The sequence below is a fragment of the Candidatus Xenohaliotis californiensis genome (genome assembly GCF_963930935.1).
Taxonomy (GTDB): domain Bacteria; phylum Pseudomonadota; class Alphaproteobacteria; order Rickettsiales; family CAWVOK01; genus Xenohaliotis; species Xenohaliotis californiensis.
This window is the reverse complement of the sequence record NZ_CAWVOK010000003.1, coordinates 1-57671: the sequence shown is the minus strand read 5'-3', so window position 1 is coordinate 57671 and position 57671 is coordinate 1. Positions and strand designations below refer to the sequence as shown.

At 31.2% G+C, this 57671-nt stretch carries 52 protein-coding genes and 2 tRNA genes (1 of these 54 running past the window's edge); 23 read left to right on the top strand and 31 right to left on the bottom strand.

Annotated features, from left to right (window positions below):
• From AABI72_RS00445 to AABI72_RS00435, 3 genes are all read right to left on the bottom strand, one after another.
• A protein-coding gene (locus AABI72_RS00445; protein WP_338363367.1) for a biotin carboxylase N-terminal domain-containing protein crosses the window boundary here: on the bottom strand, window positions 1-1442 show its 5' portion. It extends 574 nt beyond the left edge of the window; the window shows 1442 of its 2016 coding nt (coding positions 1-1442); the start codon lies at window positions 1440-1442; the stop codon falls past the left edge of the window.
• 23 nt (window positions 1443-1465) lie between these two features.
• A complete protein-coding gene (gene thyX, locus AABI72_RS00440; protein WP_338363365.1) occupies window positions 1466-2317 on the bottom strand; it encodes an FAD-dependent thymidylate synthase in 852 nt (283 codons plus the stop codon).
• A 284-nt stretch (window positions 2318-2601) separates the two neighbouring features.
• Window positions 2602-4206 (bottom strand): penicillin-binding protein 2, encoded by a 1605-nt coding sequence (locus AABI72_RS00435; protein WP_338363363.1) that lies wholly within the window; start codon window positions 4204-4206, stop codon window positions 2602-2604.
• A gap of 158 nt (window positions 4207-4364) precedes the next feature.
• Here AABI72_RS00435 and zapE point away from each other — a divergent pair, with 158 nt between their 5' ends.
• The 4 genes from zapE to AABI72_RS00415 all read left to right on the top strand — a co-directional run bounded on the left by zapE (window position 4365) and on the right by AABI72_RS00415 (window position 8769).
• Entirely contained in the window at window positions 4365-5411 is a 1047-nt protein-coding gene (zapE, locus tag AABI72_RS00430; RefSeq protein ID WP_338363361.1) for a cell division protein ZapE, read from the top strand.
• A gap of 146 nt (window positions 5412-5557) precedes the next feature.
• Complete coding sequence (ruvB, locus tag AABI72_RS00425; RefSeq protein WP_338363359.1) at window positions 5558-6553, top strand: Holliday junction branch migration DNA helicase RuvB; 996 nt, start codon at window positions 5558-5560, stop codon at window positions 6551-6553.
• Between the two features lie 201 nt (window positions 6554-6754).
• Window positions 6755-7930, top strand: coding sequence for an acetyl-CoA C-acetyltransferase (locus tag AABI72_RS00420; protein WP_338363357.1), 1176 nt, complete (start codon window positions 6755-6757; stop codon window positions 7928-7930).
• Window positions 7931-8043: 113 nt separating this feature from the next.
• Window positions 8044-8769 carry a 3-oxoacyl-ACP reductase gene (locus AABI72_RS00415; protein WP_338363355.1) on the top strand — a complete coding sequence of 242 codons (726 nt, stop codon included), beginning with the start codon at window positions 8044-8046 and terminating at the stop codon, window positions 8767-8769.
• 67 nt (window positions 8770-8836) lie between these two features.
• On the opposite strand, the gene AABI72_RS00410 is transcribed toward AABI72_RS00415, so the two are convergent.
• Window positions 8837-9115, bottom strand: a complete 279-nt coding sequence (locus AABI72_RS00410; protein WP_338363353.1) for a hypothetical protein — start codon at window positions 9113-9115, stop codon at window positions 8837-8839.
• Between the two features lie 376 nt (window positions 9116-9491).
• On the opposite strand from AABI72_RS00410, the gene AABI72_RS00405 reads away from it, so the two are divergent.
• The gene (locus tag AABI72_RS00405) at window positions 9492-10295 is read left to right on the top strand and encodes a hypothetical protein (protein ID WP_338363351.1); all 804 of its coding nucleotides are present in this window, start codon (window positions 9492-9494) and stop codon (window positions 10293-10295) included.
• Between the two features lie 200 nt (window positions 10296-10495).
• Here AABI72_RS00405 and AABI72_RS00400 read toward each other — a convergent pair whose 3' ends face one another.
• The gene (locus tag AABI72_RS00400) at window positions 10496-10714 is read right to left on the bottom strand and encodes a hypothetical protein (protein WP_338363349.1); all 219 of its coding nucleotides are present in this window, start codon (window positions 10712-10714) and stop codon (window positions 10496-10498) included.
• Between the two features lie 10 nt (window positions 10715-10724).
• On the opposite strand from AABI72_RS00400, the gene AABI72_RS00395 reads away from it, so the two are divergent.
• Both AABI72_RS00395 and AABI72_RS00390 read left to right on the top strand, forming a co-directional pair.
• Window positions 10725-11159: a hypothetical protein gene (locus AABI72_RS00395; RefSeq protein ID WP_338363347.1), complete on the top strand. Its 435-nt coding sequence runs from the start codon at window positions 10725-10727 to the stop codon at window positions 11157-11159.
• A gap of 10 nt (window positions 11160-11169) precedes the next feature.
• The gene (locus tag AABI72_RS00390) at window positions 11170-12351 is read left to right on the top strand and encodes a hypothetical protein (RefSeq protein ID WP_338363345.1); all 1182 of its coding nucleotides are present in this window, start codon (window positions 11170-11172) and stop codon (window positions 12349-12351) included.
• Between the two features lie 6 nt (window positions 12352-12357).
• Here AABI72_RS00390 and AABI72_RS00385 read toward each other — a convergent pair whose 3' ends face one another.
• Complete coding sequence (locus AABI72_RS00385; protein WP_338363343.1) at window positions 12358-13227, bottom strand: FKBP-type peptidyl-prolyl cis-trans isomerase; 870 nt, start codon at window positions 13225-13227, stop codon at window positions 12358-12360.
• Between the two features lie 225 nt (window positions 13228-13452).
• Here AABI72_RS00385 and AABI72_RS00380 point away from each other — a divergent pair, with 225 nt between their 5' ends.
• The 3 genes from AABI72_RS00380 (at window position 13453) to gcvPA (ending at window position 16527) form a co-directional block, all read left to right on the top strand.
• Window positions 13453-14079, top strand: coding sequence for a hypothetical protein (locus AABI72_RS00380; protein WP_338363341.1), 627 nt, complete (start codon window positions 13453-13455; stop codon window positions 14077-14079).
• A gap of 338 nt (window positions 14080-14417) precedes the next feature.
• The gene (locus tag AABI72_RS00375) at window positions 14418-15194 is read left to right on the top strand and encodes a hypothetical protein (RefSeq protein WP_338363340.1); all 777 of its coding nucleotides are present in this window, start codon (window positions 14418-14420) and stop codon (window positions 15192-15194) included.
• Window positions 15195-15255: 61 nt separating this feature from the next.
• Entirely contained in the window at window positions 15256-16527 is a 1272-nt protein-coding gene (gcvPA, locus tag AABI72_RS00370) for an aminomethyl-transferring glycine dehydrogenase subunit GcvPA (protein ID WP_338363337.1), read from the top strand.
• 89 nt (window positions 16528-16616) lie between these two features.
• Here the strand turns inward: gcvPA and AABI72_RS00365 are convergent, their stop codons facing one another.
• Together AABI72_RS00365 and AABI72_RS00360 are read right to left on the bottom strand one after the other, a co-directional pair.
• A complete protein-coding gene (locus AABI72_RS00365; RefSeq protein WP_338363335.1) occupies window positions 16617-17918 on the bottom strand; it encodes a citrate synthase in 1302 nt (433 codons plus the stop codon).
• 88 nt (window positions 17919-18006) lie between these two features.
• Complete coding sequence (locus AABI72_RS00360) at window positions 18007-19434, bottom strand: hypothetical protein (protein WP_338363333.1); 1428 nt, start codon at window positions 19432-19434, stop codon at window positions 18007-18009.
• Between the two features lie 139 nt (window positions 19435-19573).
• Here AABI72_RS00360 and AABI72_RS00355 point away from each other — a divergent pair, with 139 nt between their 5' ends.
• Both AABI72_RS00355 and AABI72_RS00350 read left to right on the top strand, forming a co-directional pair.
• Window positions 19574-21445, top strand: coding sequence for a peptidyl-prolyl cis-trans isomerase (locus AABI72_RS00355; protein WP_338363330.1), 1872 nt, complete (start codon window positions 19574-19576; stop codon window positions 21443-21445).
• The gene (locus tag AABI72_RS00350; protein WP_338363328.1) at window positions 21445-22617 is read left to right on the top strand and encodes an FAD-dependent monooxygenase; all 1173 of its coding nucleotides are present in this window, start codon (window positions 21445-21447) and stop codon (window positions 22615-22617) included. The genes AABI72_RS00355 and AABI72_RS00350 overlap by 1 nt, the downstream gene beginning before the upstream one ends.
• On the opposite strand, the gene AABI72_RS00345 is transcribed toward AABI72_RS00350, so the two are convergent.
• The gene (locus AABI72_RS00345) at window positions 22601-25684 is read right to left on the bottom strand and encodes an AsmA-like C-terminal domain-containing protein (protein ID WP_338363326.1); all 3084 of its coding nucleotides are present in this window, start codon (window positions 25682-25684) and stop codon (window positions 22601-22603) included. The genes AABI72_RS00350 and AABI72_RS00345 overlap by 17 nt on opposite strands.
• Before the next feature lie 318 nt (window positions 25685-26002).
• On the opposite strand from AABI72_RS00345, the gene AABI72_RS00340 reads away from it, so the two are divergent.
• Both AABI72_RS00340 and AABI72_RS00335 read left to right on the top strand, forming a co-directional pair.
• Entirely contained in the window at window positions 26003-26851 is an 849-nt protein-coding gene (locus tag AABI72_RS00340; protein WP_338363324.1) for a hypothetical protein, read from the top strand.
• A gap of 92 nt (window positions 26852-26943) precedes the next feature.
• Window positions 26944-27618 carry an outer membrane beta-barrel protein gene (locus AABI72_RS00335; protein WP_338363322.1) on the top strand — a complete coding sequence of 225 codons (675 nt, stop codon included), beginning with the start codon at window positions 26944-26946 and terminating at the stop codon, window positions 27616-27618.
• Here AABI72_RS00335 and AABI72_RS00330 read toward each other — a convergent pair.
• Window positions 27615-28208 (bottom strand): hypothetical protein, encoded by a 594-nt coding sequence (locus AABI72_RS00330; RefSeq protein WP_338363320.1) that lies wholly within the window; start codon window positions 28206-28208, stop codon window positions 27615-27617. The genes AABI72_RS00335 and AABI72_RS00330 overlap by 4 nt on opposite strands.
• Before the next feature lie 75 nt (window positions 28209-28283).
• Between AABI72_RS00330 and miaA the strand changes: the two genes are divergently transcribed.
• Window positions 28284-29162 carry a tRNA (adenosine(37)-N6)-dimethylallyltransferase MiaA gene (gene miaA, locus AABI72_RS00325; RefSeq protein ID WP_338363318.1) on the top strand — a complete coding sequence of 293 codons (879 nt, stop codon included), beginning with the start codon at window positions 28284-28286 and terminating at the stop codon, window positions 29160-29162.
• On the opposite strand, the gene AABI72_RS00320 is transcribed toward miaA, so the two are convergent.
• The 4 genes from AABI72_RS00320 to AABI72_RS00305 all read right to left on the bottom strand — a co-directional run bounded on the left by AABI72_RS00320 (window position 29155) and on the right by AABI72_RS00305 (window position 33277).
• Window positions 29155-30810, bottom strand: coding sequence for a ribonuclease J (locus AABI72_RS00320; RefSeq protein ID WP_338363317.1), 1656 nt, complete (start codon window positions 30808-30810; stop codon window positions 29155-29157). The genes miaA and AABI72_RS00320 overlap by 8 nt on opposite strands.
• A gap of 46 nt (window positions 30811-30856) precedes the next feature.
• Window positions 30857-30929 (bottom strand) — tRNA-Asn (locus AABI72_RS00315).
• Between the two features lie 36 nt (window positions 30930-30965).
• Window positions 30966-32738 carry an aspartate--tRNA ligase gene (aspS, locus tag AABI72_RS00310; protein WP_338363316.1) on the bottom strand — a complete coding sequence of 591 codons (1773 nt, stop codon included), beginning with the start codon at window positions 32736-32738 and terminating at the stop codon, window positions 30966-30968.
• A gap of 74 nt (window positions 32739-32812) precedes the next feature.
• Window positions 32813-33277 carry a bacterioferritin gene (locus AABI72_RS00305; RefSeq protein WP_338363315.1) on the bottom strand — a complete coding sequence of 155 codons (465 nt, stop codon included), beginning with the start codon at window positions 33275-33277 and terminating at the stop codon, window positions 32813-32815.
• A gap of 174 nt (window positions 33278-33451) precedes the next feature.
• Here AABI72_RS00305 and AABI72_RS00300 point away from each other — a divergent pair, with 174 nt between their 5' ends.
• On the top strand, window positions 33452-34429 hold the full coding sequence (locus AABI72_RS00300; RefSeq protein WP_338363314.1) for a hypothetical protein: 978 nt from the start codon (window positions 33452-33454) through the stop codon (window positions 34427-34429).
• Between the two features lie 52 nt (window positions 34430-34481).
• Here AABI72_RS00300 and AABI72_RS00295 read toward each other — a convergent pair whose 3' ends face one another.
• Genes AABI72_RS00295 through AABI72_RS00280 form a run of 4 tightly spaced genes read right to left on the bottom strand, consistent with a single transcriptional unit; the run spans window position 34482 to window position 37573 of the window.
• A complete protein-coding gene (locus AABI72_RS00295; protein WP_338363313.1) occupies window positions 34482-35000 on the bottom strand; it encodes an SLATT domain-containing protein in 519 nt (172 codons plus the stop codon).
• 12 nt (window positions 35001-35012) lie between these two features.
• Entirely contained in the window at window positions 35013-36047 is a 1035-nt protein-coding gene (gene obgE / locus AABI72_RS00290; protein WP_338363312.1) for a GTPase ObgE, read from the bottom strand.
• Between the two features lie 2 nt (window positions 36048-36049).
• On the bottom strand, window positions 36050-36847 hold the full coding sequence (locus AABI72_RS00285; protein WP_338363311.1) for a phosphatidylcholine/phosphatidylserine synthase: 798 nt from the start codon (window positions 36845-36847) through the stop codon (window positions 36050-36052).
• A gap of 18 nt (window positions 36848-36865) precedes the next feature.
• Complete coding sequence (locus tag AABI72_RS00280; protein ID WP_338363310.1) at window positions 36866-37573, bottom strand: phosphatidylserine decarboxylase family protein; 708 nt, start codon at window positions 37571-37573, stop codon at window positions 36866-36868.
• A gap of 238 nt (window positions 37574-37811) precedes the next feature.
• Here AABI72_RS00280 and AABI72_RS00275 point away from each other — a divergent pair, with 238 nt between their 5' ends.
• Window positions 37812-39359 (top strand): hypothetical protein, encoded by a 1548-nt coding sequence (locus AABI72_RS00275; protein ID WP_338363309.1) that lies wholly within the window; start codon window positions 37812-37814, stop codon window positions 39357-39359.
• A gap of 90 nt (window positions 39360-39449) precedes the next feature.
• On the opposite strand, the gene AABI72_RS00270 is transcribed toward AABI72_RS00275, so the two are convergent.
• Window positions 39450-39911 carry a hypothetical protein gene (locus AABI72_RS00270; protein WP_338363308.1) on the bottom strand — a complete coding sequence of 154 codons (462 nt, stop codon included), beginning with the start codon at window positions 39909-39911 and terminating at the stop codon, window positions 39450-39452.
• A 241-nt stretch (window positions 39912-40152) separates the two neighbouring features.
• Here AABI72_RS00270 and pth point away from each other — a divergent pair, with 241 nt between their 5' ends.
• Window positions 40153-40794, top strand: a complete 642-nt coding sequence (pth, locus tag AABI72_RS00265) for an aminoacyl-tRNA hydrolase (protein ID WP_338363306.1) — start codon at window positions 40153-40155, stop codon at window positions 40792-40794.
• 498 nt (window positions 40795-41292) lie between these two features.
• On the opposite strand, the gene AABI72_RS00260 is transcribed toward pth, so the two are convergent.
• The gene (locus AABI72_RS00260; protein WP_338363304.1) at window positions 41293-41796 is read right to left on the bottom strand and encodes a disulfide bond formation protein B; all 504 of its coding nucleotides are present in this window, start codon (window positions 41794-41796) and stop codon (window positions 41293-41295) included.
• A gap of 111 nt (window positions 41797-41907) precedes the next feature.
• On the opposite strand from AABI72_RS00260, the gene ribH reads away from it, so the two are divergent.
• Together ribH and AABI72_RS00250 are read left to right on the top strand one after the other, a co-directional pair.
• The gene (gene ribH, locus AABI72_RS00255; RefSeq protein WP_338363301.1) at window positions 41908-42342 is read left to right on the top strand and encodes a 6,7-dimethyl-8-ribityllumazine synthase; all 435 of its coding nucleotides are present in this window, start codon (window positions 41908-41910) and stop codon (window positions 42340-42342) included.
• Window positions 42343-42852, top strand: coding sequence for a transcription antitermination factor NusB (locus AABI72_RS00250; protein WP_338363299.1), 510 nt, complete (start codon window positions 42343-42345; stop codon window positions 42850-42852).
• Here the strand turns inward: AABI72_RS00250 and dprA are convergent.
• The 4 genes from dprA to AABI72_RS00230 form a co-directional block, all read right to left on the bottom strand.
• Entirely contained in the window at window positions 42791-43966 is a 1176-nt protein-coding gene (gene dprA, locus AABI72_RS00245; RefSeq protein ID WP_338363297.1) for a DNA-processing protein DprA, read from the bottom strand. The genes AABI72_RS00250 and dprA overlap by 62 nt on opposite strands.
• A 124-nt stretch (window positions 43967-44090) precedes the next feature.
• Complete coding sequence (gene def, locus AABI72_RS00240) at window positions 44091-44648, bottom strand: peptide deformylase (RefSeq protein ID WP_338363295.1); 558 nt, start codon at window positions 44646-44648, stop codon at window positions 44091-44093.
• Between the two features lie 22 nt (window positions 44649-44670).
• Window positions 44671-44753 (bottom strand) — tRNA-Leu (locus tag AABI72_RS00235).
• Window positions 44754-45462: 709 nt separating this feature from the next.
• Window positions 45463-47928: a hypothetical protein gene (locus AABI72_RS00230; RefSeq protein ID WP_338363293.1), complete on the bottom strand. Its 2466-nt coding sequence runs from the start codon at window positions 47926-47928 to the stop codon at window positions 45463-45465.
• Between the two features lie 243 nt (window positions 47929-48171).
• On the opposite strand from AABI72_RS00230, the gene AABI72_RS00225 reads away from it, so the two are divergent.
• The 3 genes from AABI72_RS00225 (at window position 48172) to AABI72_RS00215 (ending at window position 51034) form a co-directional block, all read left to right on the top strand.
• The gene (locus AABI72_RS00225) at window positions 48172-49131 is read left to right on the top strand and encodes an alcohol dehydrogenase catalytic domain-containing protein (RefSeq protein WP_338363291.1); all 960 of its coding nucleotides are present in this window, start codon (window positions 48172-48174) and stop codon (window positions 49129-49131) included.
• A gap of 164 nt (window positions 49132-49295) precedes the next feature.
• On the top strand, window positions 49296-50021 hold the full coding sequence (locus AABI72_RS00220) for a hypothetical protein (RefSeq protein WP_338363289.1): 726 nt from the start codon (window positions 49296-49298) through the stop codon (window positions 50019-50021).
• Window positions 50022-50284: 263 nt separating this feature from the next.
• Window positions 50285-51034 carry a hypothetical protein gene (locus AABI72_RS00215; RefSeq protein ID WP_338363287.1) on the top strand — a complete coding sequence of 250 codons (750 nt, stop codon included), beginning with the start codon at window positions 50285-50287 and terminating at the stop codon, window positions 51032-51034.
• Between the two features lie 72 nt (window positions 51035-51106).
• Here AABI72_RS00215 and AABI72_RS00210 read toward each other — a convergent pair whose 3' ends face one another.
• The 7 genes from AABI72_RS00210 to AABI72_RS00180 form a co-directional block, all read right to left on the bottom strand.
• Window positions 51107-51850 (bottom strand): response regulator, encoded by a 744-nt coding sequence (locus AABI72_RS00210; RefSeq protein ID WP_338363285.1) that lies wholly within the window; start codon window positions 51848-51850, stop codon window positions 51107-51109.
• Between the two features lie 14 nt (window positions 51851-51864).
• Window positions 51865-52623 carry a phosphate ABC transporter ATP-binding protein gene (locus AABI72_RS00205; RefSeq protein WP_338363283.1) on the bottom strand — a complete coding sequence of 253 codons (759 nt, stop codon included), beginning with the start codon at window positions 52621-52623 and terminating at the stop codon, window positions 51865-51867.
• A 6-nt stretch (window positions 52624-52629) separates the two neighbouring features.
• On the bottom strand, window positions 52630-54078 hold the full coding sequence (locus AABI72_RS00200; RefSeq protein WP_338363281.1) for a Do family serine endopeptidase: 1449 nt from the start codon (window positions 54076-54078) through the stop codon (window positions 52630-52632).
• Window positions 54071-54877 carry a protease modulator HflC gene (locus tag AABI72_RS00195; protein WP_338363279.1) on the bottom strand — a complete coding sequence of 269 codons (807 nt, stop codon included), beginning with the start codon at window positions 54875-54877 and terminating at the stop codon, window positions 54071-54073. Before AABI72_RS00195 ends, AABI72_RS00200 begins: the two co-directional genes overlap by 8 nt.
• 71 nt (window positions 54878-54948) lie before the next feature.
• Window positions 54949-55983 (bottom strand): FtsH protease activity modulator HflK, encoded by a 1035-nt coding sequence (hflK, locus tag AABI72_RS00190; RefSeq protein WP_338363276.1) that lies wholly within the window; start codon window positions 55981-55983, stop codon window positions 54949-54951.
• A 152-nt stretch (window positions 55984-56135) separates the two neighbouring features.
• Window positions 56136-56930: a hypothetical protein gene (locus tag AABI72_RS00185; RefSeq protein ID WP_338363274.1), complete on the bottom strand. Its 795-nt coding sequence runs from the start codon at window positions 56928-56930 to the stop codon at window positions 56136-56138.
• Window positions 56931-57400: 470 nt separating this feature from the next.
• Window positions 57401-57671 (bottom strand): hypothetical protein (locus AABI72_RS00180; RefSeq protein WP_338363272.1); only part of this gene is annotated, 271 nt, incomplete at its 5' end.

Below are 57671 nucleotides of genomic sequence, written 5' to 3'. Positions count from 1 at the left end.
ACACTGCTAAAACCTCTCAAAGCATCTGATAAATAAATATATGCAGCAATAACCATCAAGGTACAAATTTCTTTATAATCAAGTTTATGCTCTTTGACACCACCTTCAAAGCATTCAGCAATAAAATTAGTGCTAAACTTCCCAGCACGAAAATTTTTATCTAAAAAAATTGCTGAAAGGAATTCAATATTAGTGCTTGGACCATCAAGAATGAAATTATCCAAAGCATTGGACATCTTATCAATAGCAGACATTCTATCTTTTCCATAAACACAAAGCTTGAGCAGCATTGCATCATAAAATGGAGTAACCATGTCACCTTCTTGTATGCCAGAATCAATTCTAATACCATCAATATCTGGCTCACGATATTTTAGTATCACGCCACCTGATGGCATGAAGTCTTTTTTAGGGATTTCTGCACAAATCCTTGACTCAATTGCCCAGCCATTAACACTTACATCTTTCTGTGTGAAATCAAGTGGAACATCAGCTGCCACTTGCACCATTAATTCTACAATATCAAGACCAGTAACCATTTCAGTTACTGTGTGCTCAACCTGAATTCTAGTATTCATCTCCAAAAAATAAAAATTTCCCCTTCTATCAAGCAAAAATTCAATAGTACCAGCAGAAAAATATTGTTCTTGTTTAAGCAGCTTAATACAAGATTTATACATAGACTTACGCAGCCTGTCATCCATTGCTATACTAGGAGCTTCCTCAATAATCTTTTGGTGCTTACGTTGTATTGAGCACTCTCTTTCACCCAAACAAACAACACCTCCATGCTTGTCGCATATAACCTGTATCTCTATATGACGCGGATCTTCAATGTATTTTTCTATAAAAATAGTCCCATCACCAAAACTTTTTAATGCCTCATTGGTTGCCAAATTATAATTCTGCACCATATCTTCAGTATTATAAACTACTCGCATACCTTTTCCACCACCACCTGCAGCAGCTTTAAGCATAACAGGAAAACCAATAGATTCAGCTATACTAACTGCATGTGCAGCACTAAACAGCTTGTCATTGAATCCTTTAATTACCGGCACTCCAGCTGCTTGTGCAGCCTTCTTAGCCTCAATTTTATCACCCATTTTTGAAATAATATGAGCACTTGGGCCAATAAAGATAATTTTTTTCTTTTCTAGCATTCTAACAAATGCTGCATTTTCTGCCAAAAAACCAAAACCAGGATGCACAGCACTGGCGCCAGATGCCTCAATTGCAGAAATAATCTTTGGCATATTGCAGTAACTTTCAGATGCAGCAGATGATCCTAAATATACACTTTCATCTGCCATTTTTCTATGCAAGGAATGCTCATCAGCATCAGAATAAACTGCAACAGATTTAATTTGCATTTTTTTCAATGTTTTAATTATTCGACAGGCTATTTCTCCACGATTAGCTACTAAAACTTTTTTCAACATATCAACCAACTACTAAAAATCAACTATAAAGCAGGCACATTAATTTCAAAACGTTTTTTAAACTCATTAATCTCACCTGTGCTCATACCAAGTTTCTCAAAATCAATGTTTTTATTTTTCAACAGATCACGCAACAAACAAAGCTCTTTTGCAGAAATAGTTACAGACTGCAGTTGATAATTCTCAAATGCATCATAAGTCATTGGTACCCACTTTTTGACTATATTGGTAATAACATTTGCATAATTCCTAATTTCTGATTGTGCACCTTGGCCAAGACGCAAACGAAGAAAGCGTAACAAATTATGAAGATCTATTTTCCAATACCATTGTGTATAAAAATTCAAACCAAGACCAATTCTAGCAAGCTCACGCGGCACACCATTATCAAGCATTTTTTGATAGCTCTCATAACTTCTCTTGGCATCTTCATTTATAATATCTAATGCCCAACTTGCTTTCTCTGCACTCATGCTACCTTCACGACACTGCAAATTGCTAGATGCCTGCTTGCCAATATCATTAGGTTCTGGAACAAAAAACTCATTATCAAGCACAGAGTAGCGTGCTGAATATTCATTGACATTAGCAGTACGATGCCTAACCCATTGGCGAGCAACGAAAATAGGCAGCTTCACATGCAACTTAATCTCACACATCTCAAAAGGACTCGTATGCTGATGCCGCATTAAAAAATTAATTAATGCTTTATCTTTATTGATCTGCTTTGTGCCTGATCCATAAGACACGCGAGCAGCTTGGACAATTGATGTATCATTGCCCATATAATCAACAACTCGCACAAAGCCATGATCAAGAACTGGAAAACTTTTATCCAGCAAATTATCCATAGCCTCAACACAAACACGACTCATAAAAAACCTATAAATTAATCAGCATGAACCAAAATTATTTTAGCAAAGACAATAAGCATAGCAATAAAACATAATGCCTTACTTTAATTTAATGAATAATTATACACTCATATACCATATGCACAATCCATAAAAATAACTCAACATACATTAATAGCATAATATAATTACAAAAATTCCTTATTTTAAATAACTAACTCAGCTTCAATAAACAAACCTTATAACTTTGAAAAATTTCTTGAAGCAATATGAGCGTGCATCAGATGCAATGTGAATTAATAAATCTACAATGGAGAAACATTCAGTATAGGTGCAATTTTCTCAATCATTCTACTTGCTATTGGCGCAGCCAAATAACCACCAGTAATTCTATCTTCATTGCATGTCTTTTTTGGGTCATCTACCATAACCAACAAAACATATTTTGGATCATCTATAGGAAACACACCTGCAAATGAAACTATACTAGAATCCTTGCTATATGTACCATCAACAATCTTATCAGCTGAACCTGTTTTACCGCCTATTTCATATCCAGGTGTCAAAGCACGCATACCTGTACCACGTTTAACTGCTAAACTAAATAAATACTTCATTGACTCTGATGTTGATTCAGCAAAAACCCTATGAAAAGATTGATTCTTTTTACCTTGTAACAAGGTAGCCTGATGCAAAACACCTCCGCCAATCACTGCAGCAATCCCTTCAAGCAAATGTATTGGGGTAACAGATATACCATGACCATATGAAACAGTAGCACGTGAAACCACATTCCACTTATCTCTTTTTGGCACAATTGGACTTGCTTTCTCATTAAGCTCTAATGATGTCTGTTGAAAAAAGCCAAGCTTATTTAAGTATGCATACTGATCATTAGGATTCATTTGCATAGTTATTAATACAGTGCCAATATTTGAAGAACGTAAAAAAATCTCATCAACACTCATAACACCAATATTAGTTTTATAATCTCTTATTGTGCGATCTGCAATCTTAAATGAATCACCAATATAAAACTCACTATTCAACTCCACAGCACCAATATCCAGCGCACTTGCTATAGCAAAACTCTTAAAAACAGAGCCCATTTCATACAAACCAAGGGAAAATCTATTAAAAACTTCATTTGGCCTACCACTAGAAGGCTTATTAATATCAAAATCTGGCAAGCTAACAGCAGATAAAATCTCACCTGTATCAACCTCCATTAAAAGGGATACACCACCAAATGCTTTATGCTTATGCATATACTCACTCAATATGCTATGCATTAAATATTGTAATCTTGTATCAATGCTTAATTGCAATGCTTTGTCTTTTACATCTTTATTTAAAAGGAAATTATCAAAATACCGCTCAACCCCAGCCAATCCATTGCCATCAGTATCAGTATAGCCTAAAATATGGGCAAATAATGAGTTATGTGGGTAAATCCTTTTAGCATCAGATTTCATATATATACCTGGCAAACCTAACTCCAAAATTTTTTGCTGCTCTTTTGGTACTAAATGCCTTTTCAACCAAACAAAACTTTTTTTATTTTGATGTAACAATTCACCAAGCAATTTACAATCCATATCGATTGCTATGGATAAAAACTGTGCAACCTGATCAATATCTCTTATTTGCTTAGGGTTTGCATACACAGAGGCTGTAGGAACATCAACTGCAAGCAAAACACCATTTCTATCAACTATATCCAATCTATTAGGATGCCAACCTGACGCAAAAACTGCCCTATTATTATAAGACTGTGGTTTAGAATAACCATATGATATTTCAAACAGTCTAATTATAAGAATAAAATAAGCTATAAAAATAGATATTATAACTATCAATAGACGAGATCTAGCCCTATCTAATAAATTGTCAACACCAACATCCCACATATCTAATTACACAACATTTGTAACTATAAACAGCATATTTATATCTACTATAAAATCTTAAGTAAACATTTATATAAAGCATGTGCACTAGTATAGAGCTTTACAAAAGATGACATAAGTTTAATACTTAATGATACTAAACTATCTAATTTCACAATATGCAACTTACACCAATAGAGATGTATGTTAAAAAATATAGACCAAATTCATCTTTTGATAAACACCAACAAGCTGTGTTTAAAAAAATGGTACAACTACAAAAAACTACGGAAATAGAAATAAATAGTAAACAAAATACACAACAAGGTTTTTATCTGTATGGCGATGTTGGCCGTGGTAAAACAATGATGACAAAGATGTATTTTAACTCATCAGTACTTGAAAAAAAAATCCATATGAACTTTCACACATTTATACAACTAATAAAAGACACTCTGAATAAAACTACTAATAAGCACAATAGCATTACAAATGCTATACACACAGTCATACCAGATGCAAAACTATTATTTTTAGATGAATTTTATCTTTCTAACTCTAAAGCAGATAAATTTCTATATAAAATCATCAACAGTATACTAAATCAAAACATAGTACTATTAATAACGTCTAATACACCGCCGGAATACATTGCGTTGCAATCAATATTAAATCTCATTAAACAAAAAATGATAATATGCATCCTGCAAGGTGAAAGAGACTATAGATCAACTTTTAGCTCATATAACAAAACTACATATTATTTAACAAAAAATACATCAATAAAAAAAATGCACCATATATTTAAAAGCATTATTAAAAACAATCAATACAGAAAAGATACTATTATTTCAAGAGGTAAAAAAATTACAGCTAGTAAGTATTGTAATGGCATTGCTTGGTTTTTTTTCCAACAATTATGCTGCAGAAAACTTGACACTGTAGATCATGAAGTTGTTGCCAAAAAATATAAAACAATTTTTCTTATTGATATACCAATCCTGACCAGCAAAAATCAATTTGATATCAAACGATTTAGCACATTAATAGACAAACTCTATGAGAACAGAACTAGGCTCATATGCCTTGCTGCTGCTATACCAGAAGAACTTTGTGACACTGAAGCACAAACACTAGAATTTAAAAGAACTATATCACGCCTTCATGCAATGCAAACAAAACGCTATGTATTTTCTGGCAATAGTAAAAAAAATCAAGAACAATGAAAAAGTAAAAATAAGGCAAATATTTTCATGTAATTAATACAGCTCAGCTCAATAGAATAAAAACTTCCAACAAAACAAAAACAATATCTAAAGTCTCAGTTTACTTTAAACAAAATGGCTGTTAACTTAAACAATAAAAAATCGTCATGACTGAAAGAATAATCAGCAAAACTGCAACATTAGATGACAATTCTCAAAACAATCTACATCGACCAAAACTTCTCAAAGAATTCACAGGACAATCTCAACTCAAAACAAATTTAAAAATTTTCATTACAGCTGCAAAGCAAAGAAGTGATGCATTAGATCATATTATTTTTTATGGTCCTGCTGGCTTTGGTAAAACCACACTTGCTGGCATTATAGCCAAAGAGCTTGGGGCAAACTTTAAACCAACTGCAGCACCACTGCTCACAAGGCCTTGCGATATAGCAGCTATCTTAACCAACCTGCAATGCAATGATGTATTATTTATAGATGAAATGCATAGACTAAGCAAAAATATAGAAGAAATCTTATATCCCGCAATGGAAAATGGACATCTTGACATTATGACTGGCAAAGGACCAGCAGCACGTATGGTACGCATTAGCATACCACAATTCACACTAATAGGAGCAACTACCAAAATTGGCACACTATCTAAACCATTACGTGATAGATTTGGCATATGTGCACAATTTGAACCATATTCAACCCAAGAGCTTATATTCATAATACATAAAGCTATACAGTCAATGCAAATTAGTATTGCAGATGAAGCAGCATTATTAATAGCACAATGCTCTAGGGGAACACCAAGAATTGCTATAAGATTAGCAAAACGTCTCAGAGATTTTATTCAAACCAATAATCAAAAATATGCCAACAAACAAGTTACTGTGGAGGTGTTGCAAAAACTTGGCATTGATGATTATGGGCTGGATCAATATGACAGAAGATATATGAAATTTATATCATTACACTATCTTAATACTCCAGTTGGAATTAATACTATTGCTGCTGCACTATCTGAAAATAAAGAAAACATAGAAGAAACAATTGAACCATACCTAATTGAAAAGGGGTTAATACACAAAACAGCACGAGGTCGAATTTTGAGCAACAATGGCAAAAAATATTGCATTTCTTCAATATTGTAATTAACTGCTGGCACAAAATTTATTTTAAATAAATTAAATATTACAGAAAATGATAGTTAATTTAATAAAAAAATATGCAAAAAAACAACACTTAATTTAACAAAATATAATCAATCTATGATTGAATTATAAACATATTGAACTACTTTAAATAGTGTTCTATTAATTTTTAATATAGTTGAATCCAATCTAAGGTAAATAATGCAAAAAAAAGATGTTTATCTAGTTGCAGGAAAAAGAACTGCTATAACAAATTTTTGCAGCTCTTTTAGCAAAACACCAGCACATCATTTAACAAAACATCTAATATCACACTTACTGCAAACATATTCTCTTGAAAAGAATGTCATAGATGAAATAATTATTGGTCAAGTTATAACTGCTGGCTGTGGACAAAATCCTGCAAGGCAGGCAGCTATTGAAGCTAATATAGATTTCTCCACAGCTGCTTGGACAATTAATCAAATGTGCGCATCTGGGTTAAAAAGTGTTATATTAGGCGCTCAATCCATTGCTAATACAGACAATAATTTAGTAATAGCTGGTGGACAGGAGAATATGAGTCTAGCACCACATGCACTTCATCTGCGTAGTCCACCAAGAATGGGGCATTTTAGCATGAAAGATCTTGTGCTTATTGATGGATTAATTGATGCTTTTGGCGAATATCACATGGGAGTAACAGCAGAAAATTTAGCCACAAAATATAATATAAGTAGAGAAGAACAAGATCAATTTGCACACAATTCACATATAAAAGCTGCTAAAGCCATTGGTAAATTTAGCAATGAAATACTACCCATAGAGGTAAGCACAAAAAAAGGTTATCAAACAATCAAAAATGATGAATTTATAAAACCTGATACCACTATACCAATATTAGCATCATTAAAAGCAGCATTTGTTGCCAATGGCACAGTGACAGCTGGTAATGCTGCTGGCATTAATGATGGTGCAGCATGTTTGTTGTTATCCAGCACTGAAGGTTGTAAAAAACACAATTTACAACCTAAGGCTAAAATAGTTTCTTATGCACAACATGGAGTTGATCCATCAATAATGGGTATAGGACCTGTTATAGCAAGTAGAAAAGCTCTGAAGAAAGCTAATTGGCAAGTGGATGATTTAGATCTAATAGAAATAAATGAAGCGTTTGCTGCACAAGTAATTGCAGTAAATAAAGAAATGAAATGGGATACTTCAAGACAAAATATTAATGGAGGGGCAATTGCCTTAGGACATCCAATTGGTGCATCTGGTTCACGCTGTTTAGTAACAGCAATGAATGAAATGGAGACTGAAAAATTAAGCAAATGCTTAATTACCCTGTGTGCTGGAGGTGGTATGGGTATTGCACTGTGTATTGAAAAAGTATAAATAAATAAAAAAATTAGCTATAGTCACTGCTGGCACTAGTGGGATGGGAGTTAGTATTGCAAAACTCTTAAAACAAAATAATTCATGTATTAAAGAAGTATAAATGGATAAAAATGAATAAAAAAAATTTAGCTATAATCACTGGTGGCACTAGTGGAATAGGGGCTAGTATTACAAAACTCTTAAAACAAAATAATTTTATAGCTATTGCAAACTATATGTATAACACTGCAGAAGCTGAAAATTTTTCAAAAAAAAATGACATTGAAATCTTTAAATGGGATGTTAGTAATTTTGAAGAATGTCAAAAGAATGTTCAAATTATTGAAAAAAAATATAACACAACAACATCAATTCTTATTAATAATGCTGGTATTACAAATGATAGAATGATGCACAAAATGACCATTGAAGAATGGGAGAGTACCATTAGGGTTAATTTATTTTCCTGCTTTAACATGAGCAGGGCTGTAATTCAACAAATGCGCAATAATGAATTTGGTAGAATAATTAACATATCATCTGTTAATGCATTATCTGGATGTGTTGGCCAGACTAACTATTCAGCTTCAAAGGCTGGAGTAATAGGATTTACAAAATCATTAGCATTAGAAAGCATTAACAAAGGAATTACTGTAAATGCAATTGCACCAGGATATACTGATACAGCAATGACAAAAAAAATGCCTGTAGAAATAATAGGAAAAATTAAAAATTTAATTCCCGCAAAACGACTTTGCAACCCTAAAGAGATTGCAGATACTATGCTGTTTTTAATTAATGCACCAGCAATTACTGGTGCTACAATTAATGTAAATGGTGGGCTATATATGCAGTAAATAGTAAAATTAAATATTTATATATAAATCTTTTATAAAAATGCCACGTTAAACACTACTAATATAGCTATAACTTACTATTGCAAATAGTAATAGCTATACAACTGTCTGTGTTAACTATTTTAACCTTACCAGTACTTATTATGTTGCCAGTGCCATCAACTATAATACTGCCTTTGTTAATGCATAAGGTGAATATATTAAATATAAAAAAAATTCTACAAAACAAGACATAATATTTTTTCAAGCAGCTGTAGTTAAGTTTCTTTTTTAGCACAGCATCAATATTTGTTGTGACATGCTTCAATATGCCAGCAATTACCCCTATGGTACTACTACTTACCATAAATGTTTTAAATATAACTGGATCTATATGTATACTATACAAAATACTTGTAAATGATACATTGCAAGATACAGAAGGGCAAATACAATAAGAAAAAGAGCATGCACAATTTCAATAAAAAATTAAAGAGTTTGCTAAGCTAGAATCAGAACTGCAAAATGAAAAGCAAGAAATAGCAACAAATACTTCAGTGCAAAATTCAGAGAATAATCAGCCTATCATTGCTGAAAATTCTAGATACTATAGCATAGCATAAACACATATCCCAGCAAAACTCTAAATTAGGAATCAATTTTAATAACCAAGTTTGCTTAAAAATATAGACATACCCAGTCACTCAGGCTAACATATTTTATAAAATCTTATTAAAATTGCAATGAATCCTGGAAAAAAACCTATACTAAAAAAAAAAATTAAGATACCTGCTGGAAATCACAAACCTATAAATACTGCAATTCAACCATTGAGAACAAAAGCTCACAAGTTACAAAAACCAGTAAATGCTACATATAGGAGACCAACTTATATTATTCCCAAATCAACAACTCCTATTGTGCAAACGGTTCCAGTTGTAACATTGCCAGCTGCCTCAAAACACAATGAAATTATCTTAACAAAAAAGAGGCTCTATTTCTCAAGTAAAAAGCTAAGCATTGCTATGCCATTCTTGCTGATTGTAATAATATCTATAGCACTGTATATAATTCTAAATATCTTTGCACAACTGCTTATGTTTTCATTAATTATTGTAGGAAATATCATAGCACTTGCAAATATTATCATGGAAAATGATTTAAAAAAAAATAATATTAACTCAAAACCTGCTTGTACTAGCTTAATACTTGGAGCATCATCAATTATTGTAAGCACAGTATGCCTGATTCTCCTTGCACCCACAACAACTCCTGTCTACATGTTCTCAATATTTGGGTCGCTAATATTGATAGGTGCTATAAATATTTACCTTGCTTTTGACTTCAAAAATTCTTTCAATGAGAAGATAGAAAATGAACAAATACAAAATCAAGAAACAAAATCAGAAGTTAGGGAAGAGGAAAGACCAAAAAGAAAAGATGATTCAGAGGATAAAGTAGTAGATAGCCGACCAAGTAATAAAATAAAAGATTCCAGCAGCCAGCAACATACCGACACTAAACTTATAGAACAGCACACTATATAAATAGTAATCTACAGCCGAATCAACAAATCAAACTTGCTATCTAATAGTATATTTAATTAAAAATATAAACAGAATAATTAACATAAAACATCAGTTATATACCAACATCTATTGATATAGTAATACACTTATATCATAATTATTAATTTACAATAAATTAAACCAATGATAAAATTAATAAATTAATTAAATATTTTGTATTAAATGCCTAGGAAATTAATCAGAATGCGCCAAAGATTGTCAACTGTATCACCTGCCTTCTTTGTCTTTCCACATATATATGCAACCAATTCAAATTCACTAACTTTTATTATAATTATAGCTATACTAACATTATTTCTACTTCTATCTGCACCTGCACTATTTCTAACCAACATTGCCTTAATGAATATAGGCATTGCTAGTATTATAAGCTCCATTGCAATTTCTGTGCATATACAACAGCATCATAAGGCAGTTCAAAAGCTTAATATTAAAAAAACAACCATTGATGAAATTAAGGCACATGATGTATCACAATTAGGAATGTTTGTTGGCTATTCTACCACTTTCTCAGCATTATTTTTCTTAATTCTTTTTAGCCTAGACGTATCTATACTATCAGTGATATTGCCAATTGTGATAGGAGCTGCAGGAATATATAGCACAATTCAATCTACAGAATTGAAATCTACGATTAATGAAAGAATAAACAAAATTATTGACAATGAAGAAAAATCTTTACAGAAAGCAGAACAGCCTGATGAAGCACAAACAAAAGATAGCGTGCAGGATAACAACAACAAAGAAATACCACCAAACAATGAGATAGTGCTGGACAAAAAAGAACAATTAGCCGAAGCTAAAGCTGAAGTTACAGTATAAATTTATAAAAATGTCACAAATATCTTTAACAATGCTTTTGATCACATTGATCAATGGCATATGTCTTGGAGAAAAAAATGAAATCAAAGATCAAATGTATGATATCATACATTTAATGTATTTAACCAACTGCTTTGACAGCTCAAACAATTTACAAGCTATAAGCTTAACCAATTCTACAAATGAACATAGAGACTCATTATTATTAGCAGTTAACAATGCACTACAAGCTGCAATAAAAGAAGAAAAAATATTTTCACCTATTGAGTTTCTTGCTCAACTGGAAATAGAAGCTCAAGCACAAGAACTGTCCATATATACAATACAAGAATTATTTGTTAATTGGGCAGGGTTACTATATTCACAAATTAACCAAAATAATGAGCAAATATTAGAAGAAAAAAATCTACAAATAGTAAAAAATATTGAACAAATAAGCAGTGTATTAGAGAGCTTTCAAATGACAGAAAAACAAACTTTACCAAAAACAGTAGAGAACAAAAATAGTTTAATATGGATTATGGGTGCAAGAAGATCAACCATGATAGAAAGAATTACATTCTTCAAAGAGCATGTGATAAATAACAGCATAATAAAATACTCACCATTTCTATTAACTGGAGAAAGAGAGTTATATGCTGAATTAGACAAACTACCAACAGAAACAATATGGGAAATGATTACTTATATGAAAAATTTAGCGGATAAACACAACATACCCTATGACAAAAATCAATCAACTATATTATATAAAACAAATCCTCCCAAAGGACGACTGGCTAACAAAACTTATCTGAATACCACTGGTGAACATAGGCTTACTGAAACAATTGCAATGATTGAAATATATCAAGAGATTGTAGGAGATAGTAATTATATCTTGATTAACACACCACAAAGCAAGGATGGACAAAGGTCAAACACATATACCACAACTATTGATGCAATGTCATTAACAGAAAAAACATTCCCAGAAACTAGTAGCATAGTAATAATTAGCAATCAACCACACATCTTACGCCAAACACATATAGTAAAAAATGTCATTAAAGGCAGTAATTTTATATCCAATAGTTGCGTTTATGGTATAGGGCCAAAATTAAAAACTAATCAAATAATACAAATAAAATCAACAATTACTGAAATAATGTCATTAATCTATCATAATAGCAAACAACTAAAGATTAGATAAATTGATTTACTGCTTGCTTATAGCAATATTTTGGTCAATTATGCTATGTAGAAAAATTTCAGCTACAAGTTTTTCATTCAAAGACAATGCTTGAAATTTTTCATCTATTCCATTTTTATCTTTTATGAACTCTATAGGCAGCACTACAAAAGTTTTATTCATGGTCAGGCTATTCTCAAGTCCAAGCTCAACTGCAATAGGCTGCTCAAAAGAACCTATAGTAGTCTCAATTGCCTTAGCCTCATGCAAAATCTCACCATTCATTCTGCTTATCAATAAGTCAAACATTACACGATCACCACAAAATGCCATATTGCCAAGATTTTCATTGCGATGATCAATAATTAAATCTAATGGATCCAAGTCAACATAATTAAGTATTTCCAATAATTCTATATTATATACCATATCATTATTAGCTGGATGCATAACTTTCTCTAAAGATGGATTTAATGGCATGTTAGATGGCAATCTAACAACTCTCTGCCCACCAATCTTCATGCCTATGCTAGCCAAATCTATTGCTTTACTAATTACGCCATGGCCAAGTTGTACTATTACTATTCCATTTCTCCTATGATGAAAAATGCGCTTTGGATTTTCCGTATAACCATAAAGAGACAGTTTGACTTTTTGTCCACAAAAAACCTTATTGCTAAAGCCAACAAAATTTTCATTAACATGCAAAGCAAATCCTGGAAATAAACTATCAACCACTCTATTATTTATAATCATACTTCTAGTATATTTATGTATTTCATCAAATACTATGGGTTGCAATACTTCAGTTCTTATTCTAGAAAAAAATGAGCTATTGGCATTGATGTTTTTTGTTATATTTAAATTAGCATTACAATGCAGTAAAAAGCTGAGCAAAAATAAAATTAGCACAATTAAAATAGAGCTTAGAATAAAAAAAATAATAAATTTTCTTAGCATTAATAGAGCAATTTGAATATGAAACTAGTATTAATTTATATCAAATACAGAAATTAAATAACAATTTTAATAAAAATATCTTTGTGTTTGTTGTTTTAATTTGATTAAAGTACAATTTATTATATATTATTAAATAATAATTAATTACATATTATTGACACAATGCATAAAAAATCAATGAAATTTAGAGCTTATATATTTCCAGCATCAATTATGCTTGGAATTGCACTTGCTATGGCAGAATCTATTTTAATGATAACACCACTGTCAATCTTCTTGCTTATTCCAAAAATTACTATCATAGCTTTTGCTGGTATAGGAGGCAGTATTTTAATTAACAAAACAATTGGCTATATTGATCAAAGATATGATGCAGAAAGACAAACAACAGAAAAAAAGCAGCCAAATAAACATATATCTTCTTATGTAATGACAGGTATTTTCTCTGCTGCTGCTGCAACTGTTGTAACATTTGTTTTTGTATCAGGATTGATGAATCTCATGGTAACAACTACTGCTGCATTTGGTTTTTTCAATGTAAGCTGCAGTGCAATAGAATGGGTGCGCGATATAGGATTTGTACAAAAATTGTTTTCTGCTAACAATCCAAGCAAACAACAAGATGAGGAAAAAACAACAATGCAGCAAAGTGAAAAAACACAAAAAAAGACAACAGCTGCAGAATCAACACAAGGAAATGAAACAACAACTATGACCAGCAATGCGCAAAGTGTGCCATTAAATGGTATGAGCATAGAACAAACACAAGCAGCAGCAATGACTGCTTAATAAAAATTATAAAAAAATATTGTATTCTATGAAAAATATTTGTAATATATAAAAAATTAAAAATATTTTTTATGAATGTTTGCTTTATTTCACTGACAATAAAATCAATTGTTGGGCTAATACTAGCAACTATAATAACCTTAGCCACACTATTAACAGTTGTTGTATCCATAATTGGAATAATTATATATATGCTATTTGCTACTACCATAACAATTACAACAGTAGTTTTTGGAATAATATCATTAAAGCAATTGTTAACTTTAACAAGCATATCCCTGCTATTAATAGTGCTAAAATATAAAAAATTAATAATTACAACTCAACACTAATATAAAATGACAGCAATGAACCTAATTATTGGAGACTTACTGGCAATCATAATCTTAACTGCAATAGCATTTACTGGTTTCAAACTATTGCCAATTGAAATATTTGCAATACTTGCAATTGTTGCCTTAGCTTCACTGATCTTTATGACTGTAAGCATATTCCCAGTAATAACAATTGCATTATCATCTATTACAATTTTTAAAACTGGTCCAATAGTACAAATAGTAGCATCAATACTAGGAGTCATAACACTTAAAAGCAAATTATTGCCCTATTTAATGGAAAAATCTAACTTAACTGCAAATTTGCACAATAATACTGGCATAAAAAAACATATTACAAACATACTTGAGCTTATATTCTGTTCAATTACTGTAACTTGTATCATCTTTCTTCTTCCATTAACAATATCAGCAATTGTGTCTCATGTTGCAATATTTTTAGGCATTGCCATACTTACTGATTCAGTAGTTAGACTTATATCACAACACATACAACCCATAGAAACAACAAAAGAAAACACAGCTCCAATAATTGAAAAAGATGAACCAGAGCATCTGCCTATACAAGAAGATGGTGTGCCTAAAACAATATCAAAACAAGACAATGAAACAAAAAGCATGGCTAGTGATACGCAAAGTTCACTTGAATCAGATCGGCAAACACAAACAACAGACCAATCAAATTTAGATAATAAACAATCCAATCTGCCACAAAGCAAAATATCTGATATTAAGCAAGATTTATCAATACAAAAAAATGCTACAGAACCTATTATATAAACAACTATTTGCACTTTTTTTAGAGCATGCTTATACTAAACAAAATATTTAAACACTACATATGCGCTATACCGTACTCTCAAAACAAGAAAAGACATCAATGCTATCAGAGATGAACATTGAAAATGTTGATACATTTTATGGCAATATGTATAAATTAATTAACAATGAACAAATAAAAATCCCTAACCATAAAAGTGAGATAGAAGTAGAAAGTATTCTATATAACATGGCCATGAAAAACCTTCCTGCATCAAAAGCTCATTGCTTTTTAGGTGCAGGTTGCTACAATCATCACATACCAGCAGCAGTTGAAAGTATTATAGGACGATCAGAATTCCTCACATCCTATACTCCTTATCAGCCAGAAATTAGCCAAGGAACATTAAAAGCAATGTTTGAATTTCAAACATCTATAAGCAGAATAGTGGGAATGGATATATCCAATTCATCATATTATGATGGTGCAAACTCACTAGCCAGTGCAATAACAATGTCTAAGTCTATTAACAAAAAAAACTCTGCTGTTATAGCAAATACTATACATCCAGATTATATTGAAGTTGCCAAAAACTATGGGCATAGCATATGCTCAATGAAAAATCCTGAAAAACAAAATATCTCTTGTATTATAGTACAATATCCAGATTTTCATGGTTCAATACCTAACCTTAAAAATATTCGTAAAATTGCAGATGAACATTCAGCTTTAATGATAGTGGTTGTGAATGAAATTATTGCCCTAGGATTATTACCACCACCAATTGAGGCTGATATAGTTTGTGGCGATGCATCATCAATTGGCATAAGAAATAACTTTGGTGGGCCACATCTTGGAATTCTAGCATGCAAAAAACAATATATTCGCAAAATATCTGGCAGATTGTGTGGTGAAACAAAAGATCGAATTGGCAATACTGCATACACACTCACGCTATCAACTCGCGAACAACATATTAAGCGTGAAAAGGCTAATTCCAACATATGTACCAATCAAGCACTTTCAGCAATTGCATTCACAGTACATATAAGCCTCCTAGGGGAGCATGGATTCAAAAAATTAGCAAATATAAACCATGAGAAAGCATGTATATTGGCAGATGAACTAGAAAAAATACCTGGGATATCAGTAAAAAATACTTCTTTTTTTAATGAATTTGTTGCTGAGCTACCAACTACAAATGTTAAACTCTTGATAAAAAAATTCATAAAAAAAAATATAATAGCTGGATATCCCATTGCCAGTGACAGGATCTTGTTAGCTGCAACAGAACTAACAACCAATCAGAACATTAGAGTATTTTGCAAAGCACTAAGAAATAAATTTAACTAATTTTCAACCCTATCAACATAAAACTGTATTAGTCATTTTAAAATCATAAATTCTTTTAATTGAGATACCTAGTCTATTTATATGCTGTTTTAACCAGCCTTTCTCTTATCTAGTGAGTTATTTCTATCAACTTCACCAACATATAACTGTCTTGGTCTGTGTATTTTAAACTCAGGATCCATCATAAGCTCTTTTAATTGAGATACCCAGCCTATCATTCTTGACAACACAAAAATACATGTAAACATATTACTAGGTATCTTTAAAGCACTTAACAATATTCCGGAATAAAAATCTACATTTGGATAAAGATGCCTAGAGGCGAAATAATCACTGCTTAAAGCCTTTTTTTCTAATGCTTTAGCTATCTTAAAAAGTTTACTATTACTTTCACTGTGCATTAATTCCAAAATCTTATGACATTCCTTTTTAATAATTATGGCTCTAGGGTCAAAATTCTTATAAACACGATGACCAAACCCCATCAGCCTTACACCATCTTTACGATTCTCTACCTTATCTATAAAGTTATTAACATTATCAACTGAACCAATTGACTGCAACATCTTTATAACATGCTCATTTGCACCACCATGTGCACTGCCCCACAGTGCTGCTATGCCAGCAGCAAAGCAGGCTATTGGATGTGCATATGTTGAAGCAACTATTCTAACAGTTGAGGTTGATGCATTCTGCCCATGATCAGCATGCAAAATCATTAATACCTCTATAGCTTTTTTTACTTCTGGAGAAAAAAAAAGACTATTTTCAAAACCAAAAAACATCATATGTATAAAATTATCTAAATAACCAAGCTCAAAATTTGGTCGTACAGGTTCTAGACCAATAGATCTCCGGTATATAGTAGCAACCACCATAGAAATATGTGCTAAAACAAATGCAGCTAAATCATAGTACAGATTGTTATCATTATGATAATTATTATTGACATTACTATAATGAATAGTTGACAAAAAAAAAGCTGAACCTAGCATAGCCATAGGATGAGTATTGCTATCTATATTGGATACAATACTGTTTATATTATGGTAGTGACTATATACATTTGCTATATCAGATTCCATTAAACTAATCTCAGAATTATTAGGTAATTCACCCATAAGCAACAAGTGACATACATCTAGGAAGCTGTTATTTTCCGCTAAGTCTGACACATTATATCCACGATAACGCAAAATGCCTTGCTCTCCATCAACATATGTTAAACTTGAATGACATGATGCAGTTGAAACAAAACCAAAGTCATATGTATATACTCCTAGCTTCTCATATAAATGCTCAACATCTACCACAGAAGGACCACAAGATCCATGATATAAAGGCATTTCATAAGTCTTACCCTCAAGAGTAACCTGCATCTTTTTATGCATAACTAAAACCTTTATTAAAAATATTCCATAAATTAAGAATATTAATTAAATATACTAATATAAAATTTCTTAATTATTAACTTAATAATTAAATCCTTAAAGAATTACTAACGTGATTACTGATGGCACTACTTGATATAAAACTACACTCCTCATGATTGTGATTGACAATCCCACTACCATCAAAATCCTGCAAAGATCTCTCAATGTTGGCTACAGATTCTTCTGACATTCCATCAACATAAAATATATTATCTCGAACAACAGCTGGATAATATAACCTTTCACCCTTGACATTATCAGTATAAAAACCAACCTCAAAAGATTCTTTCTTTGATGGTTGACATAAAACATTATGATAATCCATCAAAAACATTTTTAATATACTAATATGATCATCTTTTGCACTAAGCATAATTTTTACACCATTGGCTTTAGAGCCATCTTTGGAGCTATGCAAACGCTTTTTAGCTAAATGAGTAGATAAGGCATATGCATTGTGCGCTGGTATAGTAGTATCTCTAAGTCCATGTAAAACAGAAATAGGGCTTTTAATATTCATTGCCTCACTATCAGACCAGTCAGAAACATGGGAAATAAAAAAACTAGCTATAAATTCAACAATACCTAACAAAAAATTAACTAACAAATTGTGTGCCCTTGAGCCTAATAAGCCAAATTTCTCCAATGAAAGTTTGATTACAGAAATAAAAGTTGTCAAAAAAACAACATTATAAAACCTAACCTTACAATTAAACTCAGCTTGCCTAACAAAGCTAGATGCTATCTTGCTGCCTAAGGAATAACCTAAAACAATTGTATTACTTGGATCTAAATTATATCTAGATTTATCAAATAGCTCATGTGCTAATGCTCCTAGGTAACGTTGTATATCACCACTTTTTGGTGCTTCTGACCCACTTTTGGACATGACACCATACCCCTTAATCTCTGGCAATATTATATTATAATCTTTTGCTAAAAGAGACATTGGTCCAGCAAAATTGAAATTAGATCCTACATTTCCATGAAATGCTATTATTGTTTTCTTCATTGGATCAAACTCTTTACTTCGTACAACGTGAATTTCCTTATTACCAACTGTGAAGAATTCATGTGCAAATAATTCATCTAAATCTAAACTGATCATATACTCATTTGCTTCTCTCACCATCTCTAGGTAGGCCAAATCATTACCAACAAAATCACTCTGTGCTTTTCTAATTGCTGTGGTAAAGCTTAAATTCCTATACTCTTCACTATCAAGTGGAGTGTTGTCATAAAATACCATTCTATCTTGTTTTATGCGTGCAAAATGTAAGCCTCTAAGAGCTAATCCAGGTATGCTAAAAGCAGTCATAACAGTAAGTAATGGCACAACAACCAACATGCATACAGCAACACAAAAAACAAAAAACAAATCACTTAATGTTGTTTTTATCTCAAGATAAATCTCTTGAATTTTGGCAAATGCTGTTTCTAAAAATGGAAAAGTATTACCAATCTTTTGGAGCATAATAAATTTATTTAATTTTTAATAAAAATTTTACTAGAAAATGACATATATTACAATATATAAACACAAAATAACTCATTGTAAACAATGATTATGGTTATTATAATTATCTGTAATTAACAATGTAATTTCATACAAAATGAAAAAATGGGTAAAAATTGTTGCTATTGCAAGTTCTGTTGCATTTCTATCCTCTATAGCATCTTCATCGCTATTAAACTTTACTCAAAATAAAAATGACACAGTTGCCAAAATAGGTAGCAGTAAAATTACATCAAAAGAATATAATGGTATGTATCAACGTGAATTAGCCAGAATACAGCAAGCAATTGGACAAAACTTAACAGAAGAACAAATTCAAATGTTAAAAATCAAACAAAATATAATGAATCAGCTTATATGGCATAAAATGCTAGGTGAGTTTATTAATAAAGAAAAGCTAAAAGTTGACAAACAAATACTCTTTGAACAAATTGCTAAAATTCCTTATTTTCTTGACAAAGATGGAAAGTTTAATCAACAAAACTTTCATGATATTCTGCATGCAAATGGAATGTCGGAAGATGAATATCTAAAAATGCTTTCTGAAGATGTGATCTCCAATATTATTATAGAATCACTAATGAGATACAAACCTAAAGAAAATTATGTATTAAACCAACTTTTTCAACATAAACATGAATCAAGAATTGCTGATATTATAACCATACAAAGCATCAAACCAGATGAAAAATATCAATCAAATGAAAAAGAAATATTGGAATTTTTCAACAATAATAAAGAAAAAATGCAATCACCGGAATATAGAAAGATAGAGTATGTAGTTGTAGATGCATCTAATTATCCAAGTGACAAAATAAAAATTTCAGATGATGAGGTAGAAAAAGAATTCCAGCTCAATATTGATTCTTATACCAGCAATCCAAAAAAAAATATAATTAGCATTGTTTTTAATACACAAGATGATGCAGACAAATTCCTGCAAGAGGTCAAAAGTAATAATTTTAACTCAGCTCTAGCAAAACTTGATGATAATAATGCTGTGGAAATTACAAAGCTAAACGATGTCACAACAAATGAGTTACCATCTCCTGTTGGAGAAGTTGTCAACAGCTTAAATGAAGGTGAAATCAGTGCTGTAACAAAAAGTGCACTTGGATGGCATGTGATAAAAGTTGAAAAAAGCAAAAATCTAAATGAAGAGACAAGTGCACAAATTAAGCAAGATATAAAAAAATATCTTATAGACAAACATAAAATAGATAGAATGCTTAATATTGTTGAAACTATAGAAAACAATATAAATGCTGGTGATGATATGGCAACTATAGCAAAAGATCATAATCTCACTCTTAGCAATACTACACTGTTTACAATACAAAATGCAGCCATGCATCCTGGTATTAAAGATTTAATTGCAGATGAACCAAGCATAATAGCTAAAATATTTAGCCTAAAAATTAATGAGTATGCTGTAATTAATATTGGCGATGATGACAAATATCTCATCTTTAAGATCAGTGAAATCATGCCTAGCAAGCAAAAAAGCTTAGAAGAAGCAAGGGATGATATTGTAAATTCATTGCGTATTGATCATGCACATCATGCAACACTGAAAATTGCTAGCAATGTAGTAGAGGAAATTAAAAATGGTCAAAAAAACATAGATATTAAAAATGTAAGCATAAAAGAAATGGTGCAAATATATCGAGCAGATGTAGCAAAAAGCATTAACCCAACACAACAATATTCAACAGCATTTGTAAAAGAAATTTTTGCAACAAACATTAATCACATAACCAAACCATATGAACATGAAAACACTATGGTATTAGCACATGTGAAAAAAATAAAACCAGTAGGCAAAGATCTAACAATAGAAGAAAGTGATATATTAAATAAATTCCAATATACCATATCTAACTTAGCACAAGAGGACATGTATAAAAATATGAGGGATAATCTGAAGGTTGTAATGCACAAACTACCCTCAACTATTCTTGACAAATAATGAATACAAATGTAGTTATAATAGGTTGTGGATTAAATGGTTTGTTGTTAGCAAAAAGCTTAGAAGCTCACGATATTAACACAACTATCATAGAACATGGAGAGATTAATGCTACAATAAATGATAACCGATGTATTGCTTTATCACATCAAGCATATCAAATGCTCCTATATCTAAATGTATTTTCTAATTCCATAAAAAACAAACATGGAGTAATAAATGATATATATATAAGCTGTGCAAATTCTTTAGTGCATTATAACAACAAAGAAATTAACAAAGGCAAACATCCTCTGGGATACACAATATCATATACAGTGCTAAAAAAAATGCTTCTGGATTCTGTACTATCATCTAAGAAAATAACAATATTGCAAAAAACAACCTACACCAAAATACAGATTAACTCATCTATGGCTGTTATAAGCACATCAAATAATTTAACTATCAGGACACCACTAATTGTATGTGCAGAAGGAAAAAATTCTAAGCTACAAAATGCAGTTAACATTGGAAGTTATATTTTTGATTATAGACAATTATGCATAACCTTCCATATTGTGCACACTCAACCAAACAACAACATGTCATTTGAACGTTTTGGATCTGATATGCCATTTGCATTACTGCCAACTGCAAATAAATTTGAATCATCATTGATACTTCTTGTGCCAAAAAATTGTAATCAAGATATAGCAAATATGAATGAGCAACTAACCATAGAATTAGTTAATAAAATAATACCAAGACCATTGGGCACTGCGTTAAAGAGTATGAAAAAAAACTGCTTTCCTTTAACTTTAAATATAGCAAAAAAATATTATAAAAAACGCATTGTACTTGCTGGAGATGCACTACATGGAATACACCCTGTAACTGGACAAGGGTTTAATATTGCAACACAGGATACTCTAAGCTTAGTGACCATATTAAGAGAGGCTTTAGATAATGGGATTGATATTGGCTCTGTGGAAGTTTTATCAAAATTTTACAAAAACAGAAGAATAAATAATGCTGCAATCATACATTACACAGACAAAATGGTTAGAACATTTTCAGGTAAAAAACAAAAAATACTACTTCAACAGCTAGTTGCCAATAGTTTAAATATTCTTAACAAAAGCACTGATGTCAAGGCAAAAATTGTAAGCATCATTAATGCTGCTTATTAGCTGATCTTGTTGACTTGTGCATCTCATTATTTTTAATATTTTTTTTTGACTTTTCAATTCCTATATCATTTTTACGGAAAACATCAAAAAAATTACGCAGTATGCCGGGGACAAAAACAGATAATGGATTCACGCTAAGCACTGGCTGTTTTACACTGCCTTTAATAGAATAGTCTATGCCTATTACACCACCTCTACCACCAGCCATTATCCCACCAATTACTGGCACTTGAGCCATTATTGAATTAATGCCATAAGCTGGCAACAAGGAACCATTAAAATCTATTTGATTAGATTCAAGATTAGTGACACCATTAAATGTTACACCAATAAATGGACCATACATAACGCCATTTTTTATCTGTACAATGCTATCATTATACATAAATTTAGCATGCATGTGTTCAAACTCAATTATTTTTTGATTAGGCTTTTTGTTTATTTTTTTACGTACTACTGCTAATGACTTATCAGCAGACAATGCATCAGAAAGCAATCCACCTTTTTTTATGTGAAGATCTGTAGCTGATAACTTGCCCAACATTTTCTCATTGCCATGCAAGAATTTATCTATACAGAACATAGCCTTGCCTTTTTGAATAAACCCTCCCATACCTAATGCATCAGCTAATAAATTTACATGACTTGTCTTACCACACAACCTTTCACCATCATAGCCAGCTGCAATATTACCATTATCAAAAAAGGTATTAAAATCAAGCCATTCACATCTATAAGTGCTACATTTACTTTCCAGAGAAAAATCATACAGCATTATATCTTTGTACATAAGAAGATTGTCTATATTAATCAACATCTCAACATTATTATCATTCGATTTTTTACTATTCAAACTGCGAAACCACTTATCAATCCTGCCATCAAAATTTTTAGCATTTAACTGCAAAGATAGCTTATCACCTCCCTTATCTGCCAATAAAAACTCAAAGTCATATTGCTTTGATTTCTTTGAAAAAATGTTAAATAAATATTCACTATGATCAAAATAGAAAAATCCCTCTTTCACCCAAAGCTCAATTGCATTACTAGTATAGCTGCCTGATCCTAATGTTACCTTATTGTTATCTGCTATAGCAGCAAACTTTAATAATGCAGAATCACCCTTCTTTTTATTTACATTAAGATGAATAAATTCTATATCTGAATTTAAAAAATCAATACTACCATCAATTTTAAAACCTTTATTATTAATATCATGCATAGCTAAATTAAGATTAGCATTACCATCCAAATAGGCAAAAGATCTTGCAAAATTAGAGACAATAGGAATTTTCAAGACTTCTGCATTAGACAATTGTGAGTTAAAATTCAACTTGTTACCAGCATTATTAGCAAAAAATTTAAAATTAACTTTATCATTAGCCAATATTGCAGATCCATCAATTTCTACTTCTGTTGGACTAGCATTAACAGTAATATTTCCATTACTAACATTAAGTGGATCAATAAAATTGCTAATAGCAATGCCAGTAAAACTAGTCTTAAGGCCAAACCACAACTCATCATATCTATCAATAGGCAAGGATAGTGAAAAATCACCTTCAGAAAATCCTTCAGCTCTGCTCAGCATATGCTTATACTGAAAGTCACTATTGCTACTATAATTAAGTAATGCTTGTGAGATATTTGCAGCATTGCCATTAAAAACACATGATAGCTCTAACACAGGTTCACTGTGATCATCAACACTAATTACGCCACTTACATTTGCATCATCTATAGCTGCAGAATCAACATTAACCAAAGAGCTGCCATAATGCATAGAGTATTGTCCTTTCATTTTTTTAACAATCATACTTGCATTGTTAAATTCTAAATTTAACACAGAATCTAAAAAATCTACTCTAAAATGTAAATCATTAACAGTATAGTCACCATTGCGCCAATCAGTATATCCTAAATCAATTGATAAAATAGCATCCTCTATTACTGATTTACTAAGATGGCCGTCTAGCCATTTATGTAAATCAACAAGCAGTGGTTTAGGCATATATCTATACAACTTAGCAAGTGTTGTATTTTTACATTGTATATCAAACAAAAACTGATATTTATTAAAATCTAGAATACCAGAAATAGCCCCCTCAGTGCCACTGGAAAGAAAATTGGCAATATTAACAATAACTATTCCATTATTGACAATGTCAGCACTAACTCTACCATTAGAAATTGACTCAACTCCAAGCCAAGAAAATATCTTAATGTCATCTGTATTTATACCATTAGCATCAAGATGTATGTGTGGCATATTGTAAGCATCAGAATATTCAAAAGATAATACCAATTTCTTAGCATCAAAATGCCCTGAATAATCAGTATTAAGAAACTTTTTATACAAATCACTATCAAAATTTTCACCAACAATGGAGAATTTATTTAAACCAAAATCACCCATATAAGAATTTATATTCAGGGTTAAGCCATGAAAATCTGCATTAGCAAAAAGAAAACGTCTATTATCCCTAACCAAAGAAGTAACATTAATACCAGAAAAACACTCAGTAGAAGTAGAAAAACATAACTGAGATAGTGCACCCTTAAACTTATTTACCTCAGCAGAGTTGAAATAAGAATTGAAAGAATCCAGAGAGTCTTTCAAAAATGTCCCTGTCCAAAAAATTGTAGAAGGAATTGCACTTAGGGCAAAATTACTGCTATCCTCCATACTATCATTATTTATTATAATTTTATTAATAGTAACAGCATTTATGCTTGGCTTGCCAAGAAATAAACTTAACAATGAAACATGCATTAATACTGTATCTACTTTAGCAAGCTCTTTGTCTGCTTTGAGAATTTTAATATTATCAAGCTTTATTCTAAAGCCAGTACGTTTTATGCTAACAAATGGCAAAAGAGAAACTCTTTCAATTACCACTTCTTTACTGCCCAGCACTGTGCCAGCTACCTTGGATAAATAATAGTTAATAGGTAAATTGTCGTGCCTGACAAGAAAAATACCTACTGCAGATAAAACAAAAACTAAAATCAACAGAAGCAAGATAGCAATAGTTTTATGTATAATACTAAGAGTTTTAATAAGCATTTAATCAATTCAAATATGTAGCAAAGCTGCAACAGCAGTGCCAAATTATAATTATCTCAATACAATTATATATTGTAGCATATACTATAATAATGGATTAATGAGATAAGATAAACAAATAACCAGCAATAATAACTGTTAGAAAATAATTAAGCAAATATTAAATGAGGATAAAAACGTTAAAACTCTATTAATAGGGGCACTCAAGTGTTATTTTTTTTCAATGTCCCACAACTTATGCTATTGACATTATATGATTACTGTATAAAAATGAAAGCACACTGAAGTCCATAATAAACAAATAAGAGGTTCTTTGAAATGTTAAAAAATAAGTTATCTAAACGTATACCAACAGTTCTTGCTGCAGCTGTACTTCCACTAAAACTGTTTGCAATGGGTGATCATTTTTATGTTGGCGTTAATGGTATGGTTAACTATATCCCAGAGGATGATTTTAAATATAGCACTTGGGAAGTAACAAACAATAGCAACACATATTCATTAACTGGAAAAACATTTAAAAATAAATCAAAATATGGCTTTTCTGGTTCTGTTGCTGGTGGTCGTATGTTTGAAAATTACATGCAGTTTGAAGTTGAAGCTGGTGTTGATATGTCAGCCAAACTTAAAGCTAAAAATAATCCAATTACTCCTCTTTCTAGCCATGCTGCTGGTGCTGGTGTTGCTGGTGATGAGAACATGCTTACTAAAGACAGTGTTGTCATTGATCAAGAAATGCTTAAAACTAATGTATTCTATGGCTTAGTTAATGCTTACTTCAACTTTGACATGCAAGGTTCATTCATGCCATTTGTTGGTGTTGGTGCTGGTGTAGCTCATTATAAATTAGATTTTGATGAATCTTCCTTTGGCACTAAAACAGAATTATTTAGTAACAATCTTATTAGTGCAAAGCTAAGTAATTATGAGCTTGACAAAATTATGCAAGAAACTGACAAAAATTCCATTATTTTCCAAGCTTCTGCTGGTGCTAACATGATGGTTGGTGATTCATTCTTACTTGGTGCTGGTTATAGATTCCTTAGCAGCCCAGGTGAAATTGACACTGAGCAAGACAAAGATTCATCAGGTGGTAGCTCATCTAACAAAGTTAAACATCACTATATGAGACACAATCTCATTGTAAATGCTAAATTCTTGATGTAAAATAGAAAACTTTTAGCATTAGATTTAAAATCAATTATTGGCCATTCTGTAAAAAGAATGGCCTTTATAATTTTATACTATAGGAGAGTTCAATGAAAAAAAAGATACAACAACTAGCTGCCCTATTTACAACTACATTAGCAATTTCTACAAATGCAACTGCATATTCTTATATGAATATAGGCGGCTCTTTTTTATACACATTTGAGGAAAACTATAAAATTAATTTTGGCACCAATGTTAAAACACTTATGCAATCTGGTGACCATGGCATTGGTGGTTATATATCACTTGGTTCTATGGCCGACTATGGTGCTGGATATGAATTAGAGCTTGGTTTTACTAAAATTGATGACATCAAAAACCCAAAACAACAAGAACTTCTTTCTGTGCATGGACCATATGCATTTGTAAATTATTTTGCATTGCTTAGTAAAAATGGAGCATTAAAGCCATATCTTGGCATAGGTGCTGGTATTACTAGGTTAAAAATGGATGACACTAATGCTGATTCAAGCATTAAAAATGAAGATATCAATGGTAGCACAATTATGGAGTTAGTCATTGGGGAAAAATATAGCAATGTTTTTGTCTACCAAGGTGTGTTTGGTGTTAATTTTATCACCAGCTCGCACTCAATGGTTAACATAGATTATCGCTACAAAACATCTGCAAAGCCAGCCACTTTTAGCAAAGAGCCAGATGCAAATGTTGAGTATGCATACAGAGTACATGGATTAAATATGGGAATAAAAATAATATTCTAACCAAACTCTTTATTTATCTTATCAACTATATCCTGTGGTGGATCTTGACCCCAACCAGAGTACAAAACCTTACCATAATCCGCCACATCAAGTGATCCACCCTGTGTCTTACGCAAAAATATCTGTAACTTAGGGCGATCAACTAATACATAATGCCATGCAGATTTCTCACCATCCTTACCTCTAACCAAATAGACTAAATCACTCTTGCTACTCTTTAACCTATCTTTAAATGAATCATTAAACTTTTTACTCTTTTCAGTTGTTATATCACGCTTCACTTTTTTCTCAGCAAATGTTTTCTTTTCTTCTTTGTCAAAGGATGGTTTAGTTTTAGGTCTTTTTGCAAAATCATTAGTAAACTTCTTCTTTGGTGTGGCTGTGGCACTAGAATCAGGCCTACCTGAATCTAAAGATGAATTGCTACCACTGTCTGTTGACTTAGGCTTTTTTTTATTAATTGGACTATTTGCAACAGCCATCTGTGCACGCTTCATAGCCTCAAGCTTTCTTTGCTTCTTTTTTGCTTCATACTGACGCTTTTCAAGCAATTCTTTAAGGAAATTTATGATACTATTTAAGCTTAACATTATTGTAATTAAGAAGTATAAAATTATATAATAATCATATTAAATGCACTGGAATTGTCAACATTGCCATACAAAATGAAAAAAATAATTATTCTAACCGGACCTACAGCAAGTGGTAAATCAAAAATTGCAGAAAATTTGCACAATTTGCACAGTAAGGGCATATCAATAATCAATGCTGACTCAAAACAAGTGTACAAACAAATACCAATACTAACATCTCAACCACTAACAACAAAAAATTATAAATTATATGGGTATATAGATGTTAATCAGTGCTATTCAGTTGCAATATGGTTGCAAGATATAGAAAAAACCATAGAACAAGCCATAGTGGCAGAAAAAATCCCTCTAGTTGTAGGAGGAAGTGGTATGTATATATCAACTCTAATCAATGGTTTGAGTTATTCAGATGGTATATCAAAATTTAACAAAAAAACCTTCATAGATAAGCATTGCAATAAATCTACAGAAATTTTATATAAAAAATTAAGCACTATAGATCCAGCTGCAGCAGCAAAAATACATCCAAATGATACTTATAGAATACAGCATGCCCTTTTTGTAAAAACAACTATTGGCCAATCAATAACATCAATCAATCAACATCGCAAGCAACCAAATAGTAGTTGGATGTTCAAAATATATAGCACAATGCCTTCAAGAGAAAAATTATACCATAATATTGATCAAAGAGTATTAAAATTCTTTGATATAGGCGTTATAAAGGAAGTACATAATCTATTAAGTACAAATATTAGCAATGAAGCCAAACAATCAATTGGTTTTCAAGAAATAAAAAAGTATTTAGAAAAAAAAATTAGCATAGATAATGCAATTGCATTAATGCAACAAAAAACACGTAATTATGCCAAAAGGCAGATTACTTGGATCAAAAACCAGCTAACAAATGCAGAAATAGTAGAAAATGCAAATATGATAGATATTAAATAATATCAATATGGGCATACACATAAGGTTCTTTATTAATTTCACTTCTACAAACAGCACGAATAGCTAACTTTATTACCTTTATAGCATTTTCAGTATTATGTGGTTTACGTTTTACCATGCTACTCTCAATTTCATGAGTTATTTTATGAAAAATGTCAGCATCCTTGCTTCTATCAAGCACTCCTGGTGCTATAACACTTGGTGTTTTTATTAAATCCATTGAACTGCTAAGCACAACCGATGCAAACACAACCCCAGCAACAGACATAATGCGACGCATTCTCATAACATCTTCTTCAGGATGCAGCAACATATTCATATCTACACCAAAATAACCTATTTGAACCTGACCAACAACCTCTGGCTTTCCCGGAGATAGATTTAACACACAACCATTATGCAACTTGATAACTTCTTTAATGCCATGATTTTCAGCCATTTTCTGATGCTCAAGAATATGTATGTGTTCACCATGTACAGGAACAAGAATATTTGGTTTAATAATATCATACATTGCTTTCAACTCATCCTTACATGGATGGCCAGAAACATGTACATCATGCGTATATTCAGTAATTAAATTTATTCCTCGCAAGGCTAATTTGTTAAACAAACGAAATATTCTATGCTCATTTCCTGGGATAATTTTAGAAGAAAATATAACACAATCACCTTCATTAAGTGTAATATCACTATCTAATGAGCCATCAATAATTCTATTCATTGCAGCAAGCTTCTCACCTTGACATCCTGTGCAAAGCAAAAGCAGTTTATTTCGTGGAATACCAGAACAAGATTTAATATCACAAAATTCAATACCTTGTAAATAACCACAAGACTGTGCAACTCCTATAATACGCAATAATGAACGGCCAGAAATTGCAATCTTTCGACCAAGCTTCATGGCAACACGTGATATTAAGTCTATGCGTGCAACATTTGATGCAAACAGTGCAACAGCCACTAACTGCTTAGCTTCTGAAATTATTTTATGAAAATGCTCTGTAAGTGATCCTTCGGAGCCAGAATGGCCTTCTCTCATAACATTTGTTGAGTCACATATCATGGCCAGTACACCATTGTCTCCAATCTGCTTTAATCTGTTTATGTTTGACACATTACCAATAACTGGGTTCTCATCTAACTTCCAATCACCTGTATGGAAGACTACACCTTCATCGGTTTTAATTATCAATCCATTCATCTCAGGTATAGAATGAGTCATGTTCACAAACTCAAGATCAAACTCACCAATCTTAAAACTACCATTCTCTGGGATTTCTGTAATTGGCACAGATTTAATCATGCCATAGGATTCTAATTTTGTCCGCAAACATTCAGCAGTAAATTTTGTAGCATATATAGGACAACGCAGCTCTTCCCATAAAAGTGGCACAGCACCATAGTGATCCTCGTGTGCATGTGTCAATATAATGGCTTTTAAATTTTTACGTCTTTTTGCTATAAAACTTATATCTGGAACTATTACCTCTATACCAGGCATATAGTCATTAGCAAATCCTACACCAAGATCAACCATTATCCACTCTCCTTTATATTGATAAAGGTTTACATTCATCCCTACTTCTCCAGAGCCGCCCAACGGCAAAAAGAGAAGATTGTTATCATATTTATTAAAATTCAACATATAATTTAACCACAGAATAAGAAACAGGAAAGAAGCCAGAATAAGGCTCCTTGGGCTGGACTCGAACCAACGACATGCTGATTAACAGTCAGCTGCTCTACCAACTGAGCTACCAAGGAATCAGCTATTTATTAAATAATAACTACCTGTTATTGTCAAGATCTTTTTTTTAACATCAAACCCAAATCTCTAAGCTGTGCATCTTTAATAGCAGATGGCGCACCCATTAACAAATCTTCAGCCTTCTGATTTTGTGGAAAACAGACAACTTCACGAATATTCTCTGATTCAGTAAGCAACATTATCATTCTATCAATACCAGGAGCAATACCACCATGTGGTGGAGCACCATAATGAAGTGCTCTGGTTAGTGCACCAAATTCTGCATCAACCATCTCTGCTGAATAACCAACAATCTCAAATGCCTTATATAAAACATCCAGCTTATGATTTCTTATAGCACCACTAGAAAGCTCTACTGCATTACAAACAATATCATATTGTTCACCAACAACTTCAAGTGGATCCATTTCTATTAGTGAATTCATACCACCTTTTGGCATAGAAAATGGATTATGTGAGAATTCAATGCTACCTGTATCCTTATTACGCTGGTAGAATGGAAAGTCAACTACCCAGCAAAAAGCAAACTCATTACTAAGCAAATTTAATTCATTGCCTAGCCTTATTCGAATACTAGATGCAATTTCCAAGACTTTATCAGGCTTTTCACATGAAAAAAACACTGCATCACCAGCTCCAAGATTAATTAAATCTTTTATGCTATCTAAAGTTTCAGTGCTTAATAATTTTGCAATTGGTCCCTTGGCAAATCCATTATCATCAAAAACAACATAAGCTAACCCAGATCCACCTAATGATCTTGTAAAATTAATTTTCTGATCAAAAAAACTTCTAGGAAATGATGCAGTTTTTGGTGCAGGTATGGCTTTAACTATCATGCCATTTTTAATATTCTTCTCAAAAATTGAGAAACCAGAATCAGCAAAAATGCTAGTAACATCAAAAATTAAAAGTGGATTGCGCAAATCTGGTTTGTCTGTGCCATATAGCATTATTGCATCTTTATATGAAATTCTTGGAAATGGTGGTTTTGTGACCTTCTTATTGGAAAACTGTTTAAAAATATTGTACAAAACACTTTCAGTAAGAGTAAATATGTCCTCTGATGTAACAAAAGACATCTCAATATCAAGCTGATAGAATTCACCAGGTGATCTATCAGCTCTTGCATCTTCATCACGAAAACATGGTGCAATCTGAAAGTATTTTTCAAACCCTGAAATCATTAATAATTGCTTAAACTGCTGAGGTGCTTGTGGTAATGCATAAAACTTACCTTTATGCAATCTACTTGGTACCAAAAAATCTCTAGCACCCTCTGGTGAAGATGATGTTAAAATTGGGGTAGAAAACTCCATAAAACCATTTTCCCACATCAACTCACGCAGTCTGGCTATAACATTAGATCTTAATACAATTTTAGCATTCATGTCTGATCTTCTTAAATCTAAAAAACGGTACTGCAAACGCAAATCTTCTGGACATAATTTTTCTGAATTTACTTCAAATGGCAATGAATCAGCAGGTGACTCTATTGTTGCTTCATTTACTATAACTTCTATATCTCCAGTCAACAATGCTGCATTTCTTGCCTCTAAATCTCTTTTTATAACTTTACCAGATACAGTAATAACACTTTCATTAGAAACCAAGGATAGTAAATCAAAAACATTAGCACTTTCCTCAGCAACTAACTGTGTTATACCATGGCTGTCACGCAAATCTAAAAATAATAGCTTGCCATGATTACGTTTTCTATGAACCCAGCCTGATAGATGCACAACTAGCCCAACATCATTCTTTGTTAATTCACCACAATTATGGCTGTAATATTTATTACTCATAAGTAAAACTCTCTTCTTTCAAGCACAATTCAATAAAGTTATCAAATAAACAACAAACAGACCATATAAAATAATCATGATTTATGAGTTGCTTGCAAATAACCATCTAAGCCTAACGTTTTAACCATATACTGCTGGGTTCTTAACCATTCCAGATGACCTTCTTCTGTGGTTAAAATCTCTTGGAAGAAGACAACATTACCATAATCGCCAAGCTCACTAGCTCTTTTAATAGCCTCATGATACATATCAATTGCCTCTTCTTCTGCGCTAAGCATTTCATCTATAATTGATGCAACATCCTTGTGGGCTATAACCGCAGGTAATGCATCATAACCAGGTGCAGCATCCATAAACAAAAGCCTACCCTGTAATTTTTTAACATGATCTACTTCATCTTTAGATTCCTCCAGAAAAACTTCAGCAATACTGGTATAACCTTGATCAAGGAGAATGCAGGAATACATTACATATTTTCTTACAGCATCAATCTCACTTGCAAGAAGCTTTAACATAAAATCAACTAAATTATCACTCATATCAGATCCAAATAACAAAACAAAAACAACATACCAATTTAATTATGCAATTGTATTCCACAACAAGCAATAAACAAATAACATAAAAAATTGAAGATTAATTTACTAAATTTAATAAAATTTAAAATTTTATTTCTTAAACTAACAATAGTTTAACAACAGCACTTAAGTAAAATGCTGAGAAAAATACACACAAAAATAAGAACACTATTGGCTGTTACAATGTTATTGCTTGGCATAATGCCTGGAACAATAATTTTTGCTTTCATAATTGCTAAGTTATTAAGTCGCTATATGATATATGATTCATCACCACCAAGTCGTAAATATCAATTCATAGAACATAATAACTTCCGTAATTATTATATATCACCTAATGCAAAAGGAGTAGAAGATAATACAAAAATACTTCCAATTGAACTATCTAATAAACCAGAGATTATAGTGTTATACTTGCATGGTCGTAGTATGAATGCTTCTGCTGACTATAACCATTATTCCAATGTAGAAAGTAAAATTTGTAAGATTTTTGCACTAGAATATCCAGGTTATTTACCAATGCAAGGCAAAGCTAATGCTGGCAACCTACAAAAAGCTATTAATAATTTCCTAGACTATTTAGAAAATATTTGCCTTGTCAAAAGTAAAGATATCATAATATGTGGCCACTCACTAGGTGCTATGCATGGAATTATGACAATAAGTCAACGTGAAGAAAAATATGGCAAAATTTATGGTGGTTTTATTGGATTTGGAACCTGCATGTGCTTATCAGAAGCAATTGCATATAAAATACAAAACAAAATAACAGCAATGCAGCTCTTTGGCAAATATCTTAAAAAAGGCATAGAGATATTACTGCCAAAACAAGAAAGAATAAATGCTTATAAGCATTACCAAAAAATGAAAACAAAAGCATACTTTTTCCATGGGGAAGAAGACAGTGTTGCGCCACATGATGGTTTTTTAACAGCAATTAAAATGCAAACAGGACCAGAGAGAAAAATTGATCATTTACGCATAATACCACACCTACCAGATGAACAACACACCTCTATTATACATATAATGAAAGATATTCTGCCATGTATAGCCTATAATTTAACATATGACAATCAATTCAATAAGAATCAAGGCAGAACAATAAAATAAAAAATTAACACACCAATACATAGAAACAAGCTCAAACTAAATTAACAAATTATTACTTATTACTTGCACTTAAATCCAAGCAATCATCACCATCTAAATCATCAACAGCATTATAATCAAACTGTGCAATATTTCTATAGGTAACACTTGATAGTGTTTTGTTTAAATCATTCTTTTCACCAATCATGCTGGTTAATGCATCTCCAGCTTGTGCAACGTTCATACTTTCTATATCAATAGTTCTAAATATTCTAATTTTATCCTCTAAAACCCCATAAGAATTAGCTGCATTCTTACACTCTTCAGCTCTCTTTGCTGGATTTAATGATGATGCAAATGTTTTAATAACGCCTGCTATAAAAGCAAGAATGCCAGCCATCTCAGAGTTTTTAGACATTATACCTTCCTTGCTAGCAATAAAACCTAGCACAATAATAGCTAAATTAACAACAAAATTAAACCGATACCAAAAAATACCAGCCTTAATACACATACGATAGGTCTCCCGTAGGCTCTTATTCAACCTATAAGCTTCAGTGACAATTCTTTCCATGACTATAGCTTCATCCATAAAACACCATAATTAAATTAACAGCTTGCTATACTTAGCATTATTACGTGCACTCAATATTTGATAATATACCACATGCATTAAATCATAAACACTATCTTCAAATAAAGAAGAAAATACATAAATTTTTTTACCTGCTGCTTCAGCAAGCTCTGATTGTATTTTTTGCAAATACTCATCTTTTTGTACTTCATCAATTTTACTTATTGCCACAATTTCATGTTTACAAGACAAAGTCTTATTGTATGCCAATAATTCAGCACGAGTGTTTTGATAATCTTTTACTGGGCTGCTACTTGTTGCATCAATTAAATGCAACAAAACACTGCAACGTTCAATATGCCTAAGAAACTGAATACCATGACCTAAACCAGTGCTTGAGCCTTTAATCAAACCTGGCAGATCAGCCATAACAAAATCTTCATAATCACTCAAGAAAACTACACCTAATTTTGGTTCTAAAGTAGTAAATGCATAAGGTGCAACTCTAGTAGGAGATGCAGAACAAACAGATAAAAGAGTTGATTTACCAACATTTGGAAGTCCAACAATACCAACATCTGACAACAATTTTAGCTTTAAACGTATCTTCAACTCTTTGCCAAGCTCTCCCTTTTTTGCAGATAATGGGGCACGATTAGTAGAACTTTTAAAGCACCTGTTACCAGCTCCACCATTACCACCTGATAACAACAATTCTTTTTGCCCAGCAAATTTTAAATCAACTAATAGCAAACTACTGTCATCATCAAAAACTTGTGTCCCAACTGGCAAATAAAGCACAACATCATTACCATAAGCACCATTACAATTACGACCAGATCCAGCTTTACCATTATCAGCAAAAAACTTACGTCTCTTGTAGAAAGTTTGTAATGTATTTATATTTTCATTAGCTAAAACAAAAACATTACCACCACTACCACCATTACCACCATCTGGACCACCTCTTGGTATATGTGGTCCACGATAAAATGAAACACAGCCATTTCCACCACTGCCAGATGCAACTATAACTGTAGCTTCATCAATAAAACCATTGGACATATTTAATTAAAATTCTTTTCTTTTTTATATTGCACATAATAATATACCATACTAAATGGTATAGAAACAATATAGAGCACAGAAAACACTGGAATAGCAATCCATGGTTTCACTATTAAACTTATGGCCGCAATCCCAAAACACAACAATAAAGGTGAGATAAAGCACTTATGTATCTTTATTTTCTTCAGTGAAAAGGTTGGTAAATGACTTACAGTTAAAACTGAAACAAATGCAACATGTGCAAGAACATAATTTTGCTTTATAAAAATTTCAGAATATTCCAATTCCTTAAAAGACAGAATAACAGGTAACATAATCAAAACTGCTGCTGCTGGTGCTGGAATGCCATAGAAAAAATTACACCTCCATCCATCTTTATTGTTACCATATGTAATGTTAGTATTAAAACGTGCTAACCTAATTGCCATGCATATAACAAATACAGTCACCATAGACCAACCAAACACTTTAATCTTGGTTAGAAATATAAAATAAATTAATAATGCTGGAGCAACACCAAAATTTAAAAAATCTGCTAAAGAATCAAGCTGTGCACCAAAAACACTGGAACAGCCTAGCAATCTTGCAATTCTTCCATCTATGCCATCAAGAAAAGCTGCACCAATTATAGAGATTACAGATGCTTCCCATTTATTATGAGACGTTAGTTTAATTGAATGCAAACCCAAGCATAAAGCAAAAAGCGTTATTATACTAGGAAAGGTGCGCCAAAGTGGAAAAAAATTGTAATCAGTATTATCTCTAGCACTGCTTAACATATTATCTGTCAAATTCACTATTAATACCTAATTAGATTAAATATAATTAAAATCACAAGAAGGTAGGCCAATTCCATCTGAAGTTGCTAAAACAGTTTCGCCAGCAACAACTGACTGGCCACGCACAACCTGTAGAGTATATGATTGTGGTATATACAGCTCAACTCTACTTCCAAATTTTATTATGCCAAACCTACTACCACGCTCAACAACCTGACCATCTCCAAGCTTACAAATAACACGCCTAGCAGCCAAACCAGCAATCTGCACAACTGCAAATTCCTCTTTTTTACCATTCTCTATTAAAATTATTTGGCGCTCATTTTTACCACTAGATTTACTAAAAAAAGCATTTGAAAAAACGCCTGGAATATAAACCAAAGTCTTAATTATTCCAGCAACTGGAATTCTATTAACATGAACATCAAATATGCTGAGAAATACACTAATTTTTGTCATTTTAACTGGATCCAATGACAATTCTGGTGGAAACCCATCAATTTCCTCTACATCAATAACCAAACCATCAGCAGGACTTAAAACTAATCTATCATCATCTGGAACCATGCGTGGTGGATCACGGAAAAAAAATAATAAAAACAAAGTTATCATAAAGCCAAAAATACCAACTGCCAAAGAAAAAATACCAAAAAATAATGATATCAATCCAGCAACTAATATAATAGGATAGCCTTCTTTGCTTATTGGGGGTATTAGTAAAATAGAGTCTTTATTACACTTCATTCTTAAATCCTAATTTAAAAGTCTAAAAAATTTTACTTAAATCTAACATTACCCAACATAAAAGTAAACTTGCTTTTCATTGTAGTTTTTAAGCACAAATCAAAAACTAACAATCCAACATATCAAAACAAATTACTATACTAATAAATTATTATATAAATATTTATAAAGTAATATTGTTGCAATAATATTATTCTGCTAAAATAAATATTAATTTTTATTACTTTTCATAATATAAATGTCAATTCTTACAATAAATTTAAATATTAATCCTAATGATATAAAGCCATGTGATAACTTATTATCAAAACTAGGCTTAGAAAGTATGCAAGGTATTGGTATGCCTGCAATAAGAGTTAATATGCAAAATAAAATGTATCAATTACCCAGTATACATAAAATGCATGATAATACTTACGTAAAAATATCCACAGATCAAAAATCACTTTACAGAATTACTAAAAGTATAAATCCTGTCCATGTTGTAGCAACAATTTTATTTTATTCAGCATGCACACCAACCAAAGATTGTGACAAAAAACAATGTGAAAATATTAAGCTATCCATTAAAGATTTTATGGAATGTATTAGCAATCCAGATAATACACAAAAATCTGTAAGTATATCATTAACTAGTAGGCAATTTGAAATATTCAGCTCATTAGTCAATCTTTATTGTACCAATATCAATATATTAAAAAATGCAATTGATGATTCATTAAAAAATGGAAGTATATCTTCATTTATAGCAAAACTACCAGAGTTCACTGACAAATCTCTAAAAAATCTATCATCTAATATAGACAAGCAGGATAATGAACATCTTTGGGTAGAGCAAATATCTGATGAATGGCGAGATTTAGCCCAATATGCTAAATCACTGCTTGAGACACAGGATAGTAGACCAATAATTACCATCACTCCAGAAGCAAAGGTACAAAGACCAAAAAGTTGGTCTAGTTTTATTATGGATAAAGTCCATAAGGCTTTAACTAGCTCTTTTACTGCAATTGTAGATTTATATAACTCTTATGTAGAGGATGCTACTGAGGAACTGGCATTACAAAATGCAAGAGACATTCTAAGCAGATATCAAAAAGATATTTTAATAAGACTATTTGATAAAATTTTACAAAAAAAACAAAATCTTGATAAGAATACAGCAGATCCATGCCCAGAAAACACAAACAGTAAGGAAGTGAAAGTTGACAAAACAAATGCAGATATATCAACAGATAAGCAAAATAATAACAATTTAGAACAAGACAAGGAGATGGGAGAGGTAGAAGAGATGGAAGAAGTAGAAGAGATGGAAGAGATGGAATGCACTAAAGATAGCAGTGTGCAAACTAATAAGAAACACAAAAAATATGAATCTGACAAAAAAACTAGTAATACAGTAGGCTTGCTGGAAAAATTCACACCAAAAAAAATACTCTTTGGATTTATTGGATCTAGTATAGCTACAACAATAAGTATAGCAACCAGTGTGTTCATTGGAGTTGGAATGACATTAACTGTTCCTGTTGCTGCAGTAACTGGACTAACAACATTTGCAGTACTGGCCTATTGCACTGATAGCAATCACTCAAAAACCAGAGAAGAAATGGAAAAAATTAATAATAGTGACAACATGCATGATAATGTAGAAAAAAATATAGATGAAAATAAAGCAACAAATACTGCGCCCAAAACCACATTAGCATATAGTGATTATGAGCATGGTGCATTAAAATCAATGACAAAATCTATGCCAACATCATCCACTGTTAAGCTAGGCGCATAATAACTTACAATAACATTATCCATAAAAATATTTTTACTACACTTTCTGTAAAAATATGTTTTCATTTAAATAAAATTAATTAACTATAATTTACTTAAGCAATATAACAATAATCTTTATATCATTTAAATCATTATTATGGTTATTGTAAATAATGCTGTAGCTACAATCATTAAAATTAATAAAATATACATATTGAGTACCAAAGTCTTTACATTCAACTTTGAGTAACTTCATAGGTGAAATCAAATTACTAACATATTCAACAAATTTCTTATATCTCTGCTTAACTGCATCTGAAGCACAAGAATCTCTATATCTCACATTTATTATTAATGAATTATCATATTTCTGATAAAAATTAACAAACTCAAAAACATTACTGTGTGAAATATTGCTGTAGGAAAAATGTTTATTATAAAATAATTCTGTTTTATTTTGTAATACATAACTCTTTTCACCTGGAAATAATAATCTAAATGCACTAGGATTGTTAATATACTTACCTATAATTCTTGCTAATGCTTCTTCTGCATCCACACTGTGCTTCATACAGATAGCAAATTGCTTACATACCAAAAATAAAATTAAACATGCAGCAATAAGCACAAAAATTATTATCATATAATGCATAATAATATTACTTTATATTTTAATAATATAATAAAAAATTTAAATTTTATATATTAAAAATTTAAATTTTTAATATATAGCTATTGCAAAAACATTCTAAATATGTATAAAGAATAATATTTTATAAAAATATAATTTGTAATATAAGTAGAGAACTATTATGAATACAGCAAAAACTTTTTTACTAGTTGGACTTGGCAATCCTGGTGATAAATATGCTGGAACACTTCACAATATTGGATTTGATACAATAAATAAAATAGTTATAACACACAGTAACAATCCTATTTGGAGAAAAAAAAATAATACCTTCTATACTATGTTCAAATTACAAAATTACAACATTATTGCACTAAAACCAACTACATACATGAATGAATCAGGAAAAGCACTGCCACAATTTACATCTTACTATAAAATACAATTAAAAAACCTTATAGTTTTTCATGATGACATAGATCTTAAAATTGGAAAAGTAAGAGTAAAAATAGGTGGAAGCAGTAGTGGGCACAATGGCATTAACTCAATTAATAGCATATTAGGTGCACTATATACAAAAGTAAAAATAGGTGTTGATAGACCAACAAATAACATTGCTGTTGCTGATTATGTGCTTAGTAGGGCTAATAGTGAAAAACAAAATTTGCTATCAGCTATATTAACTTCCATTACTGAAAATCTGTTATATCTTCTACAACATAAACATGACTTATTTATGTCTCGCATATCAGAAAATATTAATCCATACATAAATATAAAGGCCAGAACTGTAGACAACAATACAACATCTAATAAGCCTTGATCATAGCAAACAAAAACGACTCTTCTAAACAAGTGCTTACTAAAGAAATAAAATCTTAAATAAATCAACTATAATTAATATTTACTAAGGTTTTACCAAACCAACACTTGATAAAATTCTGATTTGTTATCTAAAATATGATAATAAAGATATCTTATCAATACTGTAGGCATTACCAAAATAAAAGACTGTCTTAGAAAAATATGCACAACACTTAATTGATGGACATTAACATAAAATGTTATAACATTGCACATCTAAAACACATCTAGGAAAATCCACTATTAGTGGAAACAATAAACATATAAAACTGAATAAATGATTAGTAAGAATGAATCTACTTATTGAACTCTTAATAATTTTATAATTAGCACTTCAGCATTACCATTATTGGTTTAACAATTCTAAATCAAGCATAAATAAAACTATTATACATAAAATATATAAATTGTAACAAATCTATATTACTTTACAAACATTAAAATTAGATAGTAAATACTAGTTAAAATTACTCTTATTCTCAATTTTTTTGCCAATTTTTAAATTTTTTAAAAAAATTACAGATGTTACTGCAACAACAATAGCACAGTATACAACATTAATCTCTGCAAGTGAGATGCCTAAAACTTCTAATGCTGGAACATTACATGGTATATTGTATTTATTAAATATATTATCTAACCAGCCACCTGAATCTTGGCATACTACAATAGAACCAAACCAATCCCATTCTAGAGCAACATTATATAATGCAACCATAAAACACATTGCAAAAAATAGAATGCTAAAAAAAGCAATAAATTTCTTATGCAGTAACAATCCCAAGCTGGAAGAAAATAAAACAACAAAAAAACAAGTGCGCTGCATAAGACAAAGCTTACAAGGCAGTATGTCTCTATATAATTCTAGAGAATAACCAAATATCAATGGAAAAAGTGCTGCAAAAAAATGAATTAAGTGTATATGCCAACTATCTGTTTTCTGCTCTCTGGTGCTAGACATTTCTACTCATATATGTTAAGTCTTAATAAATTATAATACCAAACTTGCAGTAAACAATATATTTATTTAAAATATACTGTATACTAAATTGCTGTATTTAATTAGGTATTAATGGTAAAATTTTTAATAATTAATTCAAGAGTTTATCCTGAAATAAGCCTTGGATTATTACATGGTGCAACTAACTTTCTTCAAAAATTGGACATAAATTTTAAGGAAATAGTAACTCCTGGAGCATTAGAAACACCTATAGCACTATCTATGGCCATAGATACTAATATATATGATGCTTATATAATATTAGGCTGCATAGTACGTGGCAATACTGACCACTATAAGCATGTTTCTGAAAATACAAATACTGCATTAACCAAACTAGCTACAAAACATATGATACCAATAGGCAATGGTATTCTCTCGGTACATAATATTGAGCATGCCATTGCTAGATCATGCAATGATGACTTAAACTATGGACATATAGCAGCCAATGCAGCACTAGAAATGCTCCACATAAAACAACAATTTGCTAAAGTGAAAAAATAAATGACACAAAAAGAAAACAATAAAAATGCTAAACAAATTAGATTTCTTGCAGTACAAAGTGCTTATGCATATGCAATACATAGCTCTATAAACAAAAGTATTTGTGCTAAAACCCAGCAAATAATTATACAAAATCATCCACAATCTGCACAAGTTACATCTCTAATAACTTTTCTAGTAAAAAACAATGCAATAGTGGATCAAATAATAGGTGAACACTTAGCAAATAATTGGACAATCAGCAGAATTAACATGGTTACTCTTGCAATACTTAGAGTTGCAGTTACAGAAATAATTACAAAACAAATATACACACAGTCAAAAATGACAAACTCATATCTATCAATTGCAGAAATAATGTTAGAAAAAAATGAAGTTAATTTTATTAATGCCATGATATCAAAAATAACTAATAATTTTACCACACAACATAATCAACCATCAGCAGCTAGTCAGCAAGCTCATTGTCGGACATCCTGTATTCAGCCATTAAACATATCTCATTCATAAAACTATGCTCAATTTTTCCTTCCAAATTTAAATCAACAAGAGCAACTAAAATAACACTAATACTTATATCATTTAATTCTTGCACAATTTGTTCAACAGAAATTGGAGAATAACTCAACATGCTAAGAATAAGACTTTTTACATCATCAATATCATCTTTTTTAGTCTCTGTATTATCAACAAACCTATCATATTCCATAAAAGAAGAATCAGAGAGAATGCCATTTGGCAGTTTGCTAGTGCAAAACTGCAGTGCCTCAATAATTGTATCACATGAATCAACTAAAATTGCACCATCTTTAATCAACTGATTTGTTCCACTATATCTATCATCCAGTGGCGATCCAGGTACGGCAAAAACATCTCTACCAAACTCAAGTGCATATCTGGCAGTAATCAATGATCCTGATCTTCTGGCTGCTTCAACCACCACAGTTGCAATTGATAAACCAGCTATAATACGATTACGAATAGGGAATCTTTTTGGTAGTGGCTTAGATCCCAATGGGAATTCACTGATCAACAAGCCATATTTTGCTATTTGATAATAAATATCACTATTTTCTTTTGGATAAATTATATCTATACCACAACCTAAAACAGCAACATTTGGGAAATTGCTAGCAATTGCAGCTTCATGTGCTGCAGCATCTATACCATGAGCCAACCCAGAACATATTACGTATCCATCTTCACTTAAACAGTGTGATATAGTGCGGGTAAATTTCTTACCAGCAAAACTTGCATTACGAGAGCCCACTATTGCAATCATATCCATAGATAATACAGACAAATCACCCACAACATATATAACAAAAGGTGGGAATTTAATACTACGCAAAATGTCTGGATATAATTTATCATAAAGTGATATAACTAAACCACCCATTCTAACAATCTGATTATATTCAGCCTCCATTGAAGCAAAATCTGGTATACAAAAATTTTTCCCAATTTTTTTAGCATGAACTGGCAAATACTCTAATGCTCTTTCAACAGAACCATAAGCAGTCATCATTGCATACATAGATGACAAGCTAATCCCACTTCTTGCAAGACACATGTATTTAATAGTTTGCACTTTGCTAACAGTGTCATAGTATTTTTCTTCCATCAATCGAAATAAACCTTATTGCAAATGTAGCAATACAAAAAGCCACATATAAATCATAAAATAAAACTCAGAATATTATAAATAGTTTAAGTTTATTTGCAATACAGAAAAAATAATTATTAAATCAACTATTTTTTTTTAAAAGTTTAGCTGTAAGCATACGTCTTTTTACAGGATTAAGATAATCAATAAAAAGCCTACCATTCAAATGGTCAATCTCATGCTGAAGACAACGTGCTAATAAATTGTTGGCCTTAATAACCTTTCTGTCTCCCCATTGATCATTATAAGAAACAATTACCTTAACTGGTCTTTTAACTAGTGCATATATACCAGGAAATGAAAGACAACCTTCACTCTCTTCAGCAGTTTCATTACTATACCAGTCAATCTTAGGGTTAATAATTACTAACAAATTATCAGTATAATTTTTAAATTGCAAATCATCCAAACTATTTTCAATATTATCATAAATAACATTAACTAATGCTATTTGCTTATTTAAGCCAACTTGGTTAGCAGCAATACCTGCACCACTAAGATGGTGCATAATAGATTCCATCTTTGCAATAACATTATGTAATGCTTGATCAAAAGAATCAATGTCTATAGACTTTTCTCTCAAAATTGGAGCAGGAAAAATTTTTATTCTCAAGTTAGCATCAATAGTTTTACTATCCATAAAATTATAATTGATATTCAAGTACCTCCAGCTGGATTTGAACCAGCACATCCAATGGACAACAGATTTTGAGTCTATCGTGTCTACCAATTCCACCATGGAGGCTATATGTGATAATTTAGCATAAAACAACAACAACATCAATGCTAGATCAGTACATACATCAAAATAAACATGGTAAATATCTGTAAAAAAAAATCATTATATAATAATTAAATAATCATAAAACACCATAACAATTAAGTGAAAATGATTGATGAAGGAAGATACTGCTAGAAATGCTGATAAAGCATATTATAAAAGAATCTCAATGAGAGAGAGAAATATTATTGAAAAAGTTCTAAATTTTTAAATGATAAACTTTAACAAAAATATAAAGACAAAACAATTATCAGTTTTAATTATTTCAAAATCACAAATCTTAATATACTAATAATTTTTATCTTTTGATCAAAAAATTATGCATAGATTAAATATAGTTCTTAAAAATGCCACAATATGTGATTAAAAGTTTTTTGATGTAATTTTAATTAATAGTGTTGGCATTTATACTATTTCCAGTATAGGTAGTGCGGTAATTAAAAGCATGTCGAGATAATTAGAAAAGCACAAAAAACATTTGTGTTCATTTTAAATAATGAGGATTTAGCTAAACAAAATGTAGCTTTTAAGCTAATTTCAAAAAATAGTGAAAAACTTAACATACAGTAACACAAGTCAAAAAATAATTAATAGACTTGCGCTACAGCAGCAATCTGTATAAATGTTAAAAAATCTTCCTTGAGCAGTCTAATTCTTGCACTTTATAAACAGATCAATAAATTTCTACCAGTTGTGGTGCAATAACAGGAATGGTAGATGCTTGTTGCAAACTAGATGTTGGCATATTATGTTCATGTTTATTGTCTGATGCAACTTCAGTATTAACAACAGTAACAACAGCCTCATCTCCTGTTTTGCCATTCCAATATAATGCTTTATCTTTCTGTTCATCTGTAAGCATATCAGATGATATGCGTACAAAATGATTTCTGTAACAAAGATAATACTCTGGGTCACTATTGTTGGATGTTACAACAATATTTACAGTACTTTCTTTATTTCCAGCATCCTTTACAGTATTACTAAATTCTTGTAAAACAGCAAACAATTGTGGTGCATTTCTAGCCAAATCTTTATTTGAAACTGCAACTTCTAATGCAGCACCCAATTTGTCATCATGTAACTGAACTATTATATTTCTTGACAATTCCTTAAAACCCAAACTAAATAGAATTTGTGCAGCAAAATAAAGTAAATATTTCACAATATCTTTATTCTTCACAGTGGAAAACAAATCTTTAACACTTATAAAATTCATCCCCACTAAGACTGCAGCTAGCTTCTCAGTTTTTACAGCACGCTCTATAGAGTGAATTGACATACTTCTTTCTTCTTCAGAGGTAGCATTGTGCAATTTACGTATCAAGGTACTCATATTATCAGATAAAGTAACAACAAGATCTATTGCATTGGCAATACTTGCACTGGATAAGCCATCTTCTTGAAGTTTAGTAAATTCATGCTTAATTTCATCAAGTGCCTTAAGACCAAAAATGGAGACTGCTTTTTCAATATCCATATTATCAACCCCTTCACCTGCAACAACTTTCCTACTCTTCTCACCAACATCTTCTTTTTCTATAGCATCAATTTTTATTCTCTTTGCAACAATACTTTCTGGAGCAAAATTTGTGCTATCATTACTTCCAGCAAGATCTGTATCTACATCCTCTTTAAAAAAATCACTATTATCACTTGCTAATTTATCATCCATTAATTCTTTTGGACAATCTGCATCCATGACTGTCAAAGAAACTTGTTTTCTAATTAAAGCAAGTCCATTAGCAGCATCTGCAATATCAGATGCTGTTATATCTGATTGCCCTATAAAATGACTACGTGAACAGCCAATAGGTATGTGCAATCTGTGAGATTTATTGCCATCATTAAATATTTTTACATCCTTAATGCCCATTTCTTCTAACTGCATTTGTAAAGTTTTCATATCACTACCATTTGTATTAACAAAATGGAATACATGATGACTAATATGTGGTCCCATAGCATTAAAAGATGCATAACCAACACGAAGATTTTTAAATGCCTCACTCATAACATCAGCAGACACTTTATCTAGATCTAAGTCTGAGTCACTTTCATATTTCTTAAAATTATCAAAACTATGCAATGCTACACATTGCATACCACCTGCATTACGCATTGCATCCGAACCAACACATCTAGCAATAGCATATAGGGCATATGCCTTATCAAGACTGTAGGCACCTGTTGAATGGTAGCTGTACTTTGCCTCACCCATTTGCTTTGGCAACATACCAGATAGCTCAAACAATTCTCCAATAAAATGCTTATGTTTATCAGAATAAAAACTAATACCCTGATCATCTATATGAAATTCTTCACCAAGAAATTGAAAATCTGAACTATTATTTTCTCTTTCCTTGTACAACATGTCTGCTGCTTCTTTAGCAAAAAGGGTCTTAGCATGTAAAATACCACTCTTCTCATTCAAACTTTCAACAACAACTTTCTTTGCATCAATATTTAATTCAGCAGAAAGAGGTGTTATGTCAGAAACACATCTTGTTGCAAAACAACTATCAGAAATATCTTTTTTAAGCCTACTATTAACACCTTTACAGTATAAATCAACAATTCTAGCAGATGTAGAGTTATGATAATCGTCTAACATACGTTTAGTAATTTTCTTATATTTCTGCAATACGCTAGTTGTTAGCATATCTTCTGCAAGTTTAGACACTTGATCATTTGCTGTAAGATCAATATCATCACTCATGTATTTTCTGCTGAACAAAGGAGATTGAAAAACTTCTTTACTAACAGTTTTACGATCAGATGGTTTAGCAAGACTGTTAAATTGTACCAGTTCATCACGTAGCCAATCTGTATATTGCTGACTTCTTTCTCCTCCAGCATAACAAAAACAGCTATAAAATTTACCATTCCGCCAATATATCAGCTGATCACCAAGCATAGCACCCATGCCTTTGTGCTTTCCATCAGATTTTTGCCCATTAATAAACTGTACACTTGATCTACCAGGTATCATTACCATATTCATGTACATATTAGTAATAGCTTCTTTATCCTTAAGAACAAGCAAGCCTATTTGATAGTCCTTAGAATAAAAAATAGCTGGAGATAGGTGTACAACACCTTCATTACTATCAAACTCATTCTCTGCATCACCTAGCATAAAATATCTCCTTAAGTTGAATTTAAAAAACTAATATACAGATACACTTCATTATTGTAAATATATTTTTTACAAAAAAATAACAAAAATCTATAAAAACCTACTACTTAAATAATTGATATTAGTAATTTTATAAACAAATAGTATATATGTATATAAAACTAGCATATTAAGTACATCATAATACTATAGACATTGCTAAAATTTTGACCTAATCTTTTTAAAAATAGAATTGAGCATTATATGCCGCAAGCCTTTATAAAAAATAAAAATGGCACATTAGAAAAAGCTAACTTCAAAATAAAACCCAGCATAAGTCCTAATTCTGTTTTAATTAAACAGCACTATATTGGTATTAACAAACATGACCTCAGCCAATCTTGGAAATCAATGAAAAAATTTACAATACCAGGAACAGAAGCTGTGGGAATAATAGAAAATATTGGCAACAATGTAAAAAACCTAAAAATAGGTGACAGGGTTGGTTATTGTCTAAGCGACACTGGAGCATGTTGTACGCATCGTATTGTAAACAAAAAAATTTTATATAAAATACCAGATTACATTAGCGATAAAGTTGCAGCAGCATCAATGTTTAAAGGTATCACAGCCTATTCATTAGTAAGGCGTGTTTTCTTTGCATGTCCATCATCATTTATTATGGTATATGGGATAACAGGTGGCATTGGATACTTTATTGCCCAATGGCTGCAGGCAATAAAATGCAGTGTTATAGGAAGCACAAGTGCTGCAAAAATGTCTATTGCAAAAAAACATAAATTTCAAGATTTGCTACTTGATCATTATACAGAATGCACTGACAAGCTACTTCAATTCACAGAAAACATGGGTGTCATGGCCATATATGATCCTATTGGTGAGGCTCTTTATCAAAAATCAATACAGTTTTTATCTATATATGGCACATTAATAAATTATGGACATCTTTCTGGAGAAATATCAAATATCAAAACTAAAGAACTGACAAAAAAATCACTATACTTAACCTGTCCAAATATAAAACATTATCAAGACAATAGCAAAGAGCAAGCTGTAGCAATTAATGCATTATTCACTTTAATTAAAGAAGGCAAATTACAGCCTGTAGTCAGCAAAATATATAAATTTAATGACGTTCCTTGGGCATATCAAGACCTAGCCACAAACAACCTCATATACTCCAATATTATAGAAATCATATGAGTTGGACTATAGACAAATCAATAGTCAGTATAAAATACTATAAATATATACCACAATAACATAAAAAGGAGGTGATTTATATAAAAATTCTGTAATATATAATTGTTGACTTTTACTTCCAAGGATATAAATTATTTTTAATCAATTTTAGCAAAAAATAAACAATGAAATTTATAATTTTACTTAGTGCAGTATTAATAACATCAATTACATATAATTGTAATGCATCATTTTTTACAAAAAGCAGTCTTGTTATTGCAAGTGATTCAAATAAAATTATAACTGAAATTAAAGACATGTTTGGCGCTGAAGAAAAGCAATCATCCCTATCTTTGCAATCTATAAAACCACAATTCTATACATCAGCTGGTTATACAATAAATCTAACATCAGGTAGCTACATTGACTTAGAGCTTGGTTATAAAAAAGATTTCTCAAGCAAATCATATAGTGCAAAATCTACCGATCCAGAAAATTTTCTAGATCTACTGACTAAATGCAAGACGCAAGCAGGTATAGTAACCATGTCATATATTTTTGATATTCCCAACACTCTAAACCTTAAACCATTTATTTTATTAGGTGCTGGTGTATCGTTCATAAAAATAAAACTAGCTGCAGCTGGTGATATTGGTGGTCAAGAAAATGAGATAAACTTAAATAAACTAACTCATATTATATCAACTGGTCAAATTGGTGCTGGAATGTCGCTAGCAATAAAAGAAAGTTTTGAATTAGTTGGATCATATTCATTTAATAACAGAGTGTATGGCTCTGAAAAAATAAAAAATGTATCAATATCTGTGCCAAATATGGTAGCTGCAAAAGCAGATATCATCAAACCAAATGCACAACATATGCTATCAATTGGTATAAAATTTAATACTTAACAAAATTTTTGTAACCCAGCTCTTATACTGGGTTATTCAAATATTATTTCTACAAAACCTAATTATTCTACAACATAGTTAGTGTGCCATGTCAGCTTAGATCAGCATAGCATCAGATTTAGCATTATATTCTAAAATCTTAAATAAATTAATTATATTAATATTATTATTTTTAAATAAAAAATATATAAATATTGACTTTGTTAAAACAAAGTAATAAATTAATTATATATTAATTAATTAATATAATTTTAGGATTAAAAATGAAATATAGAAATACAATCCTCACTTTAGTATTAGTAGTTGCAGCAAGCTGCAGTGCACATGCTGATTTTTTTACAAGAAATGGACTTAATGTCAGCACAACTGCTAAAAAAATTAATGGGGAATTAGAAATTAATGGACAAAAATTTAACAAAATAGGCACAGTAAAAAACAATATGTCTACTGAACAAAATACTGCTTTTGGCTATAGTTTTGATCTTAATGAAAAAAGTGCAGTTGACTTGGAAGTTGAATATTCTGGAAGCAGTAAAAATAAAAGATACTCATTTACAGATAATCAACTGCCAGATCTAACAGGATTTGTTGAGGAAAAAATAAGCAGACTAATGTTTAATGGATATTACACATTTATCCCATTAACAAATAATGCATTTACCATTAAGCCATTTGTTATGGCAGGACTTGGTGTTGGACAATATAGTACAAAAATTGGTGCCAACTTTGATTTAGACTCAAAAATAGATCTCAACATATATTTTTTTGGTAACAAACAAAAAGTGCACAGAACTCTTATTGGACAAACTGGCATTGGTATAGCAGTGCCAATCTCTAAAAATATGGAAATTGTTGGTCTATACTCATTTAGCAACAAAATTCCTGGATCTTCCAAAAAAATACAAAATATTGGAAGTATAAATGATGATTTACTAAATATTGATGCATCTGCTAGTATACAAAAAAGCTACCTGCAACAAAGAGGCAATCTAAGTCTAAAGATTAGATTCTAAATAAAAATTTTCTTTTGCCTTTGATTTAAACATAATGCTCTCAAAGGCATAAGAAAATCCCTCAAAACTTTCTTAATCAACTGCCACTCTACCAGAAAAAACTTTTTTACGTAAACTATATCCTATAGATCTAATAGTGCATAATGGCTGATAAGCATCAGAGTCATCATGATATAAAGCATTACGCAATCTATTGATATTAACATCTACAGTTCTATAGTTAATCCCTAAAATATCACGCCAAACATGCTTAATAATTTGTTCTCTAGTCAAAACTTTTTCAGGATTTTCCATAAATAACTTTAAAATGTTAAACTCACGCATACCCAATCTTATCTCCCTTTGGGCACGATGCACAGATACTGTTGATAGATCCATGACAATATCATCAAAGCATAAAACATTCTTATCATGAGATGGATTGGCGCGACGATAATTAGCCTGTATCCTAGCACTTAATTCTTTAATAGAAAATGGCTTAACCAAATAGTCATCAGCACCACTGCTTAGTCCAAGCACCTTATCATCTTCTTCACACCTAGCTGTAATAATAATAATTGGTATATTGCTCAGCTCTCTGCTATTTCTTATTTTGCCACAAACTTCTATTCCAGACATATCTGGCAACATCCAATCAAGCAACAGTATATCTATTGGATTATATTTTACATAAGATAACAGCTCATTTCCACTAGAAAAACTAACAACTACAAAGCCAGCTTTAGTAAGATTGTATTCTAATAAAGTAGTGATTGCTATATCATCTTCAACAATAGCTATTACTCTGTTATCATTTTTATCATAAAAACTTTGCATTTAAACACCTTAGTTCAATTTAAGCCACTATTAATATATTTCAATGTTCTAAGATTAGATGGATTATCAAAAATTACATCTTTTTTCCCATATTCTATTAAAGACCCATTGTCAAAAAAAGCAACAAAGTCTGCTATTTTTTTTGCCTGTCTCATTGAATGTGTAACTACAATCATAGTATAATTTTTTTTCAATTCTAAAATTAAATTATCAATCTTAGATGATGATACTGGATCTAAAGCTGAGCATGGTTCATCCATTAATATTAATTCTGGTTCCACTGCCAATGCTCGTGCAATACACAAACGCTGTTGCTGCCCACCAGATAATAAGTTAGCATCATCATAAAGTCTATCACAAACCTCATAATAAAGACCAGCTTTTTTTAAACTAATTATCACAATCTCATGTAACTCTTTCTTGTTTATAATTCCATGAATTCTTGGTCCATATGCTACATTGTCATATATAGACATAAAAAATGGATGTGGCTTCTGAAACACCATTCCAATCTTTGCTCTCAAGCTTGCAATATCTATCTTATGATCATATATATTCTTGTTATCAATCATCACTAAACCATCTACCTTAATCTCAGACTCATCATTCATGCGGTTAAGACATTTTATAAAAACAGACTTACCACTACCAGATGGACCAATAATAGTAGTAGCAGTATTTTGCACAAAACTAATACTTATATTGTTCAATATTTTTTTTCCTTTATGAAACAAAGATAAATTCCTTGTTACAATTCTTGCCTCAACAGCCAATCCTACCTACTCTATTGGTATAGCTACAAAACGACTGTAGCCTTTTATAAATGAGTTGACAAGTACCAATACTGGTTTTTTCATCTTTTTAGAAATATCAACCTGCTTTTGCAAGTCAACAATATCCAAAATTTCTTGCTGATTAGCTGCTGTAATAACCATACCTTGTCTTATTCCTTTTGCATATGCAGATGAATCTGAATCAACCTTGGAAATAAACACACCTTTTGCATCTTGTATTTTATAAGCACGTTTAACATCAGAGGAAAGCATACCAACATTCTGAAATGATAAACCAGGTATGAGCTTAGAACTCATTTTACTATGCTTATCTTTTCTTTCATTTACCATCAATTCTTCAGATTCATCATTATCAGGTCTCTTTTCAACTTTAACTGTCAATTCTACATCTTTTCCAGCACGAACAACTTTTAATACTGCATTACTTCCAACTTTAGTATAGCCAACCATCTTTGGTAAATCACGCACATTATCCACATTCTTGCCATTAAAACCAAGTATAAGATCACCAACTTTCATACCAGCCTTATCAGCAGGACTGTCTTTCATGACCTCTGCAACTAGAGCACCTTTTGCCTTATTATGGCCATAATACTTAGCTATATCATCAGTTACTGGCTGCAAAAGCACACCTAGCCAAGCCCTATGAACAGATCCATCTTCTATAATTTTTTGCACAACATAGCTTGCTACAGAAGAGGGAATAGCAAAACCCAAGCCAGCATTTGATCCAGTATTAGAAATAATTAATGTATTAATACCAATAACCTCACCTAACATATTAATCAATGGTCCTCCAGAATTCCCTCTGTTAATAGCTGCATCAGTTTGAATAAAATCATCAAATGGACTTATATTTACATCTCGAGCCACAGCAGAAACTATGCCAGAACTTACTGAACCACCAAAGCCAAATGGATTACCTATTGCCAACACCCAATCACCAATTCTAAGTTTAGCAGAACTGCCAAATGAAATCTTAGTCAATTTTTTCTTTGTTTTAACTTTCAATACAGCTATATCAGTATTTTTATCATAACCCAATATCTCTGCTTTAGCTGTAGAATCATCATTAAAACGTACTGTAATTTCAGATGCACCTTGTATTACATGATAGTTAGTAACAACAGTACCATTCTCATCAACAATAAAACCTGAACCTAGGGCACTAACTGTCTTGTCACTAAATTCTCGCTCTTTTCTAGGATCAATATTAAAAAATTTCTCAAACAGTTCCTCAAAGTCACGAAAAAAACCATCATCATTTTGCACACCTTTTTTAACCTTATGGCTTGTGGATATGTTAACAACACCATCATAAACTTTCTCAACCACCTCAGCAAAACTATCATCACTTAAAAAACGAGCATCAGCCATCCCAACATACAAAAAAAACAATGCTTTAATGGAAAACAATAAAAAACGCTTAGTCATGTTTATTACCATTTTGATATTGTAAAAAACCCATAAAACTCTCCTCACCAGAAAGTATAAACTTTGTCTCATTATTATTAAAAGAATTTCTATATAGCTGCATATGTCTAACAAAACTAAAAAAATCAATATCTTTAGAAAATGCCTTATTATAAATTGCAGTAGATTCTGCATCAGCATTACCTTTTATAATTTCTGCTTTCTTTTTAGCCTCTGAAAGAATTGTAATTTTTTCCCTATCAGCACCTGATTTTATAATTTGAGATTCTTCAACTCCCTGTGCTCTAATTTCTCTAGCCTCTTTCTCTCGTTCTGTTTGCATTCGCTTAAAAATAGCAGCACTATTTGTATCAGGCAAATCAGTTCTTTTGATACGCACATCAATCATTTCAATACCAAAAGATATGGCCTGATGCTCTACACCATTTTGTATCAATTCCATTACCTTGTTTCTACATTCGGCCAAAAGACAAGTCAATGAAACCTTCCCAACATTTTCCCTAATGTTTGATTCCAAAATTGGCTTCATCCTAGAGGCAAGCTTGGATCTAGTGCCAACAGTTTGATAAAACTTCAATGGATTAACAATTTTATATTTTGCATAAGCATCAACAATAACACGTTTCTGATCTGCTGCTATAACTTCCTTTGGTTGTGGTGATAGATCTATAATACGGCTTTCAAAATATAATACATTTTGTATAAAAGGAATCTTAAAATGCAAACCAGGCAGCAGAACTTCATTGCTAACAATCTTACCAAACTGTAGAACAATTGCTTGTCTTCCCTCATATATCATAAACAAACCTTGAAATATAAAGCTAAAGATTATAAACAAAGCTATAATTATATATTTTAAATTCTTCACACCTACCTCAATCCTTTCATGCTTTCATTTACTGAAAAAAGTGGCAATAAAGCATTTTTGTTGGTAAGTAAAAGCTTTTCCTTGCCTTCAAGGACATTTTCAATTGTTTCCAAATAAATCCTTTTTTTAGTCACAAACTTATTTTGCTTATACTGTTCATATAACATCAAAAAACGCTCTGTCTCACCTATAGAAGCATTGACAACCTGAGATTTATAGGCTTTAGCTTCATTAACTATACGCTCTGCCTCACCACGAACTCTAGGTAATATTTCATTTTTATAAGCAGAAGCCTCATTAATTGTTCTTTCTTTATCAGCTTTAGCAGTCTGCACATCACGAAAAGCATCTATAACTCTTGCTGGTGGATCTGCCTTTTTCATCTGCACTGACTCAATATGAACACCCATTGCATATTCATCTACAGTTCTTTGTAGTATTGCTATACTCTCCTGTGCTATAGCTGCACGACCAATGCCTTCAATAATATAACTTATTTTATTTTTCCCTACTGCTTCACGCATTGCACTTTCTGCAGCAGCTTTAACGGTAATGCCACGTTTATCATCACGCAAATTAAATAAATACTTCTTTGCATCTTTAATGCGCCACTGTACTTCAAAATTTATGTCAACTATATTCTCATCGCCAGTCAACATCAAGCTTTCAGCCAACAAATCATCTCTAGAAGGGCCAGATCTATAGCCAATTTCTTCATGATTGATAGTAGTAACATCAACCAATAAAACTTTCTCTATAGGTGATGGAAAATGATAATGCAAGCCAGATGTAGTAGTAAGTTGGTATTTACCAAAACGAAGCTCCACACCTTCTTGATTTGGTTGAACAGAGTAGAATCCAGTAGCCAACCATAAAAAACATAATAAAAAAATACCTAGTAAAAAAAACTTTTTATTAAAACCATTAGGAATAAACTTATCCAAACCACCAAGATCAATATTTTTCCATGCTCTTCTGTAGGAGGTGTTTTTTCTACCATTAGGTGATTGCTGACTCCATGGATTATTATCCAACATAACCTATAAATAATATTATTTATAGGTTAAATAATAGCTATATTAAAACTAATGTCAACCAAACTAACAAACAACATTTCTTGCAGTTAATCTTAAATTACTGCTTGTTTGCATACAATATAAACAAAAATCAATCAAAACATCTTAAGTTATTATAAATATTCCATAGATAAATTTTGCATAAATTGCTGACCTTCTCCTAAAAATAAACTACCAATCTCTTTATAAAAACTACCAATATTTACATCAGCAAAAAATTCTCCTTTATTGAACATCTTCATGGTAATTGTTTTATCTTTATTAATTTTAACAAAAAGTTTTAGATTATCACTACCTCCATCAGTGCAATCTAAATCATCTGAAGTATTAACAGAATTCTTCTCACAAGACTTACAGTCTTCTACAGATTGAATATGGAACTCAGCATTCTCCTTGTCAATATGCAATCTCATAGATACATTGCCTAGACCCTTTGCAAGGCATGTGTACTTACCAGAATTCTTATCAAAAGTTAAATTAACATAATAATCTTTTTCACCAACACTAGAAGCAACAGCATTAATAATCAAAGCAGAATCGGCACTACTACCCCTCACTTCAGAGCCATGTTGACTATCTTCTTCCTCTAATCTGCCAATATCTATAACATTAGCACCAGTACTACTACTTCTCACACCTCTAAATCTCATGGCTAAAAAATTAACACACCAGCTAAAAAATCCCCTTTGATGCTCGTGAATTTCTAAATTTCTACGGTATCTGCAATATGTATATATAAAAAATAATACCATACTAGCAAAAACTCCTGCACCACCTGTTGCACCAGTAGCAGCAGCTATATCAATATCAGGGCTATAATCTATAGAGCTAGAGCTATAATCTATGGTTGTTTCCTGGCTTCTATTTGCAAGCATTGTTAATGTATTGATAGGATTTATACTAGGCATGGGGTGTCACCAAAAAATCAAATTAATAAATAGTATTATACTAATTTGCATCTAAGTAAATCTTAAAACCTAATTAACTGTGTGCAACAACAACTTTATTAAATACCTGAAAACATTGATTATACAGTAAATCAAGATATATATAAACAAATACCACACAATAATATAGTTCTGAGATAAATATACTATATATACTTAAAATTACTTTTACTAAATAAATCTATATTAAAAATTAGTATAAATACAATCAATTATCAATCTTGTTAACTAAATATACAGTCAATCAAAATGATTTTTTAGCAATTGATCAATAAAATTTATGAAAATATTAATTATTGAATTAGAATTCTACTAAATTAGTTAGAATTTAATAAAAAACTAATAGTAATAGCAATTCAATATTCAGAAAGAGTAAAACACATCAAATTATAAGATATGCTGAATTAATAAATAAAGCATATAAGAAAATGTTACAAACATGAACATTGTTTATGATTTGTATCAGAAAATGTAATAATATCATAACTATCAAAAGATTGCCATTTTAAACCACCACCACGTGTTAAAGCAGCATCAACTTCATCATCAATCTTACAATTATCCTCATTTGTCTTGTGAAAATAGATTTTGTTGCATAAACAATAAAACATAATACCAGCAATAAAAAGTACTAGTGTTGTGCAAGCAACAGCAATTGGAAAATCATAAGAATATAAAAGATTACTTTCAGATGATGTGTTT

Excerpts from the sequence above, each read along its gene's own strand:
- AABI72_RS00340 (WP_338363324.1), top strand. The coding sequence starts at position 26,003 with ATGTTAAAAAATAAGTTATCTAAACGTATACCAACAGTTCTTGCTGCA.
- miaA (WP_338363318.1), top strand. The coding sequence starts at position 28,284 with ATGAAAAAAATAATTATTCTAACCGGACCTACAGCAAGTGGTAAATCA.
- AABI72_RS00250 (WP_338363299.1), top strand. The coding sequence starts at position 42,343 with ATGACACAAAAAGAAAACAATAAAAATGCTAAACAAATTAGATTTCTT.
- AABI72_RS00360 (WP_338363333.1), bottom strand. The coding sequence starts at position 19,434 with ATGCTCCAAAAGATTGGTAATACTTTTCCATTTTTAGAAACAGCATTT.
- AABI72_RS00355 (WP_338363330.1), top strand. The coding sequence starts at position 19,574 with ATGAAAAAATGGGTAAAAATTGTTGCTATTGCAAGTTCTGTTGCATTT.
- AABI72_RS00215 (WP_338363287.1), top strand. The coding sequence starts at position 50,285 with ATGAAATATAGAAATACAATCCTCACTTTAGTATTAGTAGTTGCAGCA.
- thyX (WP_338363365.1), bottom strand. The coding sequence starts at position 2,317 with ATGAGTCGTGTTTGTGTTGAGGCTATGGATAATTTGCTGGATAAAAGT.
- aspS (WP_338363316.1), bottom strand. The coding sequence starts at position 32,738 with ATGAGTAATAAATATTACAGCCATAATTGTGGTGAATTAACAAAGAAT.
- AABI72_RS00380 (WP_338363341.1), top strand. The coding sequence starts at position 13,453 with ATGCATAAAAAATCAATGAAATTTAGAGCTTATATATTTCCAGCATCA.
- AABI72_RS00345 (WP_338363326.1), bottom strand. The coding sequence starts at position 25,684 with ATGCTTATTAAAACTCTTAGTATTATACATAAAACTATTGCTATCTTG.
- obgE (WP_338363312.1), bottom strand. The coding sequence starts at position 36,047 with ATGTCCAATGGTTTTATTGATGAAGCTACAGTTATAGTTGCATCTGGC.
- AABI72_RS00365 (WP_338363335.1), bottom strand. The coding sequence starts at position 17,918 with ATGCATAAAAAGATGCAGGTTACTCTTGAGGGTAAGACTTATGAAATG.
- AABI72_RS00330 (WP_338363320.1), bottom strand. The coding sequence starts at position 28,208 with ATGTTAAGCTTAAATAGTATCATAAATTTCCTTAAAGAATTGCTTGAA.
- AABI72_RS00375 (WP_338363340.1), top strand. The coding sequence starts at position 14,418 with ATGACAGCAATGAACCTAATTATTGGAGACTTACTGGCAATCATAATC.
- AABI72_RS00410 (WP_338363353.1), bottom strand. The coding sequence starts at position 9,115 with ATGGTAAGTAGTAGTACCATAGGGGTAATTGCTGGCATATTGAAGCAT.
- AABI72_RS00435 (WP_338363363.1), bottom strand. The coding sequence starts at position 4,206 with ATGTGGGATGTTGGTGTTGACAATTTATTAGATAGGGCTAGATCTCGT.
- AABI72_RS00350 (WP_338363328.1), top strand. The coding sequence starts at position 21,445 with ATGAATACAAATGTAGTTATAATAGGTTGTGGATTAAATGGTTTGTTG.
- AABI72_RS00335 (WP_338363322.1), top strand. The coding sequence starts at position 26,944 with ATGAAAAAAAAGATACAACAACTAGCTGCCCTATTTACAACTACATTA.
- AABI72_RS00305 (WP_338363315.1), bottom strand. The coding sequence starts at position 33,277 with ATGAGTGATAATTTAGTTGATTTTATGTTAAAGCTTCTTGCAAGTGAG.
- pth (WP_338363306.1), top strand. The coding sequence starts at position 40,153 with ATGAATACAGCAAAAACTTTTTTACTAGTTGGACTTGGCAATCCTGGT.
- AABI72_RS00225 (WP_338363291.1), top strand. The coding sequence starts at position 48,172 with ATGCCGCAAGCCTTTATAAAAAATAAAAATGGCACATTAGAAAAAGCT.
- AABI72_RS00320 (WP_338363317.1), bottom strand. The coding sequence starts at position 30,810 with ATGTTGAATTTTAATAAATATGATAACAATCTTCTCTTTTTGCCGTTG.
- AABI72_RS00275 (WP_338363309.1), top strand. The coding sequence starts at position 37,812 with ATGTCAATTCTTACAATAAATTTAAATATTAATCCTAATGATATAAAG.
- AABI72_RS00185 (WP_338363274.1), bottom strand. The coding sequence starts at position 56,930 with ATGCCTAGTATAAATCCTATCAATACATTAACAATGCTTGCAAATAGA.
- AABI72_RS00200 (WP_338363281.1), bottom strand. The coding sequence starts at position 54,078 with ATGACTAAGCGTTTTTTATTGTTTTCCATTAAAGCATTGTTTTTTTTG.
- AABI72_RS00300 (WP_338363314.1), top strand. The coding sequence starts at position 33,452 with ATGCTGAGAAAAATACACACAAAAATAAGAACACTATTGGCTGTTACA.
- def (WP_338363295.1), bottom strand. The coding sequence starts at position 44,648 with ATGGATAGTAAAACTATTGATGCTAACTTGAGAATAAAAATTTTTCCT.
- dprA (WP_338363297.1), bottom strand. The coding sequence starts at position 43,966 with ATGGAAGAAAAATACTATGACACTGTTAGCAAAGTGCAAACTATTAAA.
- gcvPA (WP_338363337.1), top strand. The coding sequence starts at position 15,256 with ATGCGCTATACCGTACTCTCAAAACAAGAAAAGACATCAATGCTATCA.
- AABI72_RS00195 (WP_338363279.1), bottom strand. The coding sequence starts at position 54,877 with ATGATATATGAGGGAAGACAAGCAATTGTTCTACAGTTTGGTAAGATT.
- hflK (WP_338363276.1), bottom strand. The coding sequence starts at position 55,983 with ATGTTGGATAATAATCCATGGAGTCAGCAATCACCTAATGGTAGAAAA.
- AABI72_RS00390 (WP_338363345.1), top strand. The coding sequence starts at position 11,170 with ATGTCACAAATATCTTTAACAATGCTTTTGATCACATTGATCAATGGC.
- AABI72_RS00270 (WP_338363308.1), bottom strand. The coding sequence starts at position 39,911 with ATGAAGCACAGTGTGGATGCAGAAGAAGCATTAGCAAGAATTATAGGT.
- AABI72_RS00400 (WP_338363349.1), bottom strand. The coding sequence starts at position 10,714 with ATGGAGCTTATAATACTAGCAATGCCTATATTCATTAAGGCAATGTTG.
- AABI72_RS00260 (WP_338363304.1), bottom strand. The coding sequence starts at position 41,796 with ATGTCTAGCACCAGAGAGCAGAAAACAGATAGTTGGCATATACACTTA.
- AABI72_RS00280 (WP_338363310.1), bottom strand. The coding sequence starts at position 37,573 with ATGAAGTGTAATAAAGACTCTATTTTACTAATACCCCCAATAAGCAAA.
- AABI72_RS00420 (WP_338363357.1), top strand. The coding sequence starts at position 6,755 with ATGCAAAAAAAAGATGTTTATCTAGTTGCAGGAAAAAGAACTGCTATA.
- AABI72_RS00210 (WP_338363285.1), bottom strand. The coding sequence starts at position 51,850 with ATGCAAAGTTTTTATGATAAAAATGATAACAGAGTAATAGCTATTGTT.
- AABI72_RS00230 (WP_338363293.1), bottom strand. The coding sequence starts at position 47,928 with ATGCTAGGTGATGCAGAGAATGAGTTTGATAGTAATGAAGGTGTTGTA.
- zapE (WP_338363361.1), top strand. The coding sequence starts at position 4,365 with ATGCAACTTACACCAATAGAGATGTATGTTAAAAAATATAGACCAAAT.
- AABI72_RS00405 (WP_338363351.1), top strand. The coding sequence starts at position 9,492 with ATGAATCCTGGAAAAAAACCTATACTAAAAAAAAAAATTAAGATACCT.
- ribH (WP_338363301.1), top strand. The coding sequence starts at position 41,908 with ATGGTAAAATTTTTAATAATTAATTCAAGAGTTTATCCTGAAATAAGC.
- AABI72_RS00415 (WP_338363355.1), top strand. The coding sequence starts at position 8,044 with ATGAATAAAAAAAATTTAGCTATAATCACTGGTGGCACTAGTGGAATA.
- AABI72_RS00295 (WP_338363313.1), bottom strand. The coding sequence starts at position 35,000 with ATGGATGAAGCTATAGTCATGGAAAGAATTGTCACTGAAGCTTATAGG.
- AABI72_RS00220 (WP_338363289.1), top strand. The coding sequence starts at position 49,296 with ATGAAATTTATAATTTTACTTAGTGCAGTATTAATAACATCAATTACA.
- ruvB (WP_338363359.1), top strand. The coding sequence starts at position 5,558 with ATGACTGAAAGAATAATCAGCAAAACTGCAACATTAGATGACAATTCT.